We start from the raw sequence: 55,774 nt of genomic DNA, 5'->3' as shown, positions 1-55,774 counted from the left end.
CGACACCGGTCTGCATGTTGATGGTCAGGCCGTTTGTGTAGTTCTCGTAGATGACGTCATCGATTCCATCCCCTCCATTCACCTGGTCATTGCCGCCAATCGCCATGATAATGTAGTCGTCGCCGGCCAATGCGTTGATGGTGTCGTCGCCGACCAGGTCCTGAATGCCGGGATTGATGTCGTTGCCGATGGTTCCGTTGATGACAGCCATTTGGTCCTCCCGCTGTTTGGCATTGTCCCAAGGATAGTTGTATCCGAAGGTTGCATTAGAGTCATCTTATATAAAGAACCATAGCGCCATGCTGTTCAGCGCCAACGAGGTGCCTCGAAATTCGAGTTCAATAGTATTGTTGGACAGCAGCGAAGTTTTTTCGAGGAAGCGTTACAGCTTGGGAGCGCCGTGGGGTTCTATGCTCAAGGCGGCAGGAGCCGGAAGTCGTTGCCCTCGGGCAGCAGCTGCCCGCCATCGACGATGATGGTCGTGCCGGTGATGTAGCTGGCATCGTCGGAGGCGAGGAACAGGAAGGCATTGGCGACGTCGCGCGGGCTGCCGAGGCGGCCGAGCGGTATGGAGTCTTCCATGTTCTTGATATAGGCCGCGCCGCGATGCAACTCGATCGCCTCAGTGAGGATGTTGCCGGGTTCGACACCGTTGACGGTGATGCCGTAGCCGGAGAATTCAAGCGCTGCGGCACGGATGAAGCCGTTGATGCCGGCCTTGCTGGCCGAATAGTGGCCGTGGCCGGGGCTGGTGACGTGCGGGCCGGTGATGGAAGAGGTGTAGAGCATGCGCCCGTAGTGCTGCGCCTTCATCGGCACCAAGGCGGCGCGGGTGGCATTGAAGGTGCCGCGCAGATTGACCGCCATGACGCGGTCCCAGTCGTCGGCGCTGGTGTTCTCGATCAACTGCCAGGGATAGATGCCGGCATTCTGCACGACGATGTCGAGGCGGCCGTGGTGTTCGAGCGCCAGCGCCACCGCGGCCTCGGCCTCAGTCATCAGGGAAATGTCGGTGCGGATGAAGGGGACGCTCAGTCCGTCCGCAGTCGCTTGCCCGGCCGCAACCTCGGTGTCGGCGAGCACCAGCCTCGCACCCTCTTCGGCGAAGCGCAGCGCGATGCCCTTGCCGATGCCGCGGGCGCTGCCGACGATCAGCGCCACCTTGTCTTGTAGTCGTCCAGTCATGCGAGCCGTCCTGTCATGCGAGTCTTTGGCGAATGGTTTGCTTGAAAGCGTCGAGCAGCACGGCGGCCAGCACCAGCAGGCCATGGATCACCTGGGTGAAGTTGGCCGGCAGGCCCATCAGGTTGATCGCCGTGTTGATGGCCGAGAGCAGCAGCACGCCGGCATAGACGCCGGGCAGGGTGCCGACACCGCCTTTCAGGCTGACGCCGCCGATGACGACGGCGGCAAAAGCGTTGAACAGCAGGCCGACGCCGAGATTGGCGGTGGCGCCCGAGGTGCGGATCGCCAGCAGCCAGCCGGCAAGGCCGGCAATGGCGCCGGCCAGCACGAAGGCGATGATCAGGTTGCGGTTCACCCGGATGCCGGCGCGGAAGGTTGCCGTCTCGTTGCCGCCGATCATGACGAGGTGCCGGCCGAACGGCGTCTTGGCCATGATCAGCGAGAAGACGACGAAACAGGCAATCGTGATCCAGGCGGTGAGCGGCAGGCCGATGAGGCGCTGGATACCGAACCAGCGGATGGCCGGCGCAAGGTCCTGCGCCGAGCGGCCGCCGGAAATGACCAGCACCAGGCCGCGCACCCAGATGTAGGACGCCAGCGTGATGATGAAGGCGCTCATCTTCACCCGCACCACCAGATAGCCGTTGAAGGCGCCGATCAGGCCGCCGACCGCCAGCGCCAGCAGCAGCGACACCGGAACCATCAGCCATTCCGGGTGCAGTTGCACGCCAAGCCCGATGCCCGACGAGCAGAACAGGATGCCGACCGCCATGGCGCTGAGCGCCGCGACGGATTCGACCGAGAGGTCCATGTGACCGGCAATGATGACCAGCGCCAGGCCGATCGACATGACGCCGAGCACGCTGGAGGCCTCGATGATGTTGGCGAAGATGCCAAGCTGGAAATAGTTCGGGATGAAGATGGAAAACACCACCAGCACGAACAGCAGCATGAACCAGACGAGGTTGTCGAGGACGAACTCCAGGGCGTGGCGCGTGCGGGGGTTCATGGGCTGATCCGGCTGGCGCATGACCCCGAAATCAAGTCGATTTTCGGAAACGATCATGCGCGGTTGGAATTGCGGAGGATTGGCTCCGGACCGAGATGGCCCGGAGCGTTTTTCAGCAGCGTGCCTATTCGACCGATTTGACGGTGTCCGTCGGCGGCTTCTGGTTGCCCCAGAAAGCCGGGTTGTCGACGTTTTCCTTGGTGATGGCGGCACCGGGGATCTTGATGTTCGGCCCCCAGGCTTCCTTGGTCACGGTCGATTTCAGGCCGAGCACGTCATATTCGCCGGGCTTGATCTCTTCCTTCTTGACGACGTTGTCCATGAACATGGCAACGGCCGCGGCCTGCGCGTAGAGCGGCTGCTCGACTTCGACGTTGAGCCAGCCCTTGCGGATCAGGTCGAGGCCGACCGGAGCGCCGTTCGAGCTCATCAGCATGACGTCGCCCGGTTTCTTGCCGGCAGCCTCGAGCGAGGCGACGGCAGCGACCGAGAGGTGCGCGGCATGGCTGAAGATCAGGTCGATGTCGGGGTTCGCCAGTATCTGGTCGTTGACGATGGTCCCGGCTGCATCCGCCGCCCATTGCATGGCCGGAAGCGAGATGATCTTGACGTCCGGGAACGCCTTCATCTTCTCCTCAAAGCCCTTCTGGATGTCGAGCGTGTAGGGGTCGCCGGGGTCGCCGAGCACCTGCAGCACCTTGCCCTTCACCGAACCGTTCTTGGCTTTCAGCAGTTTCTCGGCCTGGTCCGCGGCGACGTAGCCGATCTCGATCGTTCCAGCGACCGAGGTGAAGTCGGAGGGCGTCGAGGTGATCTGGCGGTCGAACTCGACCACCGGGATGCCGGCCGCGCGTGCCGCTTCAATGGACGGTTTCAGTGCATTGAAATCGACGGCGGCGAGGATGATCGCCGCCGGCTTCAGCGCAATGACGTCGTTCATCTGCGACTGCTGCGCGTCGGTCTTGTTGTCGGCGTTCAGCGCCTTCATCTCGTAGCCGACCTGCTTCAGGAACAGCTCCAGCGCACTCACCGAGCCGGTCTGGAACTCGTCGAGCAATGTCGGCACCATGTAGTAGACAGTACCTTTGGACTGGGCGAATGCCGGCATAAGCGTGGCAAAGGCCAGTGCCAGGATACCGAAGACAGCAAGAAGTATTCGCTTCATGTCGTTCGCTCCTGTTAAGCCGGACCCCTCTTTGTCCCTCAGCTTCCCGGTCCGGCACCGGCAAGCGTCTCCCCGGTGATCATGTTGATCACCGCGTCGGGACTTGTTTTGTTGCGTGCGACATCACCGGCCACGACCCCTTGGCGGATCACCACGATCCGGTCGGCGACCTGGAAGGCCTGCTGCATGATATGGGTGATGATGACGACGCCGATGCCCTGGCTCGCCACCTGGCGGATCATGTCGAGGCCGCGTCGCGTCTGCTCGACGCCAAGGGCGGCGAACGGCTCATCGAGCAGCACCAGCTTGCCGCCCCAATGCACGAACCGGTTGAGCTCGATCGCTTGCCGCTGGCCGCCCGAAAGGTGCTCGACATTGGTGCGCAGCGAGGGGATACGGGTGCCGGCGCTGGCCAGCGCCTTTTCGACGACAACTTCCATCGCACGCTCATCGAGCACCGGGATGCCAAGCACCTTCCTGGTGATCTCGCGCCCCATGAAGAAATTGGCGACCACGTCGACATTGGTGCACAGCGACAGGTCCTGGTAGACGGTTTCGATGCCCGCCGCCTTGGCTTCGGCGGGCGACCTGGCAAGGAACTCCTTGCCCTCGAACAGCATGCGGCCCGAGGTCGGCTCCAGCCCGCCGGCGATGATCTTGACCAGCGTCGATTTGCCGGCACCGTTGTCGCCCAGCAGCGCCACGACCTCGCCGCGGCCGATCGAGAAGCTGATCCCCTTCAGCGCTTCGATCGCGCCGTAGTTCTTGGTGACGTTGTCGAGCACCAGCAGGGGTTCGCTCATGCCGCAATCCCTCCACTTTTCAGGAGATCGCGCCCGCGTTCGCGTTCAGCCGTGAAGATCTGGCCGAAGCGCGGTGACAGCACCCCGGATACGGCAAGGGCGGCGGCGCCGCGCAACACCGAATGCTGCCCGCCACGCGCGACCATGACACGGGGCGTCGTGCGGTCCTTTCGCGCCGAGACGGAATTGTGCAGGCATTCGGTCGAACTGGCCAGCCGTTCGAGCAGATCGGTGGAGGCCAGCCCACCGAGGATGATCGTCTCGGGGTCGAACAGGTTCTCGATGATGGCGACGGCATTGCGAAAGATCGGGGCGACTTCCGCCACCCAATCGGCCTCGCTGCCATTCCAGCGCCGGAGCGCCTCGAGCGAGAGGTATCTTTCGAGACAGCCGCTGTTGCCGCAGGGGCAAGCCTCGCCGCCTGGAACGACGGGAATGTGTCCGACCTCGCCGGCATTTCCCCAGGCGCCGCGCAACACGCTGCCGTCGTGAACCATGACGCCACCCAGGCCGACGCCGAAATAGAGGTAATAGTACTCGGAAAACTGCGCGCCGAGGCCGTAGAGGCGCTCGCCCATGGCGGCGGCCGCCATGTCGGTTTCAAAGAAGGCCGGCAATCCGGTCGACGTCGCCAGCCGCTCGCGCAGCGCCACATCCTTCCAGCCGGTCATCGTGGTCGGGCCGACAAAACTCATGGACTCGACGCCGAACGGGCCGGGCAGGGCCAGGCCGACCCCGAGAACCCGACCTCCAGCCCGCAATCTGGTCAATTCAACCACCATCGCTCCGATCAGGTCGAAGGCATGGTCGGGCGTCGCATTCGGGGCTTCGCGGTACGTGCTCTCGATCACGTCGCCGCTTAGATTGATCAAGGCGGCACTGATGCCGAAAGGGGTGATGTGGATGCCGACGGCATAGCCGCCTTCGGGATTGATGCGCAGGGTCGCCGGCGGCAGGCCGCGGCCCTTCGGCTCTTCACGCAGGGACAGGATGTAACCCTGTTCTTCCAGTTCGCGAACGATGGTCGATACGGTCTGGACGGTGAGCCCGACGCGCCTGGCGATCTCGCCACGGGCGATCGGTCCCTGCAGGCGGATGGATTCAAGCACGATGCGCCGATTGTACGGCCGCCCGAACTCCTGATTGGTCCCCCTCAGTGCCATTACGTGCGCCCCTTAGGAGAGCGCAGCTTCGCACCGCTTATTTATTCAGTCAAATGGAATTCAAAAATAAATCGAGACAAAACCAAAATCGGAAGAAGTCCGTGAATCCCGTCCGGTTTAGGACCTGCTCACATGCTGTCCTTGGCTGATTGCCGCCATGTCGAAACCGTTTCAATGGTGAGCCCGCAACCGTTGAGTCAACAAGCCTGGAGCAGAGATGATCGAATTGCCGTTTGCCCGCGACGAGTACCAGCAGCGGCTTCGAAAGATCCGCGCCGAGATGGCGAAGCGCGGTCTCGAACTCCTGGTCGTCAATGACGTTGCCAACCAGCATTACATCACTGGCTATGATGGCTGGTCATTCTACACGCCTCAGGTGGTCCTCGTTCCTGTCGAAGCGGTCGAGCCGGTCTGGATCGGGCGCGCCATGGATGCGGCCGGTGGCCTTCTGACCGCCTGGATGAAGCCCGAGAACGTGGTTGGCTTCCCGGAAGACCATGTGCAGCGTTTCGATCGCCATCCCATGGACTGGATCGCGAGTTGGATCGTCGCCAAGGGTTGGGGTATCAGGCACACCGGCATCGAGCTCGAAGCCTATTATTTCTCAGCGAAGGCGCATGCCCGGCTTGTCGCCGGGCTTCCCAATGCGAAATGGCACGACGCCGATCTGCTGGTGAACTGGATCCGCGCGGTCAAATCGGCGCCCGAGATCGCTTATTTGCGCAAGGCGTCAACCTTGGCCGAGGCGGCGGTCACGCGGGCCTTCGAGGTGATCGCTCCGGGTGTTCGCGAGTGCGATGCCATTGCCTCCATCCAGGCGGCGCAGATCGCCGGCAGCCCGGACTTCGCCGGTGACATCACCGCCCTGCCGCCGACAATCCTCGGCGGCGAGAATGCTTCCGCGCCGCACATCATGTGGAGCGACAGGCGGTTCGGAGACAACGAGACAATTGCCCTGGAACTCGCCGGCGTCTGCCGTCGCTATGCTGCCGGGCTGGCAAGAACCCTGCAGCTTGGCAAAACGCCGACAAATGTCGCGGACACGGCCAAAGCAGTGATCGAGGGCATGGACGCGGTGCTCGACGCGGTGAGGCCGGGGATATCAGCTGAAGCGGTCGAAGCTGCCTGGCGCAAGGTAATTCAACGCTATGGACTGAAGAAGGAGTCGCGTATCGGCTATTCGATCGGCGTCGCCTATCCGCCGGATTGGGGCGAACACACGATCAGCCTCAGGCCGGGCGACAAGACAGTGCTGGAGCCCGGCAACGTCGTTCATTCCATTCTTGGCATGTGGATGGACGGTTGGGGCATCGAGATCAGCGAGACCATCCTGGTTACCGCAACCGGCCACGAGACGCTGACGAAGTTCCCGCGAGAGATTCATGTCAAATCCTGAGAGTGCGAATGCCGGCACGATCAAGATCGATGCCGGAATTCTCGATCGGATGATCGAGGTCCGCCGCCATCTGCACCGCAATCCGGAGCTTTCGAACCACGAAGCCAACACCCAGCGCTACTTGCGGCAGATGCTGGCTGGTCAGGGAATTGCCGACATCCGTGACGTCGCGGGCTTTGGCCTGGCCGTCGACATTGTCGGCACCGGCAAACCGTCAAATCGCAAGTTGGCCATACGCGCCGACATCGATGCCTTGCCAATCGAGGAGGAGTCCGGCGTCGACTATGCGTCGATCAATCCAGGTGTGATGCATGCGTGCGGTCACGACGCCCACGCATCGATGGCCTTCGCGGTTGCCGCGCATCTTCACCGATCGCGGGATGAGTTCGGCGGAACTGTCCGCCTCATCTTCCAGCCGGCCGAGGAGGGCGAGCCGTCGGGCGGCAGACGCGTGGTGGAAGAGGGGCTTCTCGACGATATCGACGCTGCCATCTGCGTTCACGTCGATCCGTACACACAGTCCGGCAAGATCGCGGTCAGCCCTGGTCCGTACACTCTGGCGTGCGATACGTTCGACGCTCTCGTCACAGGCGAGGCCGCTCATGCGGCAAAGCCGTATGAGGGCATCGATGCGATTGCCGTGGCCTGCTCCATGGTGAGCGAACTGCAGAAGATCGTCTCGCGCGAGATCGACCCGTACGATCCCCTGGTCATATCCGTAACCGGGATCAGCGGCGGCAGCGCCTACAATGTGATTGCCGGCAAGGTCGCATTGAAAGGCACCATCCGTGGCGGCAGCGACGCCACGCGTGAGCGGGCCTGGCGCCGCGTCCGTGCGATACTCGAGGGAATTGCGGCGAGCCACGGCGCCAGCGTGCAACTCGACATCCACAAGGGCGAACCGGGGGTCGTCAACGATATCGAGATGACTGAGCTGATTGTCGCCAGTGCCAGGGCCTGTATCGGGCCCGACAATGTTCTCAACATAGCTGGATGGACCATTGCGGACGACTTTGGCTACTACAGCGAGAAACGCCCATCGGTCTACTTTCGGCTCGGAATCCGCAATGAAGATGTCGGATCGGTCTTTCCGCTTCACCATTCCAGGTTTCGTGTCGATGAGGCCGCCTTGAAAGTCGGCGCAGCCACCCTGGTTTCGGCAGCCACGACGTTTCTGTCGATGCCACGAGACAGTCTCGACTGACCAATGCGCGAGGCGGATCGCCTGTTCAGTACTTGACGAGCCGGCGCTCGATCAGCACCACGGCGGAAAACAGCGCGATCGATAGGCCTGATGACAAGACGATCGCTGCGTAAAGCCGGTCGGACTGGTAGTTGAAACTCGCCTGGATGATCAGCGCGCCGAGGCCCTTGTCCGAGCCGATCCATTCGCCGACGATGGCGCCGATGACCGCCGTCGCCGATGCGATCCTGAGCGAGGAGAACAGCATCGGCAAGGCGCGGGGCAGGCGCAGGCTGCGAAAAATTTCCCAGCGCGTCGCCGACAGCACCCGGAACAGCTCATGCTCGTTGTCGCTGGCCGAATCCAGGCCGCGAATCATGTTCACCAGCGTCGGGAAGAAGCAGATCACCGCAGCGATGACGATCTTCGGCGTCATGCCAAGCCCGAAGATCAGGATGATGATCGGCGACAGCGCCAGGATCGGAATGGTGTTGAAGAACAGCACGATCGGAAAATACGCCGCCTGGAGGATGCGGTTGTGCACGAACAGAACGGCCAGCAGGACAGCAGCCAGGTTGCCGATGACGAAGCCGGCCAGCGCCTCGATCAGCGTCGGCCTGAGATTGTCGACGAGCAGCGCGAAATTCCTCTGGAAGACGCCGAATATCGCCGTTGGCGTCGGCACGATATAGGCCGGCACGCCGAGAACGGGCAGCAGAAACTGCCAGGTGAGAAGGATCGACGCCGCACCGAGAACGGGCAGGGCGATGGCAGCCTGCGGAGACAGGGGTGCCGGCCTCATGACGCGCGCTCCAGCGCGGTCCGCAGCTCGGCCATGGCGGCGACGATCGCCGGATCTTCGCGCGAGCAGCGGTTGCCGTCCTGCTTGAACGGCCGCATGTCGATGTCCTTGGCAAGTCGCCCCGGATTGGCGGCGAGAACGATGACCCTTTCGCCGAGATAGGCGGCTTCGGCGATCGAATGGGTGACGAACAGGATCGTCGTGCCGGTGCGCCTCCACAAAGTGAGCAGCTCGTCGTTGAGCCGGTCGCGGGTGATCTCGTCGAGAGCCCCGAACGGCTCGTCCATCAGCAGCAGCTTCGGTTGGCCGAGCAGCGCGCGGGCAATTGCCACACGCTGGCGCTGGCCACCGGAAAGCTGGTGCGGCAGGCGCTCGCCGAAGCCGGCAAGCCCCATCAGTTCCAGCAATTCGTCGCTGCGATCCTCGATGCTGCGGGTCAGGCTGACCTGCCCGACGCCAAGCGGCAGGCGGACATTGTCGCGCACCGTGCGCCAGGGCAGCAGGGTCGAGTCCTGGAAGACGAAGCCGACATCGCGGCGCGATCGCACCGCATGCGGCGTGTCGCCGAGCACACTGATCGTGCCGCCGAGCGGATCGAGCAAATCGGCAACCACCCGGAGCAAGGTCGACTTGCCGCAGCCCGAGGGTCCGAGGATCGACAGGAAGGATCCGGCCTCGACGTTGAGGTCGAGACCGGAAAGCACTTTGACGGCGGCCTGGCGGCCGCCATAGCCGACATCCAGGCCGCGGGTCTCGATCGCGTTCGCCATCAGGCGGCGGGCGCGTCGAGCTTCGGCCGGTCGGCGGCCGAAAGTTCGAGGATCTTGGTCGTGTAGACGTCGGCCGCCGCCGGCCGGCCGTTCGGATACTGTCCGACCTTGTCGAGCAACGCCAACTGCTCCTCGATGGAGGCGGGATCGAAGGTGCCCCAACCGTCCCTGGCCGTTGCCGCATCGAAGGAGAGCTTGAGCACCAGGTTGACGGTCTTCTCTTCCCAGCCGAGGTCCATTTCCGGATAGGCGGCGACCATCTTCTTCACGGCCTCCTGCGGGTTGGCGTGCACCCAGCCCCAGCCCTTGGCGACCGCGCCGATGAACTTCGCCAGCGTGCCCGGATCCTTTTCGATCGCGGCGTCGGTGGCGAAATAGACGTCGGCGTAGGAATTCAGTCCGAGATCGCGCACCAGAAGGTCGATGCGGTCGTCGCCGACGACGCTCAAGGCCTGCGTGTTGGTGATCCACCCGCCAATGGCATCGACATCGCCGCGCACCAGCGGCGCCTTGTCGAAGCCGACATTGACGACAGTGACATCGGACGGGCTCATGCCGTTCTTGGCCAGGATCTCATCAATGACGAAACGCGCGGTTGGCTGGATGCCGATCTTCTTGCCCTTGAGGTCGGCGATGCCGCGGATCGGGTTTGCTGCCTTCGAGGTGAAGGCGTAGGGGCCGGTGCGGAAGCCGCAGGCGATGATCTTTATCGGTACGCCGCTGGCGCGCGCCGCAAAAAGCTGCGGCGTTTCGGAAAACTGGCCGAGCTGCGCGGCGCCGGAGATCACCGGCGGCACCGTCGCGGCGTTGGGGCCGCCCGGGCTGAATTCCACGTCGAGCCCGGCATCCTCGAAGTAGCCATTGGCGACAGCCGCGATGTCGCCGATCTGGCCGTTGGACATCAGCCAGTCATACTGGATGACGACCTTTCCGGCCGCCTTCGCACCCGGCGTCAGCACCAGTTGCATCCCGGCCGATGCGGCGGCAACGGCTGCTATGCCTGATATCATGAAGCTGCGGCGGTTCATGTCGTAATGTTTGTTCCCACTCATTTTTCGCTCCTGTTGCAAGACTTGTCTGTCTCTTCATTGCGCGCCGTTCCCTTGGGCGCGCTGTCGTCTACGGCCGTTCTTCGTGGTAGTCGCCGGGGCCGCCGTCGAGCCAGGCGTAGAGTTCCCAGAGCGTGTCGTCCGGGTCGGTGAAATAGGCGCAGCGCGCGTTCCAGACATAGTCCCCAGGCGGGCCCTGGAAGGGCACGCCCTTGGCCGTCAGATCGGCATAGAGGCGGTCGATTTCGCCGGGCGCGTCGAGTTTGACCGCGACGCAAACCTTGTGCGCAAGGCGCGGCGAACGCAGCTTCGACACGCCGGTGTGCTGGCTGATATGGTCGATCTCCCAGGCCGCAAGCGTCACGCCCTCGCCATGGAAATCGGCAAAACCCTCGGCGCGCCGGCGCAGGCGGAAGCCGAGCCTGTCGACATAGAACGCCACCGTGCGATCGATGTCCTCGACAAGCAGGCAGACGTCCGAAATCCGGTATGCGGTGCCGAGCGCCATGGCTATTTCCTTCCGTCGGCGCGCTGGGCGCGCGACGTCGGCAGCTTGACGCCGACACGGTCGGCGGCGCCGATGATGTGCGCGCGCATCGCCGCTTCGGCAGCCGCCGGGTCGCCGGCGACCAGTGCCTCATAGATGCGCACATGCTCGCCGACATTGACTTCCACCAGGTCGTGCAAGGGGTTGGTGAGCCGCGCGTAGTAGATCGAGCGCCGGATCTGTTCGCAGACGAAGGAGATGAAGGTGTGGATATAGCTGTTGCCCGTCGCCCGCGCGATTTCGCGATGGAACAGAAGGTCGGCATCGATGCTGCCGTCTTCCCAGCGCTCCTCGCCGCTCATGCGGTCGAGCGCTGCCTTGATGGCGTCGAGATGCTCCTGCCCGCGCCGCTCGGCGGCAAGCGCGGCTGACTCGGCCTCGAGGATGCAGCGCAGCTCGAAGAGCCGCTCCATGTTCTGCCCTTCCTTCAGCGTCTCACGATCGATGCGGATCGCCGCCCGCTGCTCCGGCGCCAGGACGAAAGAGCCGATGCCTTGTCGCGCCTCCACCATGCCGTCGGCGCGCAATTGCGCGATCGCCTCGCGCACCACGTTTCGGCTGACGCCGAATTTTTCGGAAAGCTGTTGCTCCGTTGGCAGCAGGCTGCCCGGATTGAGGTCGCCGGACTCGATCTCGCGGCTGAGGAAAGCCGCGACCCGGTGCGGCAGCGCCTCGACAGTGCCGATGGCAGCCAATCGTTGTTTCATGAAACGGTCTCCATCGAGGGAAAGAGGCAGCCGGGGTTCATCAGCCCGTTCGGATCGAGGGTATTTTTGAGTGCGCCGACGAGCCGGCGGTGGACGGGGGATAGTCCAGCCCAGTAAACGCGCTGGCGGGTGCGCCCGATGCCGTGTTCGGCGCTGATCGAGCCGCCAAGTGCGTTGACGATGTCGTAGAGCCCAGCCGTGATCTTGACGCCCCTGGCGCGCGACTCGGGCTCGGCAAGGTCGAGCGGCGGCAGCACGTTAAAATGGATGTTGCCGTCGCCCGCATGGCCGTAGGCCTGGGGAAGCCAGTCCGGATGCTCCAGCGCGACAAACTGGCGGGCCTGAGCGATGAGCGTGGGAATGTCCGAGATGCGCACGGAAAGATCGGTGCGCACGTGGTAGCCGCGCTTGGCCTGGCCCTCGACCAGCCCTTCGCGAATGGACCAGAAAGCCATGGCCTGTGCGCCGCTTTCGGCCAGAACGGCGTCAGTGACGAGATGCTTTTCGATGGCACCGGCAAGGAAGTCGACCAGCAGGGTGCGCAGGTCGATGGCAGCGCTCGACGACAGCTCGATCAGCACATGAACAGGGGCAGTGACCGGCGCGACGATGTTCGGATCGACCAACCGCGCAAGCCCCATGCATTCCGAGCCGATGATCTCGAAGGCGGATATCAGGTCCGAGCATCCGCGTCGGGCTTGCCTGAACAGCGTGATGGCCGCTTCGAACGAGGCAAGGCCCAGATACGCCGTCTCGACCCGGCCGGGTTTCGGAAACAGCTTGACCTCGACGCCGGTGATGATGCCCAGCGTTCCTTCGCTGCCGATGAAAATCTGCTTCAGGTCGTAGCCGCGATTGTCCTTGCGCAGGCCGGAAAAGCCGCTCCACAATTCGCCGTCCGGCAGCACCACTTCCAGGCCGACAATGAGATCGCGGGCCATTCCGTAGCGCAGCACGTTGACGCCGCCGGCATTGCTGGCCGCGTTGCCGCCGATCTGACAGCTGCCCTGGGCGCCGAGCGCCAGCGGAAACAGGCAATCCTGGCTTTCGGCGGCATCCTTGATGTGCTGCAGGATGCAGCCGGCATCGGCCTGCAAGATGAAATTGTCGGCGTCGACGAGGCGGATGCTGTTCAGCCGCTCCAGGCTGATGACCACCGCGCCCCGGCTCGTGCCGATGTCGATCGCACCCGCCACCAGCCCGGTGTTGCCGCCCTGCGGGATCATCGCCAGCCCCAGCGTGCCGCACAGCCGCACAGCGGCCTGCACCTCCGCGACCGAAGCCGGCTTCAGCACGGCAAGGGCACCGCCATGATGATCGCCAGACCAGTCTCCGAGATATCTGGCCATGCCCGCAGCGTCGGCTGCCACGCCGCTCTGCCCCAGAACACCCTCCAGGGCAGCGAGAACGTCAGGCGAGATGCCGTGGTGGATGGTCATTGTCGGGCCGGCTTTGATGCGGGTGTGTATGGTTATACATATCATCCTACAACTGGAATGCTGTCAACGGGCAAGCCGCATGGCCCAGGGCAATCACTTCAGACCGACGACAGTTTCCAACTTGTGGGGAGATCACCAATTGTCGAAGTCGGCGCCGCCCCTCATCGCCCTGCCGGGCACTTCTCCCCGTATAGTGACGAACCGCAGCGCCGGCACCTTTTCTGCAGCGCTGACAATTGGCGAAACCATCAATGACGGAGTCCCTCTCCCCGTCACTATACGGGGAGGTGAGAAGTGGTCCGCGCAGCGGACGAAAAGCCAATTGCTTGGCTTTTCAAACGACGAACGCCGGCAGGCAGGTGAGGGGGCGCCAACCTCCGGAAAAGGGTGACGAGACGAATTCGAAACCTGAAGCGATTGCCCTTCCGCGTGGCTGTCGGGTCACCTTTCGGGCCTTCAGGGCGCGCTGGGTCTGGAGAGGGCCGCCGATTAGCTCAGGGCCTGCGCGCCTCAGAGATACTGGGCGACCTTCTTGCCGACCGTGAGGAAGCGCAGGGGATCGATCGCTTCGCCATTGTGGCGGACTTCGTAATGCAGATGCGGGCCGGTCGAGCGGCCGCTGCTGCCGGTCTTGCCGATGACTGCGCCGGCATCCAGTTTCTCGCCCACGGTCACGTCGATTTCGCTGAGATGTCCGTAACGCGTCGCAAAACCATTGCCGTGGTCGACTTCCACCATGCGGCCATAGCCGCCGTTCCAGCCTGCCTTGGTGACGACGCCGGGCGCGGTGACCTTGGCCGGCATGCCGATCGGCGCCCTGAAATCCATCCCGGAATGCAGTGCGGCGGTGCCAAGGATGGGGTCGGTGCGCACACCGAACGGGCTGGTGACGGAATGGCCCGGAGCTGGGTTGGTCAGCGGCAGCTGACGCGCTTCCTTCTTGAGCTGGTCGAGCGTGTCCAGCGCCTCGTCCAGTTCCTTGACCTTGCTGTCGAATATCATCGAACTGTCGAGTGGAATCAGCGGTCCGCCGACGTCGCTCTCGTTCTTGCCGAAATCGCTGTCGACCGGCAGGCCTGCCGCGGCAAGCGCCTGCGTGATCGCGTCGGCGCTCTTGTAGGCATTGTCGGCGAGCGTGCTGATGCGGGTCAGTTGATCGCTCTCGATGGATTTCAGCGACTTGTTGATCGAGACGAACAGCCTGTCGGCACGATCGGCGGCTGAATCGTTGGGCAGCGGATCGGAACGGGTCGACCACAACGAGAACGGCCTGGTGTCGCCGGCACCGAGGTCGGCGCGCAGGCTGGCGACCGCGTAGGTCTGCGCAGGCGGGTTGATGCTGCCGGTCACCTCGGCGCGTTTGTCCGGCTTGCCGGCCGCTGACGGATCCTCGGCAGGCGCCGCTCCGACTTCGTTCTCGGCGCGTTCGAGCAGCGGACCGAGGCGGCCATGACGCTGGCTCAACTGGCTCTGGCGTTCAAGCAGTTCGCTGACCTTGGTTTCCATCAGCTGCTGGTCGAGCAACTGGCGGCTGGTGATGCGGTCGACCTGGGCGCGAAGCGCCGAAATGCGATCTTCGTAGGCCTGCTGCATGCGTGCCTGCCGCGCCGTGGTGGCGCCGATCAGGTCGTCGCGCAGCACGAGATAGGAGGTGGCCAGCAGGTAGCCAATGGCGATTGCCGCCAGCGCCGAGCCGACAAAGGCTGCGAGCCAGGGTCGGATCGTGAAGTGCCGGATCTCGTTGCCTCGGGCGATGATGATCGTGTGGGGCTCTTTACGCCTGCCGAAGACTGCTGACTGACCGGTTGCGTTCACGGGACCAAGCTTTCGTTTACGACACCACGACAGCTTGATTACACATTATTAGGGTTAACAAAGTTTTGCGGTGCGGGCTTTCCGGTAACGATTGCCCGTCAGGCGGGCATAAGGTTGTGGGCAGTCGGCCGTGCCGACAAGGATCTCAAAGCGCGCGGACAGCCTCCAGCACCTCTTCGGCATGGCCTTTGACCCGGACCTTGCGCCAGATCCTGGCGATCCGCCCGTCGCGGCCGATCAGGAACGTCGCCCGCTCGACACCCATGTATTTGCGGCCATACATCGATTTCTCGACCCACAGATGGTAGGCCTCGATCACCTTGCGCTCCTCGTCGGCGGCGAGGTCGATGGTGAGACTGTATTTCGACTTGAACTTGTCGTGTTTCTTGACTGTGTCTGGCGACAGGCCGATCACCACGGCGCCGGCCCTCTCAAATTCCGGCTTCAGCTGCGAAAAGCTGATCGCCTCTTGCGTGCAGCTTGTTGTGTCGTCCTGCGGATAGAAATAGAGCACAATGGGCTTGCCGGAGGATGCGGCAAGGCTGAGTGATCCGCCGCCGTCCCGCGGCAAATCGAATTGCGGCGCGAGATCGCCTACGTCGAGGTCAGCCATACCGATGCCCTTGTTTGTGGTTACGCGCCAAGCCACACCGATATAGTGTCGAGCGGGGATTCGTCCACGATCGAGTTCGTAGAACGGAAAATTGCGTGGATCAGGAGCAACCGCAGCACGAGAAGATCCGGTTCAGGCGGGATGAGATCACCGACCTGGGGACCTTTCCGTCCGCGTGCCGCGTGCCGCCGCTCGGTCAGGCGTCGATCGGACGCGGCTTTCGCATCCTGGCAAGGGTGTTCGCCGGTTTCGCCTGCCTCGTCTTCTTGGTGGCAGTCGTTGTCTATCTGGTCGGTGCGTCCGGCGTTGGCTCCGAGCGGCTTCGGGCGGAAGCGGAAACCGCCATCGAGAAACTGGCCGGCGTCGATGTCGATGTTTCGGTCGGGCCGGCGCGCATCACCCTTGATGGATCGAGCTTCATTGCGTTGCAGGTCAGCGACGTCAGCCTGAAGACCGCCGACGGCAAGCCGATGGCCGATGCGGGCCGCGTGCGCTTCGGCGTGCGCCTGATACCGCTGCTGTGGGGGGATGTGCGGCTGACCAGTGCCAGGATCTCCGACGCGCGCATCGTCGTGGCGGCGATGCCGTCCGGCGGCGACTGGACCGCGGCCCTGCGCAATCAGGATGGCCTCGTCGATCCGGAGAAACTGTCCGCTGCGGTGTTCGGCAACATCCACAGCGCGCTCGACGCGGTGCGGGAAGAGTCGATGCGCCAGATCGATCTTCGCAATGTCGAATTCGTGCTGCCCGAAACGGGAACGATCAAACTGGTCAAAGTCACCGACGCCACCGTCGTGCAGTCGGGACCGGGCGGCATGCAGTTTTCGTCTGAAGCGGATGTTGACGGCAGGGCGGTTACCATTGCCGCTTCCGCCACCCGCGATGTCGCGGCACACCGCGTGACGGCGCTGGATGCGAGGATCGATCTGGCGGATGCCAGTGTTGTCGCGGGCGCTGCTGATACCACGGCCGCTGCCGGAAAGCTGGGTGTGGTTGCGCTGAAGCTGATGGGATCGGAAGGGTCCGGCATGAATGCATCGCGGCTGACAGCCGCTCTGTCATCGACGGGTTCCATCCTCGATCTTGGCACGCGTGGGCTGCTGCCGGCAGACGTCGATGTCAATGCGACGCTGGTTGCGGGCAGCAACAAGGTCCAGGTGGACAGATTGCTGCTGAAGACCGGCCGGTCGACATTCGATTTCGCCGGTTCGATCGGGCCGAAGCCGGCAACCGGAACGGCAGGTGAGGAACCGTCCTATCGCTACGACCTGACCAGCGACGGTTCCTCGCTGGCGCCTTCGGAGTCGCCTGAGCCTGCGCTCGCCTTCCTCGCCCGGATCGCCGGTGCCTACGACACAGTGAGCCACAGGCTGGTGGCCGAGCAGATCGCTGTCCGTTCCGGCGCCGGCGGCGAGATTCTGGGAACCGCCGCCGTGGAGTTCGTCGACGGCAAGGCGCCTGGGATCAATCTGGCGTTCAACGTCCATGACATGCCGGTCTCCCACGTCAAGCAGCTTTGGCCATGGTTTTCGGCACGCAACGCCCGGCTGTGGGTGCTGGCCAATCTGTTTGGCGGCCGCGTCGTCGACGCCAACCTCCAGTTCCAGGTCGTGCCGGGCCGTCTTGGCAACGGCGTGCCGCTGTCCGCCGACGAGGTGTTCGGCCGTTTCCAGATCGAGGGATCGCGTTTTGACACGGCCGGCCGCATTCCGCCGATACGCGACGCTGTCGGCGTTGTTGGTTTCCATGGCAATGATGTCGACGTCTCCCTGTCCTCGGGCACCGTCTACATGCCCAGCGGCCGTACCGTCGCGGCCAGCAATGGCACGCTGACGGTCAAGGCGGCCAACCGCCCGCCGGTCATCGGCGCGCTCGAGATCGACGTCGAGGGCGACGCGTCCGCTGTTGCCGAACTCGCCTCCTACGAGCCGATCAACGCCATGCGCCATGTCGGCCTTTTGCCGGAAGACCTGACGGGCAGCGTCACCGGCCATGTCAGGGCTGACATTCCGTTGCAGTCCGGCGTCGACAGCTCGAAGCTCGATTGGCTGGTGTCGCTCGACTATAGCGGCATGTCATTGGCCAAGCCCTTCGAGGGCCAGACCGTGACCGATGCCGATGGTTCGATCACCGTCGACCCTGAAAAGGCGGTGATCTCCGCTAAGGCATCGCTGAACGGCATTCCGGCCGAACTCGACCTGATCGAGCCGCTCAGGGATGACGGGCCGCCGGCCAGTCGCAAGGTGGCCTTGGTGCTCGACGACAAGATCCGTGCCGCCGCAATGCCCGGCTTGACGCCGATGCTTTCCGGAACGGTAAAGGTCGCGATCGACAAGAGCGGCAGCGGCGACCAGAACGTCTCGGCCGATCTGACCAACGCCAGGCTGGACATCCCATGGGCAGGTTGGAGCAAGGGGGCAGGGGTTCCCGCCAACGTCACATTCGTCATGACCAAGGCCGACGACACCACGACGCTGTCCGACTTCAATCTCGACGGAAAGACCTTCTCCGTCGACGGCAGCATTGTGCTGGTCAATGGCGCTCTGTCTTCCGCAAAGTTCAGCAAGGTCAGTTTGAACAGGGGCGACGATGTCGCCGTGTCGGTGAAGCGATCCGGCAAGGGCTATGCGGTCAACATATCAGGCAACGCGCTGGATGCCCGCTCGCTGATCAAACAGTTCACCTCGGACGTCGACACGGCAACCAAGACCACTGGTTCCGACTCTATTTCCGTCAGCGCCGATGTCGATCAGCTGACCGGCTTCCATGACGAGCAATTGTCCAACCTGAAGCTCGACTACAGCGCTGCCGGCTCGCGGGTAAACGGGCTGAAGGTCAGCGCCACGGCGAGTTCGGGTGCCGCCATAACCATCAGCAACACCACCGGCGCCGGCCAGCGCACGCTCAACATGCAGTCCGCCGACGCTGGCGCCATACTCAGGTTCCTCAACATCTACGAGCATATGGAAGGCGGAGCGATCACCCTGGCGCTGGCGGGGCCGAGCGACGGATCGCTGAAGGGCAAGGTCGATACCAGCAACTTTTTCGTGGTCAACGAACCGAAACTGGCCTCCATGGTCTCGACCACGCCGGCCGGCGACAACCGCAGCCTCAATCAGGCGGTCAAGGGCAAGCTGGACACCTCGCGGGTCAAGTTCGAGCGCGGTTACGCCGAGATCGACAAGGGCAGCGGCTATCTGAAACTGGCCAATGGCGTGCTGCGCGGTCCGCGCATCGGCACGACGTTCCAAGGCACGCTCTACGACCAGGACAACAACATGGACATGACCGGCACGTTCATGCCGGTCTATGGCCTCAATCGCATCTTCGGCGAATTGCCGTTGGTCGGCGCGCTTCTCGGCAATGGCCGCGACCGCGGCCTGATCGGCGTCACCTACCGGCTCAAGGGCAACGCCAACAAGCCAGTGCTGGACATCAATCCGCTGTCGGTGATCGCGCCCGGGATATTCAGGTCGATCTTCGAATATCGCTGACCGACCTCAAATCGGCCGCACCAGAATGTGTTTTTTCCTGCCGAGTGAAAGCTTTACGACGTTTTCCGGACTCAAATCCTGAGGTGTCACCAGCCGGCGCTCGTCGCTGACGGGCTGATCGTTCAGCCGCACCGCACCGCCCTGCACATGCCGCCGCGCCTCGCCGTTCGACCCCGCCAGTCCGGCGGTCACCAGCAGCGACAGGACGCCGACACCGGCTTCGAGCGCTGCCTTGTCCACCTCGACGGTCGGCAGCGATTCGGCGAGCGCGCCTTCCTCGAACGTCTTGCGCGCCGTCTCGCTGGCTTGTTCCGCCGCCCCGCGACCGTGCAGCAAGGCGGTGATCTCGGTGGCGAGGATCTTCTTGGCCTCATTGATCTCGGATCCGCCGAGCTGCTCAAGCCGCGCGACCTGGTCCAGCGGCAGCGCCGTGTAGAGTTTCAGGAAGCGGCCGACGTCGGCATCCTCGGTGTTGCGCCAGTACTGCCAGAACTCGTAGGGGCTCAGCATGTCCGCATCGAGCCAGACCGCGCCCGACGCCGACTTGCCCATCTTGGCGCCCGATGAGGTGGTGAGCAGCGGCGTGGTCAGCGCATAGAGTTGCGCGTCCTCCATGCGGCGGCCGAGATCGATGCCGTTGATGATGTTGCCCCACTGGTCGGAGCCGCCCATCTGCAGGCGGCAGCCGAGGCGCTTGTGGAGCTCGACGAAATCATAGGCCTGCAGGATCATGTAGTTGAATTCGAGGAACGACAGCGACTGTTCGCGATCGAGCCGGAGCTTGACGGAATCGAACGCGAGCATGCGGTTGACCGAAAAGTGACGGCCGACATCGCGCAGGAAATTGACGTAGTTGATCTCCATCAGCCAGTCGGCGTTGTTGATCATGACCGCGTCATTCGGCCCGCTGCCGAATTTGAGGTAAGGCATGAAGTTGCGGCGGATGCCGGCGAGGTTGTCGTCGATGTCCTGTGGGGTCAGCAGCTTGCGCGCCTCGTCCTTGAAGGACGGATCGCCGATCATCGAGGTGCCGCCGCCCATCAGCGCGATCGGCCGGTGACCCGTCTGCTGCAGCCAGTGCAGCATCATGATCTGGATCAGCGAACCGGCGTGCAGGCTCCTGGCGGTCGCGTCGAAGCCGATATAGGCAGTCACCGTCTCCGTGGCGAAGAGATTGTCGAGGCCGGCATCATCCGAAGTCTGGTGGATGAAACCGCGCTCGCTCATCGTGCGCAGGAAATCGGATTTGAAGGCAGGCATTTTTTGTTTCCCGAAAGCGTCCGGCCAATCTGGCGCGGGCGTGGCGTGCATGAAGGCGCGCGTTTAGCACCCAAGCGCGATCAGCAAAAGTGGATTCCGGTTTTGCGGCCCACGCGGATGGCATCAGCGACGATCCGGCTCCAATGCTTGCTTCATCGTTTCGGCTGGCGTAATGAGGCGCCGCGCCAAAGGTTCTTGCAGTCCACGACCTCAAGCGGCACCGCACGGCATCCATAAAATGCCATATCCGACGACAGAGCCCCGACGCGACATGCCGGACGCATTGATATCCATCGTCATTCCTTGCAGGAACGAGGCGGCAAATCTGCCGCTGTTGATCGACGAGATCGGGGCCGCCATGGCCGGGCGCAACTTCGAACTGATCGTCGTCAACGATGGTTCGACCGACGACACCGCTTCGGTGCTCGCAGCGCAAGCAGCTCTTCGCCCGTTTCCGGTCCGGGAATTGCGGCACCAGAAATCCGCCGGCCAGAGCCTTTCGGTGCGTTCGGGCGCCTGGGCGGCGCGTGGCAGCATCGTCGCCACGATCGACGGTGATGGCCAGAACGATCCTCAATACATTCCGCTGCTTATCGATGCCTTGCGGCAGGCCGGCCCCGATTTCGGCGCGGCACAGGGGCAGCGCCTCAAGCGCCGCGACAGCAAGATCAAGCAACTGGCGTCGCGTTTCGCCAACTGGCTGAGAAATGCCATCCTACATGACGAGACGCGCGACACCGGCTGCGGCCTGAAGGCCGTCCACACCGATATCCTGCGCAAATTGCCGTTCTTCGACGGCACCCACCGCTTTGTTCCGGCCCTGGTCATCCAGGAGGGCTATCGCGTCGTCCATTGCGATGTCGTCGATCGCTCGCGCCGGCACGGCAAGTCGAATTACGGCATTTTCGATCGCGGCCTGCAGGGGGTTCTCGATCTCGCTGGTGTCTGGTGGCTGCGCCGCCGGCGCCGCAGAATGCCCAAAGTAGAGGAAATCAGCCGTGGTTAACGTGCTTCAGGAATTGGTGACCTGGCTTCACCAGGTTTTCATCAAGCAGTTCGATGCATGGATCCTGCTCGGCTTCGTTGCGCAGTTCTTCTTCACCATGCGCTTTGTCGTGCAGTGGCTCGCCTCGGAAAAGGCCAAGCGCAGCGTGGTGCCGGTCGCCTTCTGGTTCTTTTCCCTGTTCGGCGGCGGCCTGCTTTTGATCTATGCCATCCAGCGTCAGGATCCGGTGTTCATCGCCGGCCAGTCCATGGGCCTGTTCATCTATATCCGCAATCTCTGGCTGATCGCCAATGAGCGCAAGACCGCCATGAGCAAGGTCGATTGAGCGGCGGTCGATTGAGCAGCCTGGCACATCAAGAGAAAATAGTCACAAAGGCTGAGACATGGCGGTGAACAGGAATTACATCCTTCTCTTCCTGTTCAGCCTGGTGATGACGGTTTCGGGGCTGGCGTCGATGCCGCCGATCGACCGCGACGAGTCGCGCTTCGTCCAGGCCACCAAGCAGATGGCAGAGAGCGGCGACTATGTCGACATCCGTTTTCAGGAGGCCTCGCGCTACCAGAAGCCGATCGGCATCTACTGGCTGCAATCGGCGGCCGTGGCGCTGAGCGGCGAGGGCGCTGCCGCTCCGATCTGGATCTATCGCCTGGTCTCGGCGCTTGGCATTGCGATTGCCGTTGTCGGCATCGCCTGGACAGGCACCAATCTGTTTGGGGCCAATGCCGGCATCGCCGCCGGCCTGGTCATGGCGGCGATCTTTGCGACGGCCTTCGAAGGTCGCGACGCCAAGACCGACGCCATGCTGCTGGCCTGTTGCGTGGCCGCGCAAGGCGCGCTGGCGCAGATCTATCTGGCGTCGCGCCGCAACCAACCTGTTGCCGGCCATCTCTGGTGGATTTTCTGGATCGCGCAGGGTGCGGCGATCCTCATCAAGGGACCGATCGCGCCGCTGCTGTCGGCACTAACCATCGCGGTGCTGTTCGCATTTGAGCGTGACGGGCGCTGGCTGTCGAGGCTCAAAGTGGGGCGCGGCCTGGCGCTGGTCGTGCTGATCGTGCTGCCTTGGATCGCGCTGATTACCTGGAAGAGCGGCGGCGCCTTCCTGCAGCAGGCCGTCGGCAAAGACATGATCGGCAAGGTCGCGTCGGGCGAGGAATCGCACGGCCTGCCGCCCGGCTTCTACATGCTGACCTATTCGCTGTTCATGTGGCCCTTCGGCCTGATCGCGGTCGGCGCCGGGCTCCAGGCGCTCAACCGGCTGCGCGACGATCCCCGGCTGCGCTTCTGCCTCGCCTGGTACATTCCGTTCTGGCTGGTGTTCGAGCTGATCCCGACCAAGCTGCCGCACTATGTCTTGCCGGCCTATCCCGGCATGGCACTGCTGATCGGCTGGTTGCTGACATTGTCGCCGCAGGATGCGAACGCGCCGCTCAGGCGGTGGCAGGATTGGTTGTGGTGGTCGACCGCGTTTGGTCTCGCCGTGGTCAGCTTCGGTCTGGCGGCGGTCTGCGTCGGAGCGCCGATCTACCTCACCGGCAGCTTCTCCTGGTGGAGCATTCCGGCTGCGGCGGCAGCGCTGGGCGCCGGCTACTTCGCCTTTTCGCGGCAGCTGCAAGTGCCGCTCCGCCGCATCGGCGCTGTCGCGGTCTGTGCCGGCATCACCTATGCCTTGTTGTTCGGCGTCATCGCGCCGTCGCTGAAGCCGATCTGGCTGAGCCCGGCGATCGAGGCGGCGGTCCGCGCCAACCGACCTTGCGACACCACGGTGCTGGCCTCATCGCGATTTCAGGAACCGAGCCTGGTTTTCCTGGTCGGCACGAAAACGGTGCTGACCGATATCGGTGGCGTCGCCAACCATCTGCTTGTCGATCCGGCCTGCGCGCTGGCGCTGGCACCGATCGGGGACGAGCAGAAACTGAATGGGTTGCTTGCGGCACAAGGCAAGTCTGCCAACCGCGTTGCCCGGATCGACGGCCTCAACTATTCGTCGGGAGACAAACTGTCGCTCGGGCTTTATCGTGTGGCGCAATGACGGCTCGTCGATGACAGGGTCGAATTTCCTATGCTCGTGAAATCACGCCCTTCCGTTTCCGGTATGCTCCTTGGAGTGGGGCGCCGATCGGTCGACAATTTTCGCGACACGATGCAGATCGCAAAAAAGCGCTTTGCCGCTCGTCCCGCCAAATACCCGAACATAGCGTGGCCGGTTTGGGGCCTGGTCTGGGTTTTGCTGACGGCGTCAGCGTTTGTTCGCCTCGACACCCCGGCAGGAATGCTTCATGGCCAGTGGTCGCCGGGGTTCGTCCATCTGGCCGACTTCTTCACGCAGTTCGGCCTGGGTGGCTGGTACCTCATTCCATCAGCGCTTTTGCTCGTCGCCGCCAACCTGACGGACTGGCGAAGCCTTTCAAGGCGGTCGCTGATGCTGGTCTACAACTGGACCTGCCTGGCTTTTCTGGTGCTGAGTGCCGCCGGTCTGTCGGGCCTCGCAGTCAATGTGCTGAAATATGCAATCGGCCGGGCTCGTCCGCTGTATTTCGACGATTTTGGCGTGCTGGCCTTGCATCCTTTTGCCTTCGATGCGCGCTTCGCCGGCTTCCCGTCCGGCCATGCCACGACCATGGGCGCCGTGTTCGGGGTCGCTCTGCTGTTGTTTCCGCGGCGCTGGTACATCGCCTTGGCGATCACCGCCTGCATCGCCTCGACGCGCGTCTTTGTCGGCGCGCACTATCCCAGCGACACCGTCGCCGGCTTCGGCCTCGGCTGCGCCTTCGCGCTGGAGTGCGGGCTGGTCTTTGCCCGGCTCGGCTTCATCTTTCGTCCGATGCCGTCGGGGTTGCCGGTCCGCAAGAAGACGTTTCGGCTGATTGGAGCGGCTACCGTTCGGACCTAGTTGCCGTCCAGGCCGCCGTAGGATCTCACCAGGCGGGCCATGTCGGGCGATTGGTGGTCTTCGTTTTCGAGCCCCTCAGCAACGCCGGCGCGATCGGCGACCGGCCGGTTCTGGCTGACCTTCCACTTGCCGTGGATTTCGCTGATCTCGATTTCCAGTCCGATAATGCCTTTGATCTGCGCCTGGATGAAGGGCGCCGGTGCATCGGTCACCGCCCAGGGCGCCGCGCGGGCGCCCTCCTGGGACGCGGTCAGATCGGCGATCTGCCGCGCCAGCCAGTCCTGATCTTCGATCACCTTGACGGTGCCACGCACCTGCACGATGGCATAATTCCAGGTCGGCACCACCTTGCCGGTCTCACGCTTGGTCTCGTACCAGGACGGCGTCACATAGGCATCGGTGCCCTGGAAGACGATCAGCACGGGTGAAGCCGGATTGTCGGCCAACAGCTGCCATTGCGGATTGGCCTTCGCCAGATGAGCGCGCAGCCTGCCGTTCGGCGGCACGTCTTCATTAAGCCCAGAGGGGGCGTCGAGCAGGAACGGGATGGCGTTGGCGACCGGCCCCTCGGCTCCGTTGGAAATCAACAGGCCGAGCGGATGCGCCCGGATCAGCCCGTGCAGGATTTCCGGCCGCGTTTCCCTGAAATGAGGAGGCTCGTACATCGCTGCCCGCTTCCCTGCCTATCTCAACCGCTTCGGCCGCGGATCCGACAACTCGCCGGCCAATCGACGGTCGAGATAGTCGGCACATTCCTCGAGCAGCAGGTCGGCATCATTGGAGAAGAAATGGTTGGCGCCGGGCAAGGTCTTCTGCGTGATGGTGATGCCCTTTTGCGTGTGCAGCTTGTCGACCAAGCCTTGCACATCCTTCGGTGGCGCCACCTTGTCGGCATCGCCATGGATGATCAGGCCCGAGGACGGGCAGGGCGCCAGGAACGAGAAATCATAGGTGTTAGGCTGCGGCGCGATCGAGATGAAGCCTTCGATCTCCGGCCGGCGCATCAGGAGCTGCATGCCGATCCAGGAACCGAAGGAGTAACCGGCGACCCAGCAGCTCTTGGAATCCGGATGCAGCGACTGCACCCAGTCCAACGCGGCAGCGGCGTCCGATAACTCTCCGGTGCCGTGGTCGAACTCGCCTTGGCTGCGGCCGATGCCGCGGAAATTGAAGCGAAGCGTGGTGAAATCCCGCTTCTGGAACATGTAGAAGAGGTCGTAGACGATCTTGTTGTTCATCGTGCCGCCGAATTGCGGGTGCGGGTGCAGGACGATGGCAATCGGCGCGCTCTTTTCCTTGGAAGGCTGGTAGCGTCCCTCCAGACGGCCGGCAGGACCGGTGAAAATGACCTCAGGCATGAAATACTCCACTTGGTATACGAATGCGCGGCGTCCGGAACGAACCTTCCTCTGGCCTTGACGCAGGGCGAGCGTCTTCTTAGAAGCTAGTTTAGAATTGTTCAAAACTGAGTGGCCAGACGTCGAGCCCGGCCACCCGCGCCGCAAGCCGCGTAAATAGGACGGCTCGCCTTGGAATTTCAAGGAAATAACGCGATACGACAGCGGAATGGCTTCTGACGGGACCAACTGGACGAAAATGGCCGGAATACGCGCCTATCTCGACTACAATGCCAGTGCGCCGCTGCTTGCCGCGGCGCGCGAGGCTATGGTCACCGCACTTGATGTCGCCGCCAACCCGTCATCGGTCCACGCCGAGGGGCGCGCCGCACGCCGCCTGATCGAGACCGCGAGGCGTGACGTGGCAGCGCTGGTCAACGCCAAGGCCGAGCATGTCGTGTTCACCTCCGGCGCGACGGAAGCTGCCTCGACGCTGCTGACGCCCGACTGGCAGATGGGGCGCGGCAGCGTGCGCATGAGCCGCCTTTACGTGTCCGAAGCCGATCATCCCTGCCTGTTGAATGGCGGGCGCTTCCCGGCAGCGCAGGTGACGCGGATCGGCGTCGACACCAACGGCATCGCCGATCTCGACGCATTGGCGGTCGCACTCGCCCATCATGACAAGGCCGAGGGCCTGCCGCTGGTCGCCATCCATGCCGCAAACAACGAGACCGGCGTCATCCAGCCGATCAATCGTATCGCCGAGATCGTCAAGGCAGCGGGCGGCGTCCTCGTCGTCGACGCGGTCCAGGCGGCGGGACGCGTTTCGATCGATCTGTCAGCGCGTTACGCCGATTATCTGATTCTATCCTCGCACAAGATTGGCGGCCCCAAGGGCGTTGGCGTCATCGTCGCCGCCTCCGATCTGATGATGCCGAAGCCGCTGATCAATGGCGGCGGTCAGGAAAAGGGCCATCGCGGCGGCACGGAAAACCTCGCCGCCATCGCCGGGTTTGGCGCTGCGGCACGCGAGGCTCTCGACGGACTGCAGGCCATTGACGCGGTGCGGCATCGCCGCGACGAGATCGAGGCCATCGTGAAAATGCTGGTGCCGGACGCGGAAATCTTTGGAACCGGCGCGCCAAGGCTTGCCAACACGACATTCTTCGCTATTGCGGGCATCAAAGCCGAAACCGCGCAGATCGCCTTCGATCTGGCCGGTGTGGCGCTGTCGGCCGGCTCTGCCTGTTCGTCGGGCAAGGTCGGGCCGAGCCATGTGCTGAAAGCCATGGGCTACGGCGACAGTCTTGGCGCCTTGCGCGTGTCGATCGGTGCCGCGACCGACGCGCAGGACATCGAGCTGTTCCGCACCGCGCTGGCTGGAATCGCCGCGCGTCGTGCGAACAGGGAAAAGGCCGCATGAGCAGCGGCCGGTTAACGACAGGCCTTCGGCCTGGTAGAGCCGTGCGTTTTATGCTGGCCGGGTGAATTTCCGGTCGAAGCGCACTATATGGAACTTACGCTGCCGCGAATGCCCTTCGGCGTTCGTTTTGGCGGTGCCATAGTTTGAAAACTGTCGGGCCTTGACCCCGGCGTGGATGGAGAACGCATATGCCTGCTGTGCAGGACACGATCGATCGGGTCCGAAAGATCGACGTCGACCAATACAAATACGGATTCCAAACTGAAATCGCGATGGACAAGGCCCCCAAGGGCCTCAGCGAAGACATCATCCGTTTCATTTCGGCCAAGAAGGACGAACCGTCCTGGATGCTGGAATGGCGCCTGGAAGCGTATCGTCGCTGGCTGACGCTCGACGAGCCGACCTGGGCGCGCGTTCACTACCCGAAGATCGATTTTCAGGACATCTACTTCTACGCGGCGCCGAAGAGCACGCCCGGCCCGACGTCGCTCAGCGACGTCGATCCCGAACTGCTGAAGGTCTACGAAAAGCTGGGTATCCCGCTGAGGGAGCAGGAAATCCTCGCCGGCGTGCAGAAGACCGATGCCTCGGAACTCGAGGAAGTCAGCGACAATGTCTACAAATCGGGTCGCGTCGCCGTCGACGCGGTGTTCGATTCCGTCTCCGTCGTCACCACCTTCAAGAAGGAACTGGCGCAGGCCGGCGTCATTTTCTGCTCGATCTCGGAAGCCATCCGCGAGCATCCGGAACTGGTGAAGAAATATCTCGGTTCGGTCGTGCCGACCTCCGACAATTACTACGCCACGCTGAATTCCGCCGTGTTCACCGACGGTTCGTTCGTCTTCGTGCCCAAGGGCGTGCGCTGCCCGATGGAGCTGTCGACCTATTTCCGCATGAACGAGAAGAACACCGGTCAGTTCGAGCGCACGCTGATTATCGCCGAGGAGGGGGCTTACGTCTCCTATCTCGAAGGCTGCACGGCGCCGCAGCGCGACGAGAATCAGCTGCATGCCGCGGTCGTCGAACTGGTGGCGCTCGACGATGCCGAGATCAAATATTCGACGGTGCAGAACTGGTACCCCGGCGACGCCGAGGGCAAGGGCGGCATCTACAATTTCGTCACCAAGCGCGGCGACTGTCGTGGCGACCGTTCGAAGATTTCGTGGACGCAGGTCGAGACCGGCTCGGCCATCACCTGGAAATACCCGAGCTGCATCTTGCGCGGCGACGATTCCAGCGGCGAGTTCTATTCGATCGCGGTGTCGAACGGTTACCAGCAGGTCGATAGCGGCACCAAGATGATCCATCTCGGCAAGAACACGTCGAGCCGCATCATCTCCAAGGGCATCGCCGCCGGCTTCTCGCAAAACACCTATCGCGGCCAGGTCTCGGCGCACCGCAAGGCGACCAACGCCCGCAACTTCACCAATTGCGACAGTTTGCTGATCGGCGATCAATGCGGCGCGCACACCGTGCCCTACATGGAAGCCAAGAATTCGACGGCGCAGTTCGAACACGAGGCGACCACCTCGAAGATTTCCGAGGACCAGAAATTCTACGTCATGCAGCGCGGCATTCCCGAAGAGGAAGCGATCGCACTGATCGTCAACGGCTTCGTCAAGGATGTCATCCAGCAATTGCCGATGGAGTTCGCGGTCGAGGCGCAGAAGCTGATCGGCATCTCGCTTGAAGGGAGCGTGGGTTGATTAGATGGAACGGCGCTCTTGGAAATTCTCCGAGCGAATCGAGAGCTTGATAGTCATCGTTCTGATGCTCTTGTTGACGCTGGCTATTGGAGGTGCCGTGGTGGCTCTGATAGGCGCAATGCTTGGCTTGAGTTCGGTAAAGAATATTGGTGGTTCGATTGCGGGCCTAGGCGCGGTTGGCTTTTTTGGCTGGATGTTCGTTGCTGGCGATCTTGCGGGCGCGCTTTTAGGGAGATCCCGTCAAGGACCGAGCGTCGAGAACAACAAGAACACGAAAGTAGAAAATGATGCTTGAAATCAGAAACCTGCACGCCCGCATCGTTGATGACGGCACCGAAATCATCCGCGGCTTGAGCCTGACGGTGAAAGCCGGCGAGGTCGCCGCGATCATGGGGCCGAACGGCTCGGGCAAATCGACGCTGTCCTACATCCTCGCCGGCCGCGAGGACTATGAGGTGACCGAGGGCGACATCCTCTACAACGGCCAGTCGATCCTCGGAATGGATCCGGCCGAGCGCGCCACTTCCGGAATCTTCCTTGCGTTCCAATACCCGATGGAAATACCGGGCGTGGCGACCATGGAATTCCTGAAAGTGGCGATGAACGAGCAGCGCAAGGCGCGCGGCGAGGAGCCGCTGAAGATCCCGGAATTCCTGAGGCGGGTGAAGGAAGCCGCCGCCTCGCTCAGCATGGACATTGCGATGCTGAAGCGGCCGCTCAATGTCGGCTTCTCCGGCGGCGAGAAGAAGCGCGCCGAGATCCTGCAGATGAAGCTGCTGGAGCCGAAACTCTGCGTGCTCGACGAGACCGATTCCGGCCTCGACATCGATGCGCTGAAGATCGTTTCCGAGGGCGTCAACGCGCTGCGCGCGCCCGACCGTGCGTTCCTGGTCATCACCCACTACCAGCGCCTGCTCGAACACATCGTGCCCGATACCGTGCACGTGCTCTACAAGGGCCAGGTCATCAAGTCCGGCGACAAGTCGCTGGCGCTCGATCTGGAAGCCAATGGCTATGCCGGCGTGATCGGCGAAGCCGCGTGAGATGCCAGAAGGCAAGGCGAAACTGATGAATATGCACACACAACCGCAGCGGACACCGGCCGAGACAGCGTTGATCGACGCGTTCGGCGACCGGCTGTCGCTGCTGCCGGGCGACGGCGCGGTGATGCTGAAGCGCGACGACGCCATCGAGGCGATCAAGCACGGCCTGCCGACGCGGCGCATCGAATCCTGGCACTACACCGACCTGCGCCGGCTGTTGAACGCGGTGCCGGATTTCGATCCGGCCGCAGCGGTCAAAGCCGTTGCACCGATCGTGGAAGGCTCCGCCGTGTTGGCGGTCCTGAACGGCGTGTCGAGCGCGAAACTGCCTGATATCGAGGGCGTCACCGTGCAGCGCCTGTCCGAGAAGCTGACTGACGGCAGCATCGCGCCGGGGCTCGATTCCTATGGCAGCGATGATGCCATCGGCGCGCTGAACACCGCCTTCGTTGCCGACGGTTACTTTGTCGACATCGCCGATGGCGCCGAGCTGGCAAAGCCGATCGAACTGCAGAACCGGCAGGCCGGCGGCCAGACGCATGTGCGCCTGCCGGTGCGTGTCGGCGCTGGCGCCAGGGCAACCATTGTCGAGCGCCAGGCCGGCGAGGGGGCTGCTCTGGTCAGCTCGGTCAGCCAGCTCGTGCTCGGCGAAGGCGCAGAGGTGACGTGGCTGATCGTCCAGGAGCAGCCGGAGACGGCAACGCATCTGGCGCAGTTCAAGGCCCATATCGGCAAGAACGCGAAACTGACGCTGTTCGTCATGAATGCCGGCGGCAAGCTTGTGCGCCAGGAGATCATGGTCAGGACGACAGGCGAAGGCGCCGACTTCACGCTGCGCGGCATCAATCTTCTGGCCGGCGACACCCACACCGACGTGACCATGGTGCTCGACCACACCGTGCCGCATACGGCCTCGACGGAAGTGATCCGCAACGTGGTGACGGGCAAGGCGCGCGGAGTTTTCCAGGGCCGCATCAACGTTCATCAATATGCGCAGAAGACCAACGCCAAGATGGCCTGCAACACGCTGCTGTTGTCGGACGATGGCGAGTTCTCGACCAAACCGGAGCTTGAAATCTTCGCCGACGACGTCGTCTGCGGTCATGGCGCGACGGTCACCGAAATCGACCACGACCATCTGTTCTACCTGATGGCGCGCGGCGTCGACGAGAAGACCGCTCGCGGCCTTCTGGTCAAAGCCTTCGTCGCCGAGGTGATCGAGGAACTGGACGACGAGACGATCGTCGAGGCGCTGGAAGCGAAGCTCGACGACTGGTTTGTGACACACGGGTAAGCTCCCTCTCTTCTCCCCTTGTGGGAGAAGGTGGATTGGCGCGAAGCGCCAAGACGGATGAGGGGTGCTGGAAGGAACGCGGCCTAGAGCGGCAAGGACTTCGAAATGGACCAGAAAGTCGAAAACATCCCCTACGACGTCGAGGCGATCCGCCGCGACTTCCCGATTCTGTCGCGCGAGGTCTACGGCAAACCGCTGGTCTATCTCGACAATGGCGCCTCGGCGCAGAAGCCGCAGGTGGTGCTCGACACCATCCAGCACGCCTATTCCCAGGAATATGCCAACGTCCATCGCGGCCTGCATTTCCTCTCCAATGCGGCGACCGACGCCTATGAGAAGGCGCGAGAGACGGTGCGCCGTTTCCTCAATGCTCCGAGCACCGACAACATCGTCTTCACCTCGAACACGACCTCGGCCATCAACACCGTCGCCTATGGCTATGGCATGCCCAACATCGGCGAGGGCGACGAGATCGTGCTGTCGATCATGGAGCATCACTCCAACATTGTGCCGTGGCATTTCATCCGCGAGCGGCAGGGTGCGAAACTGGTCTGGGTGCCGGTCGACGATCTCGGCCTCTTCCACATCGAGGAATTCGAGAAGCGGCTGACCGACCGCACCAAGCTGGTCGCCATCACCCAGATGTCGAATGCGCTGGGCACGGTGACGCCGATCAAGGAGATCGTGCGCATCGCGCACGCACGCGGCATTCCGGTGCTGGTCGACGGCAGCCAGAGCGCCGTGCATATGCCGATCGACGTGCAGGATCTCGACTGCGATTTCTTCGTCTTCACCGGCCACAAGGTCTACGGTCCGTCGGGCATCGGCGTGCTCTACGGCAAGAAGGACATTCTCCTGGGCATGCGCCCGTTCATGGGCGGCGGCGAGATGATCGAGGAGGTGACGGAGGACATCGTCACCTACAACGAGCCGCCGCATCGCTTCGAGGCCGGCACGCCGCCGATCGTGCAGGCGATCGGGCTCGGCGCCGCACTCGACTATATGGAAAAGGTCGGCCGCGAACGCATCGCCGCGCATGAGGAAGACCTCAAGATATATGCGCATGAGCGCCTGCGGGCCATCAATTCGCTGCGCATCTTCGGCGACGCCCCAGGCAAGGGCGCCATCATCTCCTTCGAACTGCAGGGCATTCACGCGCATGACGTGTCGATGGTGATAGACCGGCAAGGCGTTGCCGTACGCGCCGGCACGCATTGCGCCCAGCCGCTGTTGAAACGCTTTGGCGTAACCTCCACATGCAGGGCATCGTTCGGCATGTATAATACCAGGACCGAAGTTGATGCTTTGGCCGAGGCGCTTGAAAAAGCGCGCAAGTTTTTTGGGTGACGACCATGGATGATGTGAGCATCGCTGCCGAAACCACTCCGGAAACCGCCGCCAACAGCGTGGTTTCCGCCTCGACCATCCCCGCCGACGAACTGGCGCGGCTGACCGATGACATCGTCTCGGCGCTGAAGACGGTCTACGACCCGGAAATTCCGGCCGACATCTATGAGCTTGGCCTCGTCTACAAGATCGACATCGAGGACGACCGCTCAGTCAAGATCGACATGACGCTGACCGCGCCGGGCTGCCCAGTCGCCGGCGAAATGCCCGGCTGGGTCGAAAACGCCGTCGGCGCCGTCGAAGGCGTTTCCGGCGTCGAGGTCAACATGACCTTCGATCCGCCCTGGTCGCCCGACCGCATGTCGGAAGAGGCGCAAGTGGCGGTGGGTTGGTATTGAGAGGCCTGCAGGTGGAGGAGTGGGAGATAGACGTTCCCGAGTTCGTGCCACCGGCAACCATGAAACTTATGCAGCGTTGGGGCGGTGACAGCTTTCTGTATGCCTGCGACACGTCCGCCAAGTTTCATGCATTCCTGAGCGATCTGCCCGCCGACGTTGCCGATGTCCTTTGTGCGGATTCGTTGCTTCGCGATGTCATGAATGGAGGTTTTGACCAATACTTCCACAATTCATTCGGAATAACGATCACCCGCGCTATCTCTGCCATGCAGTCGTTTGGCCTGGCGGATCATGCGGAAGCTGCCACACGCGCGTTGATGGTCTTTGGCGCTGACTTCCCAGAGGATCGCCTAGCTAGAATGGACAGGATGGAGGAATTGCCGGAGACGGCATTCGATGAGGCGACTGATCGATTTCACGTCGCTGAGGAGAATCATGCAACAGGGATGCATGCCGTTCTGCAGCATACGGCTAGCCAACTGCTGGATAGCGAACACTGAACGGGCTTGCAGCACTTGGAAATGTTCACCATCTTAGGTGAGAATGATCCGCAGGCCTTGAACCCGCGTGAAAGTGGAGAACGATATGGGACGCTTTGCCGTCATCACGATGACCGAAAAGGCCGCCGACCGGGTGCGCGAGATCGTCGCCACGCGCGACGGCGCGCATGGCATTCGCCTCGGCATCAAGAAGGGCGGCTGCGCCGGCATGGAATACACGGTCGACCTGGTGACCGAGCCCAACACCAAGGACGACCACATCGAGCGCGACGGCGCCCATGTCTATGTGGCGCCGGAGGCTGCCCTTTTCCTGTTCGGCACCGAGATGGATTTCGAGCAGACGACACTGCGCACCGGCTTCACCTTCCGAAACCCGAACCAGAGTTCGGCCTGCGGCTGCGGCGAATCCGTCGAACTGAAGCCGGCCGATCTGAAGGCGCTGGCAGAGGCGCGCGCTTCCGCCTGAGCTCTTATTCGCCCCGTTTACGGGGTGAAGGACGCTACTCCACCCACATCCCCGTCCGCTTGTGCCAGTCGGCGATTGATTCCTCCGGGTAGACATCGAACGTCTTGTCGCCCTTGCCAACCACTGGCTCGACCCAGTTCGCCTTGTATTTCAGCATCAGATGCACCCGGCTTGGCGGGATGGGCAGGTCGTTGTCGATCGCCGAGGCGAAGGGATGCACGAGCTCCGGCCAGGTCGGATCGTAGAGCCACAGTGCCGACCCGCATTTGCGACAGAAATTGCGCTCGCCCGATGACACCTCGCACTGCGGATGTTCATCGTCCTCGATCTCGGCCCGGTAGACGCCAAGGTTCCTTTTACCCCTGATGTTCAGGGTCTCGTTGTCGGCACCGAGATTGATGGCGAAGCCGCCGCCGCCTTGCTGCTTGCGGCAGATCGAGCAGTAGCACAGCATGAACGGCGCCGGCGTGTGGCTCTCCACCTCGAAACGGACGGCATTGCAGCGGCAGGAACCCTTGAGCAGAAGCGGCATGATGGGAAAACTCCGATAGACGTCTTTCAACCTGTCAGCAGCATTTTGGTTGCGGCATGACAAGTCCCAGGCGCGATGACATGATCGCGGCATGGACAATGAACGCATCGCAGAACTCTTCGAGGGCCTCGGCCCGGTCAGCATCCGCAAACTGTTCGGCGGCAAGGGCATCTATTTCGATGGCGTCATCGTCGCCATCGTGCTGCGCGGCGAGTTGATGCTGAAGGCCGACGCGCAAAGCGCGCCCGACTTCGAGGCCGCAGGCTGTCGGCAGTGGACCTATACCGGCTCTCGCCACGGCAAGCTGGTCTCAATGCCCTACTGGAGCATTCCCGACAGCGCTTTTGATGATCCCGACGAGATGACGGCCTGGGCACGCCGCGCTTATGAGGCGGGGCGGCGGGCGGGGAAATAGCGCCCGTAAGCGCGAGGCCGCCCCCTCATCCGGCCGCTTCGCGGCCACCTTCTCCCCGCTGGGGAGAAGAGGTTGGCGTCGGCGCTGGCAAGCTCCTCTCCCCTCGGGGAGAGGCCGGATTGCCCCGAATTGCCCTTCGCAATTCGGTTTTGGCAATCCGGGTGAGGGGGCATTCGCCGCTAAAGGCTGAAGTACTGGTGTCCTACAGCGCCTTGGCGATCTTCGCCGCCAGCCGCGCATTGTTCTCAACCAGCGCGATGTTGGTCTTCAGGCTCCTGCCGCCGGTCAGTTCCAAGAGTTTCCCCAGCAGGAACGGCGTCACCGCCTTGCCGGTCACGTTGAGCGCTTCCGCGGCCTTTTGCGCGGCTTCGATATAGCCGGCCATCTCTTCGGCGGGGATTTCGTGGTTCTCGGGCACCGGATTGGCGATCAGCATGCCGCCGGCGAGCCCCAGCGCCTGCCGCGTCTGGTAGAAATGCGCGATCTCTTCCGGTGTCTGCAAGGTCAGCGGCGCACGGAAGGGCGAATGCCGTGACCAGAAGGCCGGCATCATCTCGCAGCCATGACCAACCACGGGTACGCCGCGTGTTTCCAGCACTTCCAGCGTCTTTTCGATGTCGAGGATGGCCTTGGCACCGGCTGACACGACGATCACCGGCGCGCGGGCCAGTTCGTCGAGATCGGCTGAGATGTCGAAACTCTTTTCCGCACCCTTGTGCACGCCGCCGATGCCGCCGGTGGCGAACACCTTGATGCCGACCATATGCGCCGCGATCATCGTGGCGGCGACCGTGGTGCCACCGGTGCGCCCTTGCGCGACCGCAAAGCCGAGGTCGGCGCGCGACAGCTTCATGGCGTCGCCGGTCATGGCCAGGGACTCGCGCTCGCCGTCCGACAGGCCGATCTTGATGCGGCCGCCAACCACGGCGATCGTCGCCGGCACTGCGCCACCATCGGTGATGATCTTTTCGACATCGGCCGCCATGGCGCCATTGTCGGGGTAGGGCATGCCATGGGTGATGATGGTGCTTTCCAGCGCCACCACCGGCCGGCCAGCAGCCAGAGCCTGTGCAACCGGCACGTGGATATCGATAAAGGGGCGGGCGGTTTCTGGTGTCATCCTGATCTCCAATCCGGAGCGATGCGCATCCATCTGGACGCGCGAAAACACTCCGGCACTATGAACTGGCCGGTCTCATGCCACTTCCTGCGCATCCGGCACAAGAGCCAGCGCCTCGGTGAAAGCCGCCGTAGTGAAATCGGGAACGGCGTCGGCGCTTTCGATGGCCAGCGTCGCTGCGGCAATGCCTTCGCGCAGGGCTGCGCGGAAGGGCATGCCACGCAGCAAGGCAGCGACCGTTGCACCCGCCAGCGCATCGCCGGCGCCGGTGACGTCAGCGACCTTTCTTGGCGTCGGCGGCAGGATCGAGAAGCTGCCGGCTTCATCGAAGCCCAGCATGGGAGCGCCGCCCGCGGTCACCACGCCGCTTTTGAGCCCCGCGCGTTTCAGCCCGTCTACGATGTCCTGCCCTGAGGCCGCACTGTCCAGGCCGGCCAGTGCGACTGCCTCGCGCCGGTTCATGAAAACGACGGCCAGATTACCGAGCACCGGCCTCAGGCGCACGATCTTGGCCGGCGAAATGGCAATGGCGAAGACGGGTTTGCCGGCGGCGAGTGCCACAAGCCGCTCCAGTGCCGCCGTCGGCAAATTGGCGTCGCAGAAGACGGCATCGGCGGCAGCGATAACCTCTCGCACCTTCGAGCGCCTGACCTGCTTGGGAAACGCCAGTTCATAGAGCGCCATGTCGGCAAAGCCGACGATCAATTCGCCCTCGCGGTCGATCAGCGCCGTATAGCTCGGCGTCGTGCGATCGAGGAACACGGCGGACAGGTCGGCAATCCCGGCCTCGGCGATGGCTCGTGAAACCGTATCGGCGGCGGCATCGCCGCCGCGAACCGACAGCAGCGAGGCCGAAACGCCGCGCCGGACCGCATTGCGCAAAGCATTGAAGACGCCGCCGCCGACATCCTCGCGCATCGTGCCGGGATTGGACGCGGCCGGCACGTAAGCGCCGGACACCTGGCCACGCCGGTCGATATGGGCGCCGCCCACTGCCAGAATTCTTGGAGATTTCAGCATGCCGGCGATATGACCTTTGTTATTCCAGCCGCACAAGCGCTAGGCTGTGTGATGAAGCTTCGCATGCAGGCCCGCGATTCGGCAGATCGAAACGACTGCACCGTCTGGCCCAATGCGAGGCGCATTCCTGATCGAATCCCTAGGACAAAAAAAGAACAAATCCGGATATTGATTGTTTTTCAGATATTTGAACCCCCTTGCCAAACGAGAACAAAAAAGGTACAAATAGGCAGGGATTACGGATTGTCCGGCCTTCATTGACGACCAAGGGGTGATGTATCATGGCTCAGAATTCTTTGCGGCTGGTAGAGGACAAAGCGGTGGACAAATCAAAGGCTCTGGATGCGGCGCTGTCGCAAATCGAGCGGGCTTTCGGCAAGGGCTCGATCATGCGGCTCGGCGCGAACGAGCAGGTCGTCGAGATCGAAACCGTGCCGACCGGCTCGCTCGGCCTCGACATCGCGCTTGGCGTCGGTGGCCTGCCGCGCGGCCGCATCGTCGAGATCTACGGGCCGGAAAGCTCGGGCAAGACGACGCTGGCGCTGCACACCGTGGCCGAAGCCCAGAAGAAGGGCGGCATCTGCGCCTTCGTCGATGCCGAGCATGCGCTCGATCCGGTCTATGCCCGCAAGCTTGGCGTCGATCTGGAAAACCTTCTGATCTCGCAGCCCGACACCGGTGAGCAGGCGCTGGAAATCTGCGACACGCTGGTGCGCTCCGGCGCCATCGACGTGCTGGTGGTCGATTCGGTCGCGGCGCTGACGCCGCGCGCCGAAATCGAAGGCGAGATGGGCGATTCGCTGCCCGGCCTGCAAGCCCGCCTGATGAGCCAGGCGCTGCGCAAGCTGACCGCATCGATCTCGCGCTCCAACACCATGGTCATCTTCATCAACCAGATCCGCATGAAGATCGGCGTCATGTTCGGTTCGCCCGAGACCACGACGGGCGGCAATGCGCTGAAATTCTACGCTTCGGTCCGCCTCGACATCCGCCGCATCGGCTCGGTCAAGGACCGCGACGAGGTCGTCGGCAACCAGACCCGCGTCAAGGTGGTCAAGAACAAGCTGGCGCCGCCCTTCAAGGTGGTCGAGTTCGACATCATGTATGGTGAGGGTGTGTCCAAGACCGGCGAACTGGTCGACCTCGGCGTCAAGGCCGGCGTGGTCGAGAAGTCGGGCGCCTGGTTCTCCTACAATTCGCAGCGTCTCGGCCAGGGCCGCGAGAATGCCAAACTGTTCCTGCGCGACAATCCCGACACGGCGCGCGAGATCGAACTGGCGCTCAGGCAGAATGCCGGGTTGATCGCTGAGAAATTCCTCGAGAATGGCGGCGCCGAGAGCGGCGACGACGGTTTCGAGGAGGAATCCGGCGCGATGTAACAACTTCGTGCGCAAGATGCCGGCCGAAGATCGGCCATAATCTTGTTCCATTATCTCAAGCTTATGTAATTGAGTTCTGTGTTTTCGCGTTCCAAACCGCCGGCTTTCGAGCCGGCGGTTTTTCGTTTTGGGTTCGTGGGCAGCCCGGTTCGAACGGCTGGTAAAAGTCGCGATTTGGACCAATTCCGTGTTTCTGGACAGGGTGCGGTGCGACCGCTAAAAGGCCAAGTCTATTTTCTGATGGATGTCGCCCAAAAGTGCGCAGCGGTTTTGGGACAACGACATGCATAGAAGCAAAAACTTAAAGCGCGTCGACTGAATCCGTTTTCAGCGCGACGCGCTTTGATACCCAGAGCCCATTTTCCGCCGGTTCGCCGGCGGTTCTCTCGAAAAGGCAGCATTCATGAGTGGCGTGAACGAGATCCGGTCGACATTTCTCGACTACTTTCGCAAGGAGGGTCACGAGATCGTCGCGTCTAGCCCGCTGGTGCCGCGCAACGATCCGACGCTGATGTTCACCAACGCCGGCATGGTGCAGTTCAAGAACGTCTTCACTGGATTGGAGAAGCGGCCCTATTCGCGCGCCTCGACCGCCCAGAAGAGCGTTCGCGCCGGCGGCAAGCACAACGACCTCGACAATGTCGGCTACACCGCGCGCCATCTGACCTTCTTCGAGATGCTGGGCAATTTCTCCTTTGGCGACTACTTCAAGGAGCGCGCCATCGAGCTCGCCTGGAACCTGATCACCAAGGAATTCGGGCTGAACAAGGACAAGCTGCTGGTCACCGTCTATCACACGGACGATGAGGCGGCCGGCTTCTGGAAGAAGATCGCCGGGTTTTCCGACGACCGCATCATTCGCATCGCGACCTCGGACAATTTCTGGGCGATGGGCGACACCGGACCTTGTGGGCCGTGCTCGGAGATCTTCATCGACCGCGGCGAACACATCTGGGGCGGCCCTCCAGGCAGCCCGGAGGAGGATGGCGACCGTTTCCTCGAATTCTGGAACCTGGTGTTCATGCAGTATGAACAGGTGACGAAGGAGGAGCGTATCGACCTGCCGCGCCCGTCGATCGACACCGGCTTGGGCCTGGAGCGCATGGCGTCCATCCTGCAAGGGGTGGAGAGCGTCTTTGAGACCGATCTGTTCCGTCACCTGATCGACGCGGCGTCGTCCGCCATCGGGCACGGTCCCGACAAGGAGACGGTCGCATCCTTCCGCGTCATTGCCGATCATTTGCGCTCGTCCTCCTTCCTGGTCGCCGATGGCGTGCTGCCCTCGAACGAAGGCCGTGGCTATGTCCTGCGTCGCATCATGCGCCGCGCCATGCGCCATGCGCAGTTGCTCGGTGCCCGCGATCCGCTGATGTGGCGCCTGGTGCCGGCCCTGGTGCGCGAGATGGGCCAGGCCTATCCGGAGCTGGTGCGCGGCGAACAGTTGATAACCGAGACCCTGAAACTCGAGGAAACGCGGTTCCGCAAGACGCTGGTGCGCGGCCTCGGCCTGCTTGCGGAGGCGACGGAAACGCTGCACGCAGGCGACATGCTGGATGGCGAGACGGCCTTCAAGCTCTACGACACTTACGGATTCCCGCTCGACCTGACGCAGGACGCGCTGCGCCAGCGCAGCATCTCGGTCGATCTTGCCGGTTTCACCAATGCCATGGAGCGGCAGAAGACCGAAGCACGCGCCCACTGGGCAGGCTCCGGTGACGCGGCCACCGAGAGTGTCTGGTTCCCGGTGCGCGAGAAGGCCGGCGCCACCGAATTCCTCGGCTACGAGACCGAGCAGGCGGAAGGCCTCATCCAGGCGCTTGTCCGGGACGGCAAGACCGTCGACAGCGCAAGCAAGGGTGACGCGGTTGCCGTGGTCGTCAACCAGACGCCGTTCTATGCCGAGTCCGGCGGCCAGATGGGCGACACCGGCGTCATTTCTGGCGAGGGCTTCTCGATCGAGATTTCCGATACGCAGAAGAAGGCCGATGGGCTGTTCGTCCATCTCGGCAAGGTGGTCAGCGGCACAGTCAAGACGGGCGCTGCCGTCGAGCTGAAGGTCGACCATATCAGGCGCTCCAGGCTACGCGCGAACCATTCCGCGACGCATCTGATCCATGAGGCGCTGCGCGAGGTGTTGGGCAGCCATGTCGCGCAGAAGGGTTCGCTGGTCGCGCCCGAGCGCCTGCGCTTCGACATCTCGCACAACAAGCCGATTTCAGCAGAGGATCTCGAAGAGGTCGAGCGCATGGCGAACGAGATCGTCGTCCAGAACGGCCCGGTGAGCACGCGCCTGATGTCGGTCGACGACGCCATTGCCGAAGGCGCCATGGCGCTGTTTGGCGAGAAGTACGGCGATGAAGTGCGCGTCGTGTCGATGGGCACCGGCCTGCATGGCGCCAAGGCCAACCGGCCCTATTCGGTCGAGCTCTGCGGCGGCACGCATGTCAGGGCGACCGGTGATATCGGTCTGGTGCGTGTCGTGTCGGACAGCGCGGTCGCCGCCGGCGTGCGCCGCATCGAGGCTTTGACCGGCGAAGCCGCACGCAAGCATCTCGACGAGCAGGACCGGCGTTTGAAATCGGTCGCCGCGACGCTGAAGATCTCGCCGGCCGACGTGCCGGCGCGTGTCGAGGCGCTGCTCGACGAGCGCAAGAAGCTCGAGAAGGAACTGTCCGAAGCGCGCAAGAAACTGGCGCTGGGCGGCGGAGCCGCGGCGGGTGCGCCGGCCGAGAACGAGACGGTGGCGGGCGTCGGCTTCCTCGGCAAGGCGGTCTCGGGTGTTTCGCCGAAGGATCTGAAGCCGCTGGCCGATGCCGGCAAGAGCTCGCTCGGTTCCGGCGTCGTCGTCTTCGTCGGCGCCGGCGAGGACAACAAGGCGAGCGTCGTGGTCGCTGTCACCGATGATCTGTTAAGCCGTTTCAGCGCCGTCGATCTGGTGCGCGTGGCCTCCGCCGCATTGGGCGGTCAGGGCGGCGGCGGGCGGCCCGACATGGCGCAGGCCGGTGGCCCCGACGCTTCGAAAGCCAGTGATGCGATCGCCGCGGTCAAGGCGGCGCTGGAGGCAGCCTGAAAGTCCCTGCATGAAGGTGCTCGTCCTTGGCGGCTACGGTCTGATCGGCGAAGCCGTCGTCGGCCGTCTGCTTCGCGACGGTCATCATGTGGCCGGCCTTGGTCGCGATGTTGTGGATGCCGAGCGGCGCTGGCCGGCGGTGCGCTGGATCGCCGCCGACATGTCGCGACTGCTTGCCGCTGAGGACTGGCTACCAGTGGTCACCGGTATGGACGCAATCGTCAATGCGGCAGGCGCCTTGCAGGACGGCCCGCGCGATCGCCTCGACGCCATCCACCGGCAGTCGGTGGTGGCGCTGGTCGCGGCATGCGAACAGGCCGGCGTGCACCGTTTTGCGCAGATTTCCGCGATCGGTGCCGACCACTCCTCTGCCGACGCTTTCTTCGACACCAAGGCGCAAGGCGACAAGGCTGTCGCAAGCTCTTCGCTGGAGTGGACGATCCTGCGTCCGGGTTTGGTGGTCGCGCCCGCCGCCTATGGCGGGACGGCACTTTTGCGCGCTCTTGCGGCCTTCCCCGGTTTTATCCCTGCCGTCATGTCGCGCCAGCCGATCCAGACCGTGGCGGTCACCGACGTTGCCGAAGCGGTCTCGCGCGCGGTCGCCGGATCGCTGCCGCCCCGTTCTGCCGTCGATCTCGTCGAAGCCGAGGCCAGACCGCTCGCCGATGTTCTCTCAGCCTTTCGGGCATGGCTTGGCCTGCCGCGGGCGAAGATCGAGCCGATACCGGCCATTGTCGGCCGGCTTGCGGCCGCCATTGCCGATGGCCTTGGCCTCCTTGGCTGGCGATCGCCTTTGCGCACCGCAGCTCTTGGCGCGCTGGCGCGTGGCGTGACGGGCCATGCCGGGCCCTGGAACGAACTTTCCGATCATCCGCTGCAGCCGCTGGAAGCAACGCTGGCCGCCATGCCGGCCCATGTTCAGGAGCGATGGTTCGCGCGCCTCTGGCTGGCAAAACCGGTCATCTTCGGCTGCCTGGCCCTGTTCTGGCTTGCTTCGGGCATCATCGGCCTGATCCGGCAAGACGAGGCCGCTTCTATTCTTGTTTCACGCGGCGTGTCGGCAAATTTCGCCCATATGTCGGTTCTTGCCGGCGGTGCTGCCGATATCCTTGTCGGCGCGGCGGTTCTGGTCCGGCCTTTGGCGCGGCGAGCGCTGCTGGCGATGATTGCCATCACGCTGTTTTACCTGGCGGCGGCGACGCTTCTCGTTCCTGAGCTTTGGCTCGCGCCGCTGGGGCCGCTGGTCAAGACGATCCCCATGCTGTGCCTGGTGCTTGTGGCGCTGGCGGTCCTCGACGAGCGATGAACCTCTGGGCCGACATACTGCGCTGGACGCATGTCATTGGCGCCACGGTTCTCTTTGGCACCGGCGCCGGGATCGCCTTCTTCATGCTGATGGCACAGCGCACCGGTCGCGCCGACCTCGTCGCCCATGTCACGGGCACGGTTGTCGTCGCCGACACCATATTCACGGCAACGGCTGTCGTGGTGCAGCCGATATCAGGCGTGCTGTTGGCACGGGCAACGGGATGGCCGCTGTCCGAGGGCTGGATTGTGCTGTCCTTGCTGCTTTATGTCGTGACGGGTCTGTTCTGGCTGCCGGTGGTCTGGATTCAGATTCGGATGCGAAATCTGGCGCGACAGGCGGCCATCGAAAATCGACCGCTGCCCGCCGAGGAAAAGCGCCTTTTTCGCATCTGGTTTGCTTGCGGCTTCCCGGCTTTCGCTGCCGTGCTTGCCATCCTTTGGCTGATGGTCGCCCGGCCGGCGATCAGTTTTTTTGGGGGATGATGTGCCCACGCTGACCATGTACCAGGTCGACGCTTTTGCCGAGAGCGCCTTTCAGGGCAACCCCGCTGCCGTCCTCATCTTGCAGGACTGGCTGGCGGACGATGTGATGCAGGCCATTGCAAACGAGAACAATCTTGCCGAAACCGCCTTTGCGCGGCCGAACGGCAAGGGCTGGGACTTACGCTGGTTCACGCCGGTTCACGAAGTCGACTTCTGTGGACACGCCACCCTGGCGACCGCCCATGTGCTGGCCTCGCAACACAACGTGGCTGATGACATGGCCTTTGCCACGCGTGTGGGCGAGTTGCGGGTCTCTCAGCGGCAAGGCGCCTACCAGCTCGATCTGCCCTGTTTTCCGCCGCAGCCTGTCGATGGCGAAACCATGCTGGCGCTGCGGGAGATTTTGGCCCCGCATCCGGTTGTGGGCTTTCGTAATTTCGAGAACCTGTTCGTCGAGCTTGCCGACGAGCCATCCGTCCGGTCCTTCGTACCCGATCTGCTCAGGATCGGAGCCTTCCACCCGCTTGGCCTGGTCATCACCGCACGCGGCCAAACGCATGATTTTGTATCCCGCTATTTCGTTCCTGGAGCTGGCATCCCCGAGGATCCGGTGACCGGCTCCATTCATGCGACGCTGGTGCCGTACTGGGCTGAAAAACTCGGCAAGACCCATCTGTCGGCGTTCCAGTGCTCACAGCGCGGCGGGCATCTGCTGTGTGATCTGGCTGGAGATCGCGTGTTGATCCTGGGCCGCGCTAAGACCTTCATGAAGGCGGAAATCTACCTTCCATAATAGACGGCGGGCAGGAATGAACGGCGGGCGGAGGCCGTTCAGGCCGCCGGACCACTCGCGGCAAAGCCTGGACGGGCCGCGATCCGGTCCCACCAGGTCTGGATCTCGGGGAACTCGGCGAGCAGCTTTTGCCCCGCACTGACCTTGATGAAATAACCGATGATCGGGGCGGCATGCAGATCGGCCAGCGTCAGTTGGTCGCCCAACAACCATGGCCCCGGCGCTTTCAGCGACGAGAGCGTCTGAAGCGCCTTGCTCGCCTGCGAAAGCCCGTTGGCGATCAGCGCCTCGTCGGGTGCCTCCTTCTCCAGCCGCTCGACGGCGACATCCCAGACCATCGACCGATAGGCATAGGCGTCGAGCATGCCGATGATCTGGTTCATCCGCGCATGGCCGCGCGGATCCTTCGGTTGCAGCGCCGGCCCGTCAAAGGCTTCGTCGACATAACGCGCAATCGCGCTCGTCTCGAAAAGGCGAAACCCGTCATGCTCGAAGGCCGGGATGCGGCCGAACGGGTGATGCTCGAAATACCAGGCGGGAATGCCCTCGGCGGCAAAGACATCGACCGGCACAAGCTCGTAGCCCTTTTCCGCGAGCACGAGGCGGACGATGCGCACATAGACGCTGTAGTCCGCGCCGTAGACGACGGGCTTCCCCATGGTCCAGGTCTCGGCCGGTTACGCCATCGCCTTCTGCAGGTTCTCGTCGATCTTGTCGAGGAAACCGGTGGTCGAGAGCCAGGGCTGGTCGGGGCCGATCAGCAGCGACAGGTCCTTGGTCATGAAACCACTCTCGACCGTTTGCACGCAGACCTTTTCCAGCGTCTCGGAAAAGCGCTTGAGCTCGGCATTGTCGTCGAGCTTGGCGCGGTGCGCGAGGCCGCGCGTCCAGGCAAAGATCGAGGCGATCGAATTGGTCGAGGTCTCCTCGCCCTTCTGGTGCTGCCGGTAGTGGCGGGTGACCGTGCCGTGCGCGGCTTCGGCTTCCACCGTCTTGCCGTCCGGTGTCATCAGCACCGAGGTCATCAGGCCGAGCGAACCAAAACCTTGCGCAACGGTGTCGGACTGCACGTCGCCGTCATAGTTCTTGCAGGCCCAGACATAGCCGCCCGACCATTTCAGGCTGGACGCCACCATGTCGTCGATCAGCCGGTGCTCGTACCACAGCTTCTTCGACTTGAACTCGGCCTCGAATTCAGCCTCGTAGACTTCCTGGAAAATATCCTTGAAGCGCCCGTCATAGGCCTTGAGGATGGTGTTCTTGGTCGACAGATAGACCGGATAGTTGCGCAGCAGGCCGTAGTTCAGCGAAGCGCGGGCAAACTCGCGGATGGAATCGTCGAGATTGTACATGGCCATGGCGACGCCGGCGCCCGGCGCATCGTAGACATCGTGCTCGATGACCTTGCCGTCGTCGCCGACGAACTTGATCGTCAGCTTGCCCTTGCCGGGAAAGCGGAAATCGGTGGCGCGGTACTGGTCGCCGAAGGCATGGCGGCCGACGATGATCGGCTTGGTCCAGCCCGGCACCAGGCGCGGCACGTTCTTCATGATGATCGGCTCGCGGAAGATCGTGCCGCCGAGGATGTTGCGGATGGTGCCGTTCGGCGACTTCCACATCTTCTTCAGTTTGAATTCCTCGACGCGCTGCTCGTCGGGCGTGATCGTCGCGCATTTCACGCCGACGCCGTATTTCTTGATGGCGTTGGCCGAATCGATGGTCACCTGGTCATTGGTAGCGTCACGGTGCTCGACGCTGAGATCGTAATATTCAAGCTTGAGGTCGAGATAAGGGTGGATCAGCTTGTCCTTGATGAACTGCCAGATGATGCGGGTCATCTCGTCGCCGTCGAGTTCGACGACCGGGTTCGCCACCTTGATCTTCGCCATGGAAAGAATGCCTCGTTCAACAGTTGGGTGATGGCGGGGCCGACCCCGCCAGGGTAGGGACTTCGCCTATAGCAAAGCGATTCGAGCGGTGCAAACCGATGGCAGCGGAAGACGCAGGCTTCTGCTGTAGCGATCGGTAACAAAAAAGCGATGCCGCACTTACCCCTTGAGGGCAGGCGGCATCGCCTTTGTTTCATGCTGCCGCGGAGGCGGCAGGCGCTTATTGCAGCGGCGTACCACCAGGGCCCGGGAAGGCGGTGAGCGGTGTACCGTCGGCTACGTTGCCGGAGATCATGTTGTTCTTGAACGACTGGACGGCGCCGCTACCGGTATTGCTGACCCCGGTGACATTGCCGAACACCGTCGATCCGCCGAGAAAGGCGATGGCGCTTCCGTTGCCGCTGGCAGCGGCACCGTTCGCGTTGACGCCGGTGCCCGCATTGGCGCTGATCGTGTTGCCGACAATCGTCGCGCGCACCGGCGATGCCGCGGCGATGGATTTGATCGCCACGCCGTTGCCGGTGTTGCCGCTGATAAGGCTGCCGGTCAGCGTCATGTTCATGGCAACGGTGTTGCCGGTGCCGTCGACAAGAATGCCGCTGCCGCTGTTGGTAATTTCCACCTTCGAAAGGATGGCATTGATTCCAACGGCCCCAGTCGTCTTGATGAGAACGCCTTCAGCGCCTGCCTCGGCTATGCGTGTGTTGGTTATGTAGAGTTCGCTGTTTGCGGTGGGAAGAAATTCGACGCCGTTGCTGGCAAACCGCTCGATGTTGCAGTCCTCGATATGCAGTTGACCTTGACCGACCATACGCACGCCGTCGAGGCCGGTGCCCACACCGAATATGTCGAGGCCGCGAAGATGAACCGCGGCGCCGGCAGGCGCGTTGACGATGATGGCGTTCGTACCACTGACGAGCACACCCGCTTCAGTGTTCCTGCAGTCGATGGTGATGGATTTGGTGATGGTGACCCCGCCAAAACCGCCAGGGTCGATACAGTTGATTTCACCACTTACCGCCGTCTTCGAGATAGCACCGGCAAATGTCTTGCAAGGTGCCGTTCGGCTGCACGGATTGGCGTCGTCACCAACGCCGGAAACCCACGTCCGTGTCGCTTGCGCGGAAGCTGGCGCAATCAGGAAGGCTGACGCCAGTGCCAACACAGCGAGTGAAAGGAAAAACCGTACAATTTTCAATTGCCCCTCCTAGATTTTGGCCAACGCCCTCGTCGGCCATGGAAACCCGTGTCGAGATGCTTGGGGCATAAATAAATGACGGGAGCGTGCAAGACACACTCCATCTTCCAAATACCAACCGTCGATACAGATTGAAAACCCAAGCGGCTGGGAGCCTACCTTTTTCTAATTTGATTCTCCAGTGACGCGATGCGTCATCGTAAATAAATATGCATTCGGATCGTAGATGATTTTTACAAATGGAAAATATCGTCAATACCGACAGCGGGCACGGGCGGGTCCATTTGTCGACGGTTTGGGCCGCCATGGTCGAGCGGTGCAACCGGGCAGCGGAAGACGCAGGCTTCTGCTGTGGCGGTCGGGAACAAAGAGGCGATGCCGCACTACCCCGTGAGGGCAGCCGGCATCGCCTTTGTTCATGCTGCCGCGGAGGCGGCGGTCGCTTATTGCAGCGGCGTACCGCCAGGGCCCGCGAAGGCGGTGAGCGGTGTGCCGTCGGTTAAGTTGCCGGAGATCATGTTGTTCTTGAACGACTGGACGGCGCCGCTCCCGGTATTGCTGACCCCGGTGACATTGCCGAACACCGTCGATCCGCCGAGAAAGGCGATGGCGCTTCCGTTGCCGCTGGCAGCGGCACCGTTCGCGTTGACACCGGTGCCGGCATTGGCGCTGATCGTGTTGCCGGTAATCGTCGCGCGCACCGGCGATGCCGCGGCGACGGATTTGACCACCACGCCGCTGCCGGTATTGCCGCTGATAAGGCTGTTGGTCAGTGTCATGTTCATGGCCACGGTGTTGCCGGTGCCGTCGACAAGAATGCCACTGGCGCTGTTGGTAATTTCCACCCTCGAAAGGATGGCATTGATCCCAACGGCCCCAGTCGTTTTGATGAGAACGCCTTCAGCGCCTGTCTCGGCTATGCGCGTGTTGGTTATGTAGAGTTCGCTGTTCCCGTTGGCGAGAAATTCGACGCCGTTGCCGGCCATCCGCTCTATGTTGGAATCCTCGATATGCAATTGACCCTGGCCGATCATACGCACGCCGTCGAGGCCGTTGCCCACACCGTTTATGCTGATGCCGCGAAGATGCACTGAGGAGCCGACGGGCGTATTGACGACGATGCCGTTCACGAGGGACGCGAGCACACCACCTTCCGTGGTTTTGCAGTCGATGGTGATGGATTTGGTGATGGTAACCGCGCCAAAGCCGCCCGGGTCGAGACAGTCGATTTCGCCGGCCGTCGCCGTCTTCGAGATGGCGCCGGCAAACGTCTTGCAAGGTGCGGTTCGGCTGCACGGATTGGCGTCGTTGCCAACGCCGGAAACCCACGTCCGTGTCGCTTGCGCGGAAGCTGGCGCAATCAGGAAGATCGACGCCAGAACCAATACAGCGAGTGAAAGGAAAACCCGTACGACGTTCATTTACCCCTCCTAGGTTTTGGCTGACGCTTCGTCGGCCATTGAATCCCGTGTTGGATGCTTGGGGCATAGCTAAATGACAGGAGCGTGCAAAACACACTCCATCGTTCAAAATACTATTCGTCGATAAAAATTGAACCCAAGCGGTTTCGATATTACCGCTTTCTAAATTGGTTTCCCAGTCACGCGATGCGTCATCGTAAATAAATGTTCATTCGGATCGTAGATGATTTCTACAAATGGAAAATATCGTCAATAGCAACAGCGAGCACGGGCCGATCCATTTGTCAGCGGTTTGGGGGCGTCATGGTTGAGCCATTTGCCGCAATGAGACCAGATGTCTTGTCGCTAACAGCACGAGTGCGGTGCCGCATCCCACCAATCTCTTGAGGGACGGAGTGCGCAGCTCATCTGCTTGTACAAGCCTGGCATCTGCGCGAACCCCCGGTGACGCGCATCTGGATTTTTCGCGCAAACCAGGGGGAGCGACATAAGGGTATTTGTCAGTCAGACGGCCGATAACTCTTCAAAAAGCCGCATCGATATGGCAGGACGCGCAGACTTCGTGGCGCAATCACCTGGAACACATGGCAGGAACGGACTTTCAGCGCGGCCTCGCCGGCCCGGCGATCATCCTCGTCGAGCCGCAGCTCGGTGAGAACATCGGCATGGTGGCTCGTGCCATGGCCAATTTCGGCCTGTCGGAGCTGCGCTTGGTCAACCCTCGCGACGGTTGGCCGAGCGAGAAGGCGCGCGCGGCCGCCAGCCGCGCCGACCATGTTATCGACGCCGTGAAAGTGTTCGACGATCTGGCCTCGGCGCTCGCCGATCTGAACTTTGTTTTCGCAACCACGGCCAGGCAGCGCGATGGCTTCAAATCCGTGCGCGGCCCTGTGGAAGCGGGCAGGGTGCTCCGGACCCGTCACGCAATGGGGCAGCGCACCGGCATCCTGTTCGGCCGCGAGCGCTTCGGCCTCTACAATGACGAGGTCGGCCTTGCCGACGAGATCGTCACCTTCCCGGTCGATCCCGATTTCTCCTCGCTCAACATCGCCCAGGCGGCCTTGCTGATGTCCTATGAATGGATGAAGTCCGGCCTGGAAGACGAGACCAGAACCAATTTTTCCGGTCCGGACATGAAGCCGGCAAGCAAGGAAGAACTGCACGGCCTGTTCGCCTATCTCGAAGGCGCGTTGGAAGCGCGCGGTTATTTCCGTCCCGCAGCGAAAAAGCCGAAGATGGTCGACAATCTGCGCGCCGTGCTGACGCGCGCCGGCTTTGCCGAGCCGGAGCTGAAGGTGCTGCGTGGCATCATTTCGTCCTTGGACAGGTTTTCACCGGCGATGCCGCGTGGCGAGGGATCGCCGGGCGACGATCCAAGACGATTGCCGGCGGCCGTGGCGCGCGCCCGCAAGGCGGAAGGCGATCGCCTGGCAGACAAGGCCACCGGCACCGGTAAAGACGACGACATGCCGCCGCTCGGTGGAAAGGGAACCGACAATGACTGAGCGGCCGATCCTGATGTTCGATTCCGGCATCGGCGGGCTCACCGTGCTGCGCGAGGCGCGCGTGCTGATGCCTGACCGCCGCTTTGTCTATGTCGCCGATGATGCCGCCTTTCCCTATGGCGCCTGGGAGGAACCGGCCCTCAACGCCCATATCCTTGACCTGTTCGGCGCGCTGCTGGAAAAATTCCAGCCCGAGATTTCGGTCATCCCGTGTAACACCGCCTCGACGCTGGTGATCGACGCGTTGCGCGAGAAATTCCCCGGCCACCCCTTTGTCGGCACGGTGCCGGCGATCAAGCCGGCGGCGGAACGTACGCGCTCAGGGCTCGTCTCGGTGCTGGCGACACCGGGCACGGTCAAGCGTCAATACACGCGCGACCTGATCAGCAAATGGGCGCAGAAATGCCATGTGCGGCTCGTCGGCTCGGACCGGCTGGCACCGCTGGCGGAAATCTACATGCGCGAGGGGTTCGTCGACGAGGAGATCGTCCGCAAGGAGATCGCGCCATGCTTCGTCGAGAAGGACGGCGCCCGCACCGACATCGTCGTGCTCGGCTGCACGCATTATCCGTTCCTGGCCAATCGCATGCGCAAGACCGCGCCCTGGCCGGTCGACTGGATCGATCCGGCCGAAGCGATCGCCCGCCGCGCCATGTCGCTGCTGGCACCGGTCGACGGGCCATTGCCGGTGGGTGAGCCTGATATTGCGGTCTTCACTTCCGGCAAGGTGGATTTCGCCACCAGCCGGCTGATGCAGGGGTTCGGGCTGGTCGTGAGCTAGATGGCGGCGGAAACGTCTGCCACTTAAACAGGTTCGAAGACGATGCTGCGTTGATCTGGATCGGCCAAGACCAGCCTTAGCGTCAGATCGTCGCCCTGTCTAAGCCCGGAGGCCTTTACGTTGGCAACGACAGGCATGTCGGCAAGCTGAACGCGCACGCCATGGTCGACGACGTCGGTGACAGCAGCTTTGAACGTCTCGCCCTCGCGTCCCTTCAGCATTACCGCCTCGGCAAGGTCGATGGCCGCGTGGTTGATCTGCGAAGCGTGGCTATCCGCACGCCCCATCACCTGCGGCAATCTGGCGAACGCGTCGGTGACAGCCTGGGACACCGGCTGGCCATTGGCGATGGCCAGCGCGCAGCGCACGACGTAGCGATCGGCCAGTCGTCTGAGTGGCGCCGTTGCATGGGCATATGTCGCTGCCATCGCCTCATGCCAAGGGACAACACCTTCTTTGTAGGGTTGGTAGGATGCGCCGGCGCTTGCATGGCGGATTTCCAACATCAGCGCCGCCTGTTGCGGATCGGTCGGGTCAAGGGTTCGCTGATAGTCGCGCAAGCTGGTGGAGGCCGGCCAAGACAGCCCGAGAGCCTGTGCCGCGCTGCGCAGTCTTTGGACCCTGAAAGCATCTGGCTCCGACATCACCCGAAACAACCCGGTATGATGCGCAAACATGGCGTCGGCAATCGCCATGTTTGCAGCCAGCGAAAGCGCGGCGTTGTCTTGCTCGGATTGCAGCAGCGGTCTGAACGAAAGCCGGAATGTACCATCGGCGAGCCTTTCAACCTCCTGCTCGGGTGGGTCGACGCGCGAAGCACCACGACGCTTTTCGTTCATTGCCATGCGTCGCGCCATTTCGGCGAAGCCGGCCGGAACGTCGGAGGCCTTCACACTGTCATAGGCGAGCTTCGCGCGGCTTTGAATGATTGCCCGCTCCGCGCCGTCCAACTTCGCCGCACCGTCCTGCGCAACCCGAACCGTGAAGACAACCGCTGGCCGCGATCCATCCGGCAACAGGCTCGCTGCAGCCTCGGCAATTACCGGCGGGTAGAGCCCGGCCTTGCCGTCCGGCAAGTAAAGCGTCTCGCCCCGCGTCCAGGCTTCGAGATCGACCGCGTCACCGTCCTCGACGAACCAGGCTACGTCGGCAATGGCGTAATGCAGCAGAAGATCGCCGCCACTCGCCTCGATTGAGAACGCCTGATCAAGATCGGTGGAGCTCGCCGGATCGAGCGTGACGAAGGGCATCGCTGTTCGATCGGCATGCTGGTTGGGCACACGTTTGGCCGCCGCCTCCGCGGCGGCCACTACGACTACCGGAAATCCATCTGGCACGTGGAATTCGGTGCGGATTTTCGCCAGGCCAGTGGAGAGAGCTTGTGAGGGATCGGTCAGAGATTTCATTCAGCCGTCCTACACTGGGGTTCCAGACACGGGAAGGCTGCCAACGAAAATCGCCAGGCCTGACCACGTGGCGAACTGGCACCAAGCGGGCCGGGAACCGAGCCACCGGGGCTGGAACCGTCACCGAAGCGGGGCGTTTCTTCTGAGAGCAACGGAGAAACAGCCATGCCAGCCACCTCGAAAGCCCAGCAGAAAGCCGCCGGCGCCGCTTTGTCGGCCAAGCGCGGCGAGACCAAAAAGAGCGAGCTCAAAGGCGCTTCAAAGGGAATGTATGAATCGATGAGCGAAAAGCAGCTCGAGGAATTCGCCGAGACGAAGCGCAAGGGTCTGCCGGAAAGGAAATCGGACAGCTGACCCCGGTCGCGTGTCGTGTGGGAGAGAAGCACCAAAGTGAAAGCCCGCGGATAAAACCGCGGGCTTCGATCATTGCGATGGATGGGTTATTTCCCGGTCAACCGGGCCCGGACTGATATCACCAGCCGTGGCAGCGCCGTACCCTGTGGACGATCACTCTGCGGTGACCATGCCGCCACACCACTCTCTTCGTCACGATGATGCGGCAAACCTGATGGTGTCCGTGCCAATGACGCGCCATCGCCGGTTCCGGCGCCACCGCCATCGAGCCCGCAAGCACCGCAGCGCCTGCCAGGGTAAGGAAGAATTTCTTCACAAGAATCATGCTGCTCTAGCTCCAGTCCCTTCCTGGTGCCGTTGGCGCAAACCTGCCGCCATATCCGGCATCGCATCTACGCTCAGATCGGTATAGGGTTGCATTCCGTTGCGCTATTCAAAAGCTTGACACCGGTTAAATCTCGGTTTAACCAGCCGCCACCACCGGGCAGCGATGTCCGGTGTTTGTTTTGTATGCGCAAGATCAGAGTGCCTAGTCGTTTCTGATCTTGTTTGAAATGACGTGTCCCGTGGGTTTTCCGCCGCGTTGCGTGGGAAAACCCTGTCAGGTCTCGAAAACGGAGGCCAGAGGAGGGCGCGTTTCCTTCACCCGGACCATGAGGTTCCGGGTGTGTTGTTTTGAAAAGGGAATGCGATGAGCAAGCGCGAATCCGCGAAGTACAAGATCGACCGCCGTCTTGGCGAAAATATCTGGGGCCGCCCGAAATCCCCGGTCAACAAGCGTGAATACGGTCCCGGCCAGCATGGTCAGCGCCGCAAGGGCAAGCTTTCCGATTTCGGCCTGCAGCTGCGCGCCAAGCAGAAGCTGAAGGGTCACTATGGCGACGTTTCGGAAAAGCAGTTCCGCAAGGTCTATGAAGAGGCCGATCGCCGCAAGGGCGATACCTCCGAGAACCTGATCGGTCTGCTCGAGTCGCGTCTTGACGCGGTCGTCTACCGCTCCAAGTTCGTGCCGACGATTTTCGCCGCCCGTCAGTTCGTCAACCACGGCCACGTCAACGTCAACGGCAAGCGCGTCAACATCGGCTCGTACCGCTGCAAGCCGGGCGACGTCATCGAAGTCCGCGAAAAGTCGAAGCAGTTGGTCATCGTTCTGGAATCGGTGGGTTTGGCCGAACGCGACGTGCCGGACTACATCGAAGCCGATCATAACAAGATGGTCGCGACCTTCTCGCGCATTCCCGGCCTGGCTGACGTTCCGTTCGCCGTGCAGATGGAACCGAACCTGGTCGTCGAATTCTATTCGCGCTAAGCGACGAATTCAATTCGCGCTGAGCGAACGCATTTGCGACACCATCCAAAGGCCGCCCGTCGAGGCGGCCTTTTCTTTGTCTGCCATGTCCGCTAATCCGGGCGCTCCGAGCAATTCCAGGAAAGTGGGAACCGGTTTTCCGTCCGGAATTGCTCCGAACAAAGTGTCCACGAAAGCGACATGCCATGAACATGCTGCCAGACATCGAAACGCTTGACCCGATTGCCGACAGCGAAGGCGGCTTCCATCCGCTGTTTGCCGATGTGCCGTCCTCGGTCGAGTTCAACAAATTGCGCAAGCGGCTGCTGCGTCTCACCCGCCAGGCCATCGAGGATTTCTCGATGGTCAAGCCCGGCCAGCGCTGGCTCGTAGCCCTCTCAGGCGGCAAGGATTCCTACGGGCTGCTCGCCGTGCTGCTCGACCTCAAATGGCGCGGGCTGTTGCCTGTCGATTTGCTGGCCTGCAACCTGGACCAGGGCCAGCCGAATTTCCCCAAACACATCCTGCCCGACTATCTCGACAGCCACGCCATACCGCACCGGATCGAGTATCAGGACACCTATTCCGTCGTCACCGACAAGCTGCCCGAGGGCAGCACCTATTGCTCGCTCTGCTCGCGGCTCAGGCGTGGCCATCTCTATCGCATCGCGCGGGAAGAGGGATGCTCGGCGCTGGTGCTTGGCCACCATCGCGAGGACATTCTGGAGACCTTCTTCATGAACCTGTTCCATGGCGGCCGTCTCGCCGCCATGCCGCCAAAACTGCTCAACGACGAGGGCGACGTCATGGTGCTGCGGCCGCTGAGCTACTGCGCCGAAACCGACCTTGAGAAATTTGCCGCGGCGATGCGGTTCCCGATCATTCCCTGCGATCTCTGCGGCAGTCAGGAAGGCCTGCAGCGCAACGCCATGAAGGCGATGCTCGAGGATATCGAAAGGCGCATGCCCGGCCGCAAGGACACCATGCTGCGTGCGCTGTCCAACGGCAGGCCATCGCACCTGCTCGACAGAAAACTGTTCGACTTCGCCGCGCTCAACGACACCCTCACCACCAGGCAAGATATTTCCAATGACATTTGACGACACCGCGATCGACTGGCTGGCCGGCATTCTGGCCGAGGCAGCCCAGGCCGAGATCATGCCGCGCTTTCGCCGGCTGGGCGACGGCGACGTCCGGCAGAAGACCTCGGCCGCCGATCTGGTGACCCAGGCCGACGTGAATGCCGAGCGCCTGATCACCACCAGGCTGCGCGAGCGTTATCCTTCGGCGATGGTGGTCGGCGAGGAAGCCTGTTCCGACGATCCGGCGCTGCTCGATGGCCTGGGCGATGCCGATCTGGCTTTCGTCATCGACCCGGTGGACGGCACTTTCAACTTCGCATCCGGCGTGCCGCTGTTCGGCGTCATGTTGGCGGTCGTGGTCAAGGGCGAAACCGTTGTCGGCATCATCCACGATCCGGTCGGCAAGGACTGGCTGATTGGCGCCAAGGGCGCCGGCAGCCATATCAGGCATGCGCATGGCAGTCTGGAAAAGGTGCACGTAGCGGCGCCTGCGCCGATCTCGGAAATGACCGGCTCTGTCTCCTGGCAATACATGCCTGAGCCGGAGCGGTCGCGGCTGGCGCGCAACCAGACGAAGATCCTGTCGCAATTCGCCTATCGCTGCGCGGCGCACGAATACCGCCTCTTGGCCAGCGGCCATGCCCATTTCGTCGTCTACAACAAGCTGATGCCGTGGGATCATCAGGCCGGTGTGCTGATCCATGCCGAGGCCGGCGGCCACGCCGCGCGTTTCGACGGCAGCGCCTATCTGCCCTCGCATCTCGGCGGTGGTCTGCTTGTCGCACCGGATAGGGAAAGCTGGCAGGTTCTACGCCGCGAACTCTGGGCAGAATAGATTCCTGCGGTCAGCGTTGAACCGGCAGGTTGTTCGGCTGAAAGATCGAAACAATAATTTAATGCAAGTCGGTGATGTGCC

The 55,774-nt window shown here is 62.7% G+C and carries 55 protein-coding genes (2 of these 55 only partly in view); 28 read left to right on the top strand and 27 right to left on the bottom strand.

The features are described from left to right. The 6 genes from B5V02_RS01980 to B5V02_RS01955 form a co-directional block, all read right to left on the bottom strand. Positions 1–211, bottom strand: partial view of a beta strand repeat-containing protein gene (locus B5V02_RS01980; protein ID WP_111542563.1) — the start only. It extends 2,063 nt beyond the left edge of the window; only the first 211 of its 2,274 coding nucleotides appear in the window; it begins with the start codon at positions 209–211; its stop codon lies beyond the left edge, outside the window. A 203-nt stretch (positions 212–414) separates the two neighbouring features. After that, positions 415–1,185: an SDR family oxidoreductase gene (locus B5V02_RS01975; RefSeq protein WP_111542562.1), complete on the bottom strand. Its 771-nt coding sequence runs from the start codon at positions 1,183–1,185 to the stop codon at positions 415–417. 13 nt (positions 1,186–1,198) lie between these two features. After that, positions 1,199–2,194: an ABC transporter permease gene (locus B5V02_RS01970; RefSeq protein WP_111542597.1), complete on the bottom strand. Its 996-nt coding sequence runs from the start codon at positions 2,192–2,194 to the stop codon at positions 1,199–1,201. A 124-nt stretch (positions 2,195–2,318) separates the two neighbouring features. Beyond that, on the bottom strand, positions 2,319–3,359 hold the full coding sequence (locus B5V02_RS01965) for a sugar ABC transporter substrate-binding protein (RefSeq protein WP_111542561.1): 1,041 nt from the start codon (positions 3,357–3,359) through the stop codon (positions 2,319–2,321). 38 nt (positions 3,360–3,397) lie between these two features. Continuing rightward, on the bottom strand, positions 3,398–4,162 hold the full coding sequence (locus B5V02_RS01960; RefSeq protein WP_111542560.1) for an ATP-binding cassette domain-containing protein: 765 nt from the start codon (positions 4,160–4,162) through the stop codon (positions 3,398–3,400). Next, positions 4,159–5,325: an ROK family transcriptional regulator gene (locus B5V02_RS01955; RefSeq protein WP_111542559.1), complete on the bottom strand. Its 1,167-nt coding sequence runs from the start codon at positions 5,323–5,325 to the stop codon at positions 4,159–4,161. Before B5V02_RS01955 ends, B5V02_RS01960 begins: the two co-directional genes overlap by 4 nt. 217 nt (positions 5,326–5,542) lie before the next feature. Here B5V02_RS01955 and B5V02_RS01950 point away from each other — a divergent pair, with 217 nt between their 5' ends. Both B5V02_RS01950 and B5V02_RS01945 read left to right on the top strand, forming a co-directional pair. After that, positions 5,543–6,721, top strand: coding sequence for a M24 family metallopeptidase (locus B5V02_RS01950; RefSeq protein ID WP_111542558.1), 1,179 nt, complete (start codon positions 5,543–5,545; stop codon positions 6,719–6,721). Next, on the top strand, positions 6,708–7,925 hold the full coding sequence (locus B5V02_RS01945) for a M20 metallopeptidase family protein (protein WP_111542557.1): 1,218 nt from the start codon (positions 6,708–6,710) through the stop codon (positions 7,923–7,925). The genes B5V02_RS01950 and B5V02_RS01945 overlap by 14 nt, the downstream gene beginning before the upstream one ends. Before the next feature lie 25 nt (positions 7,926–7,950). Here B5V02_RS01945 and B5V02_RS01940 read toward each other — a convergent pair whose 3' ends face one another. The 8 genes from B5V02_RS01940 to B5V02_RS01900 form a co-directional block, all read right to left on the bottom strand. After that, positions 7,951–8,706 carry an ABC transporter permease gene (locus tag B5V02_RS01940; RefSeq protein ID WP_111542556.1) on the bottom strand — a complete coding sequence of 252 codons (756 nt, stop codon included), beginning with the start codon at positions 8,704–8,706 and terminating at the stop codon, positions 7,951–7,953. Further along, complete coding sequence (locus B5V02_RS01935) at positions 8,703–9,476, bottom strand: ABC transporter ATP-binding protein (RefSeq protein ID WP_111542555.1); 774 nt, start codon at positions 9,474–9,476, stop codon at positions 8,703–8,705. The genes B5V02_RS01940 and B5V02_RS01935 overlap by 4 nt, the downstream gene beginning before the upstream one ends. Continuing rightward, on the bottom strand, positions 9,476–10,504 hold the full coding sequence (locus B5V02_RS01930) for an ABC transporter substrate-binding protein (protein ID WP_111542554.1): 1,029 nt from the start codon (positions 10,502–10,504) through the stop codon (positions 9,476–9,478). Before B5V02_RS01930 ends, B5V02_RS01935 begins: the two co-directional genes overlap by 1 nt. Before the next feature lie 91 nt (positions 10,505–10,595). Then, the gene (locus B5V02_RS01925) at positions 10,596–11,033 is read right to left on the bottom strand and encodes a VOC family protein (RefSeq protein WP_208647025.1); all 438 of its coding nucleotides are present in this window, start codon (positions 11,031–11,033) and stop codon (positions 10,596–10,598) included. A 2-nt stretch (positions 11,034–11,035) separates the two neighbouring features. Then, complete coding sequence (locus B5V02_RS01920) at positions 11,036–11,779, bottom strand: FadR/GntR family transcriptional regulator (protein ID WP_111542552.1); 744 nt, start codon at positions 11,777–11,779, stop codon at positions 11,036–11,038. Further along, a complete protein-coding gene (locus B5V02_RS01915; protein WP_245445595.1) occupies positions 11,776–13,218 on the bottom strand; it encodes an FAD-binding oxidoreductase in 1,443 nt (480 codons plus the stop codon). Before B5V02_RS01915 ends, B5V02_RS01920 begins: the two co-directional genes overlap by 4 nt. 510 nt (positions 13,219–13,728) lie before the next feature. Then, entirely contained in the window at positions 13,729–15,033 is a 1,305-nt protein-coding gene (locus B5V02_RS01905; RefSeq protein WP_111542550.1) for a M23 family metallopeptidase, read from the bottom strand. Between the two features lie 145 nt (positions 15,034–15,178). Beyond that, positions 15,179–15,646: a peroxiredoxin gene (locus B5V02_RS01900; RefSeq protein WP_111542549.1), complete on the bottom strand. Its 468-nt coding sequence runs from the start codon at positions 15,644–15,646 to the stop codon at positions 15,179–15,181. 95 nt (positions 15,647–15,741) lie between these two features. Between B5V02_RS01900 and B5V02_RS01895 the strand changes: the two genes are divergently transcribed. Further along, positions 15,742–19,140 carry a DUF3971 domain-containing protein gene (locus B5V02_RS01895; RefSeq protein ID WP_111542548.1) on the top strand — a complete coding sequence of 1,133 codons (3,399 nt, stop codon included), beginning with the start codon at positions 15,742–15,744 and terminating at the stop codon, positions 19,138–19,140. 6 nt (positions 19,141–19,146) lie between these two features. Here the strand turns inward: B5V02_RS01895 and tyrS are convergent, their stop codons facing one another. Further along, a complete protein-coding gene (tyrS, locus tag B5V02_RS01890) occupies positions 19,147–20,400 on the bottom strand; it encodes a tyrosine--tRNA ligase (protein ID WP_111542547.1) in 1,254 nt (417 codons plus the stop codon). A gap of 271 nt (positions 20,401–20,671) precedes the next feature. Here tyrS and B5V02_RS01885 point away from each other — a divergent pair, with 271 nt between their 5' ends. The 4 genes from B5V02_RS01885 (at position 20,672) to B5V02_RS01870 (ending at position 24,300) form a co-directional block, all read left to right on the top strand. After that, a complete protein-coding gene (locus B5V02_RS01885; protein WP_111542546.1) occupies positions 20,672–21,406 on the top strand; it encodes a glycosyltransferase family 2 protein in 735 nt (244 codons plus the stop codon). Next, positions 21,399–21,731 (top strand): lipid-A-disaccharide synthase N-terminal domain-containing protein, encoded by a 333-nt coding sequence (locus B5V02_RS01880; protein ID WP_095085369.1) that lies wholly within the window; start codon positions 21,399–21,401, stop codon positions 21,729–21,731. Before B5V02_RS01885 ends, B5V02_RS01880 begins: the two co-directional genes overlap by 8 nt. 58 nt (positions 21,732–21,789) lie before the next feature. Beyond that, positions 21,790–23,439, top strand: a complete 1,650-nt coding sequence (locus B5V02_RS01875) for an ArnT family glycosyltransferase (protein ID WP_167458325.1) — start codon at positions 21,790–21,792, stop codon at positions 23,437–23,439. A 111-nt stretch (positions 23,440–23,550) separates the two neighbouring features. Then, positions 23,551–24,300 (top strand): phosphatase PAP2 family protein, encoded by a 750-nt coding sequence (locus B5V02_RS01870; RefSeq protein WP_245445593.1) that lies wholly within the window; start codon positions 23,551–23,553, stop codon positions 24,298–24,300. Here B5V02_RS01870 and B5V02_RS01865 read toward each other — a convergent pair. Next, positions 24,297–24,965, bottom strand: coding sequence for an FMN-binding negative transcriptional regulator (locus tag B5V02_RS01865; RefSeq protein WP_111542544.1), 669 nt, complete (start codon positions 24,963–24,965; stop codon positions 24,297–24,299). The genes B5V02_RS01870 and B5V02_RS01865 overlap by 4 nt on opposite strands. An 18-nt stretch (positions 24,966–24,983) precedes the next feature. Further along, positions 24,984–25,658, bottom strand: a complete 675-nt coding sequence (locus tag B5V02_RS01860; RefSeq protein ID WP_013532163.1) for an alpha/beta hydrolase — start codon at positions 25,656–25,658, stop codon at positions 24,984–24,986. Between the two features lie 238 nt (positions 25,659–25,896). On the opposite strand from B5V02_RS01860, the gene B5V02_RS01855 reads away from it, so the two are divergent. The 9 genes from B5V02_RS01855 (at position 25,897) to sufA (ending at position 33,814) form a co-directional block, all read left to right on the top strand. Continuing rightward, positions 25,897–27,060 (top strand): cysteine desulfurase family protein, encoded by a 1,164-nt coding sequence (locus tag B5V02_RS01855; protein ID WP_111542595.1) that lies wholly within the window; start codon positions 25,897–25,899, stop codon positions 27,058–27,060. A 188-nt stretch (positions 27,061–27,248) separates the two neighbouring features. Then, positions 27,249–28,766: a Fe-S cluster assembly protein SufB gene (gene sufB / locus B5V02_RS01850; protein WP_013532161.1), complete on the top strand. Its 1,518-nt coding sequence runs from the start codon at positions 27,249–27,251 to the stop codon at positions 28,764–28,766. Positions 28,767–28,770: 4 nt separating this feature from the next. Next, positions 28,771–29,061, top strand: a complete 291-nt coding sequence (locus tag B5V02_RS01845) for a hypothetical protein (protein WP_111542543.1) — start codon at positions 28,771–28,773, stop codon at positions 29,059–29,061. After that, positions 29,054–29,809: a Fe-S cluster assembly ATPase SufC gene (sufC, locus tag B5V02_RS01840; RefSeq protein WP_111542594.1), complete on the top strand. Its 756-nt coding sequence runs from the start codon at positions 29,054–29,056 to the stop codon at positions 29,807–29,809. Before B5V02_RS01845 ends, sufC begins: the two co-directional genes overlap by 8 nt. 25 nt (positions 29,810–29,834) lie before the next feature. Next, positions 29,835–31,103 (top strand): Fe-S cluster assembly protein SufD, encoded by a 1,269-nt coding sequence (gene sufD / locus B5V02_RS01835; RefSeq protein ID WP_111542593.1) that lies wholly within the window; start codon positions 29,835–29,837, stop codon positions 31,101–31,103. A 105-nt stretch (positions 31,104–31,208) separates the two neighbouring features. Beyond that, the gene (locus tag B5V02_RS01830; RefSeq protein WP_111542542.1) at positions 31,209–32,450 is read left to right on the top strand and encodes a cysteine desulfurase; all 1,242 of its coding nucleotides are present in this window, start codon (positions 31,209–31,211) and stop codon (positions 32,448–32,450) included. A 5-nt stretch (positions 32,451–32,455) separates the two neighbouring features. Then, positions 32,456–32,848, top strand: coding sequence for an SUF system Fe-S cluster assembly protein (locus B5V02_RS01825; RefSeq protein ID WP_111542541.1), 393 nt, complete (start codon positions 32,456–32,458; stop codon positions 32,846–32,848). Between the two features lie 59 nt (positions 32,849–32,907). Further along, entirely contained in the window at positions 32,908–33,348 is a 441-nt protein-coding gene (locus tag B5V02_RS01820) for a DMP19 family protein (protein ID WP_146605999.1), read from the top strand. A gap of 85 nt (positions 33,349–33,433) precedes the next feature. Beyond that, positions 33,434–33,814 (top strand): Fe-S cluster assembly scaffold SufA, encoded by a 381-nt coding sequence (gene sufA, locus B5V02_RS01815; protein ID WP_111542539.1) that lies wholly within the window; start codon positions 33,434–33,436, stop codon positions 33,812–33,814. A 34-nt stretch (positions 33,815–33,848) separates the two neighbouring features. On the opposite strand, the gene B5V02_RS01810 is transcribed toward sufA, so the two are convergent. After that, positions 33,849–34,346 carry a GFA family protein gene (locus tag B5V02_RS01810; protein ID WP_111542538.1) on the bottom strand — a complete coding sequence of 166 codons (498 nt, stop codon included), beginning with the start codon at positions 34,344–34,346 and terminating at the stop codon, positions 33,849–33,851. 91 nt (positions 34,347–34,437) lie between these two features. On the opposite strand from B5V02_RS01810, the gene B5V02_RS01805 reads away from it, so the two are divergent. Then, complete coding sequence (locus B5V02_RS01805) at positions 34,438–34,761, top strand: TfoX/Sxy family protein (RefSeq protein ID WP_111542537.1); 324 nt, start codon at positions 34,438–34,440, stop codon at positions 34,759–34,761. A gap of 202 nt (positions 34,762–34,963) precedes the next feature. Here B5V02_RS01805 and B5V02_RS01795 read toward each other — a convergent pair whose 3' ends face one another. Together B5V02_RS01795 and B5V02_RS01790 are read right to left on the bottom strand one after the other, a co-directional pair. Next, positions 34,964–35,881, bottom strand: a complete 918-nt coding sequence (locus B5V02_RS01795) for a pseudouridine-5'-phosphate glycosidase (protein ID WP_111542592.1) — start codon at positions 35,879–35,881, stop codon at positions 34,964–34,966. Between the two features lie 75 nt (positions 35,882–35,956). Beyond that, positions 35,957–36,901: a carbohydrate kinase family protein gene (locus B5V02_RS01790; protein WP_111542535.1), complete on the bottom strand. Its 945-nt coding sequence runs from the start codon at positions 36,899–36,901 to the stop codon at positions 35,957–35,959. Between the two features lie 281 nt (positions 36,902–37,182). Between B5V02_RS01790 and recA the strand changes: the two genes are divergently transcribed. The 5 genes from recA (at position 37,183) to B5V02_RS01765 (ending at position 43,934) form a co-directional block, all read left to right on the top strand. After that, positions 37,183–38,280 carry a recombinase RecA gene (gene recA, locus B5V02_RS01785; protein WP_111542534.1) on the top strand — a complete coding sequence of 366 codons (1,098 nt, stop codon included), beginning with the start codon at positions 37,183–37,185 and terminating at the stop codon, positions 38,278–38,280. Positions 38,281–38,683: 403 nt separating this feature from the next. Further along, complete coding sequence (alaS, locus tag B5V02_RS01780) at positions 38,684–41,350, top strand: alanine--tRNA ligase (protein WP_111542533.1); 2,667 nt, start codon at positions 38,684–38,686, stop codon at positions 41,348–41,350. Positions 41,351–41,360: 10 nt separating this feature from the next. Further along, positions 41,361–42,656, top strand: a complete 1,296-nt coding sequence (locus B5V02_RS01775) for an SDR family oxidoreductase (protein ID WP_111542532.1) — start codon at positions 41,361–41,363, stop codon at positions 42,654–42,656. Beyond that, the gene (locus B5V02_RS01770) at positions 42,653–43,141 is read left to right on the top strand and encodes a DUF2269 family protein (RefSeq protein WP_111542531.1); all 489 of its coding nucleotides are present in this window, start codon (positions 42,653–42,655) and stop codon (positions 43,139–43,141) included. The genes B5V02_RS01775 and B5V02_RS01770 overlap by 4 nt, the downstream gene beginning before the upstream one ends. Position 43,142: 1 nt before the next feature. Further along, entirely contained in the window at positions 43,143–43,934 is a 792-nt protein-coding gene (locus B5V02_RS01765; RefSeq protein WP_245445591.1) for a PhzF family phenazine biosynthesis protein, read from the top strand. Positions 43,935–43,972: 38 nt separating this feature from the next. Here the strand turns inward: B5V02_RS01765 and B5V02_RS01760 are convergent, their stop codons facing one another. The 4 genes from B5V02_RS01760 to B5V02_RS01745 all read right to left on the bottom strand — a co-directional run bounded on the left by B5V02_RS01760 (position 43,973) and on the right by B5V02_RS01745 (position 48,442). Beyond that, positions 43,973–44,593, bottom strand: a complete 621-nt coding sequence (locus B5V02_RS01760) for a glutathione S-transferase family protein (RefSeq protein WP_111542529.1) — start codon at positions 44,591–44,593, stop codon at positions 43,973–43,975. 18 nt (positions 44,594–44,611) lie between these two features. Beyond that, a complete protein-coding gene (locus B5V02_RS01755) occupies positions 44,612–45,823 on the bottom strand; it encodes an NADP-dependent isocitrate dehydrogenase (protein ID WP_111542528.1) in 1,212 nt (403 codons plus the stop codon). A gap of 220 nt (positions 45,824–46,043) precedes the next feature. Beyond that, positions 46,044–46,988, bottom strand: a complete 945-nt coding sequence (locus B5V02_RS01750) for a right-handed parallel beta-helix repeat-containing protein (protein ID WP_167458332.1) — start codon at positions 46,986–46,988, stop codon at positions 46,044–46,046. A 476-nt stretch (positions 46,989–47,464) separates the two neighbouring features. After that, positions 47,465–48,442 (bottom strand): right-handed parallel beta-helix repeat-containing protein, encoded by a 978-nt coding sequence (locus B5V02_RS01745; RefSeq protein WP_111542526.1) that lies wholly within the window; start codon positions 48,440–48,442, stop codon positions 47,465–47,467. 584 nt (positions 48,443–49,026) lie between these two features. On the opposite strand from B5V02_RS01745, the gene B5V02_RS01740 reads away from it, so the two are divergent. Continuing rightward, positions 49,027–49,947, top strand: a complete 921-nt coding sequence (locus B5V02_RS01740) for an RNA methyltransferase (protein WP_111542525.1) — start codon at positions 49,027–49,029, stop codon at positions 49,945–49,947. Continuing rightward, positions 49,940–50,728, top strand: coding sequence for a glutamate racemase (murI, locus tag B5V02_RS01735; RefSeq protein ID WP_111542524.1), 789 nt, complete (start codon positions 49,940–49,942; stop codon positions 50,726–50,728). The genes B5V02_RS01740 and murI overlap by 8 nt, the downstream gene beginning before the upstream one ends. Before the next feature lie 23 nt (positions 50,729–50,751). On the opposite strand, the gene B5V02_RS01730 is transcribed toward murI, so the two are convergent. Then, the gene (locus tag B5V02_RS01730) at positions 50,752–52,134 is read right to left on the bottom strand and encodes an RNB domain-containing ribonuclease (protein WP_111542523.1); all 1,383 of its coding nucleotides are present in this window, start codon (positions 52,132–52,134) and stop codon (positions 50,752–50,754) included. Between the two features lie 165 nt (positions 52,135–52,299). On the opposite strand from B5V02_RS01730, the gene B5V02_RS01725 reads away from it, so the two are divergent. Beyond that, positions 52,300–52,488, top strand: coding sequence for a DUF3008 family protein (locus tag B5V02_RS01725; RefSeq protein WP_111542522.1), 189 nt, complete (start codon positions 52,300–52,302; stop codon positions 52,486–52,488). A 118-nt stretch (positions 52,489–52,606) separates the two neighbouring features. Here the strand turns inward: B5V02_RS01725 and B5V02_RS01720 are convergent, their stop codons facing one another. Further along, positions 52,607–52,813, bottom strand: coding sequence for a hypothetical protein (locus tag B5V02_RS01720; RefSeq protein WP_245445589.1), 207 nt, complete (start codon positions 52,811–52,813; stop codon positions 52,607–52,609). Positions 52,814–53,179: 366 nt separating this feature from the next. On the opposite strand from B5V02_RS01720, the gene rpsD reads away from it, so the two are divergent. From rpsD to B5V02_RS01705, 3 genes are all read left to right on the top strand, one after another. Further along, the gene (gene rpsD / locus B5V02_RS01715; protein WP_027028657.1) at positions 53,180–53,797 is read left to right on the top strand and encodes a 30S ribosomal protein S4; all 618 of its coding nucleotides are present in this window, start codon (positions 53,180–53,182) and stop codon (positions 53,795–53,797) included. Between the two features lie 185 nt (positions 53,798–53,982). After that, the gene (gene ttcA / locus B5V02_RS01710) at positions 53,983–54,876 is read left to right on the top strand and encodes a tRNA 2-thiocytidine(32) synthetase TtcA (RefSeq protein ID WP_111542521.1); all 894 of its coding nucleotides are present in this window, start codon (positions 53,983–53,985) and stop codon (positions 54,874–54,876) included. After that, entirely contained in the window at positions 54,866–55,693 is an 828-nt protein-coding gene (locus B5V02_RS01705) for an inositol monophosphatase family protein (protein WP_111542520.1), read from the top strand. Before ttcA ends, B5V02_RS01705 begins: the two co-directional genes overlap by 11 nt. Before the next feature lie 58 nt (positions 55,694–55,751). Here B5V02_RS01705 and B5V02_RS01700 read toward each other — a convergent pair whose 3' ends face one another. After that, on the bottom strand, positions 55,752–55,774 hold the end of the coding sequence (locus B5V02_RS01700) for a multidrug effflux MFS transporter (protein WP_111542519.1). Its footprint extends 1,246 nt past the window's final position; only the last 23 of its 1,269 coding nucleotides appear in the window; its start codon lies beyond the right edge, outside the window — the gene reads right to left on this strand; it ends in the stop codon at positions 55,752–55,754.

This window comes from Mesorhizobium kowhaii, from assembly GCF_003253745.1.
Classification (GTDB): Bacteria; Pseudomonadota; Alphaproteobacteria; order Rhizobiales; family Rhizobiaceae; genus Mesorhizobium; species Mesorhizobium kowhaii.
This window is presented reverse-complemented; position numbering and strand designations above follow the sequence as displayed.

Excerpts from the sequence above, each read along its gene's own strand:
- B5V02_RS01950 (WP_111542558.1), top strand. The coding sequence starts at position 5,543 with ATGATCGAATTGCCGTTTGCCCGCGACGAGTACCAGCAGCGGCTTCGA.
- B5V02_RS01720 (WP_245445589.1), bottom strand. The coding sequence starts at position 52,813 with ATGATTCTTGTGAAGAAATTCTTCCTTACCCTGGCAGGCGCTGCGGTG.
- rpsD (WP_027028657.1), top strand. The coding sequence starts at position 53,180 with ATGAGCAAGCGCGAATCCGCGAAGTACAAGATCGACCGCCGTCTTGGC.
- B5V02_RS01730 (WP_111542523.1), bottom strand. The coding sequence starts at position 52,134 with ATGAAATCTCTGACCGATCCCTCACAAGCTCTCTCCACTGGCCTGGCG.
- B5V02_RS01775 (WP_111542532.1), top strand. The coding sequence starts at position 41,361 with ATGAAGGTGCTCGTCCTTGGCGGCTACGGTCTGATCGGCGAAGCCGTC.
- B5V02_RS01805 (WP_111542537.1), top strand. The coding sequence starts at position 34,438 with ATGGACAATGAACGCATCGCAGAACTCTTCGAGGGCCTCGGCCCGGTC.
- B5V02_RS01935 (WP_111542555.1), bottom strand. The coding sequence starts at position 9,476 with ATGGCGAACGCGATCGAGACCCGCGGCCTGGATGTCGGCTATGGCGGC.
- B5V02_RS01825 (WP_111542541.1), top strand. The coding sequence starts at position 32,456 with ATGGATGATGTGAGCATCGCTGCCGAAACCACTCCGGAAACCGCCGCC.
- B5V02_RS01955 (WP_111542559.1), bottom strand. The coding sequence starts at position 5,325 with ATGGCACTGAGGGGGACCAATCAGGAGTTCGGGCGGCCGTACAATCGG.
- B5V02_RS01860 (WP_013532163.1), bottom strand. The coding sequence starts at position 25,658 with ATGCCTGAGGTCATTTTCACCGGTCCTGCCGGCCGTCTGGAGGGACGC.
- B5V02_RS01725 (WP_111542522.1), top strand. The coding sequence starts at position 52,300 with ATGCCAGCCACCTCGAAAGCCCAGCAGAAAGCCGCCGGCGCCGCTTTG.
- ttcA (WP_111542521.1), top strand. The coding sequence starts at position 53,983 with ATGAACATGCTGCCAGACATCGAAACGCTTGACCCGATTGCCGACAGC.
- B5V02_RS01795 (WP_111542592.1), bottom strand. The coding sequence starts at position 35,881 with ATGACACCAGAAACCGCCCGCCCCTTTATCGATATCCACGTGCCGGTT.
- B5V02_RS01920 (WP_111542552.1), bottom strand. The coding sequence starts at position 11,779 with ATGAAACAACGATTGGCTGCCATCGGCACTGTCGAGGCGCTGCCGCAC.
- B5V02_RS01770 (WP_111542531.1), top strand. The coding sequence starts at position 42,653 with ATGAACCTCTGGGCCGACATACTGCGCTGGACGCATGTCATTGGCGCC.
- B5V02_RS01965 (WP_111542561.1), bottom strand. The coding sequence starts at position 3,359 with ATGAAGCGAATACTTCTTGCTGTCTTCGGTATCCTGGCACTGGCCTTT.
- B5V02_RS01740 (WP_111542525.1), top strand. The coding sequence starts at position 49,027 with ATGGCAGGAACGGACTTTCAGCGCGGCCTCGCCGGCCCGGCGATCATC.
- B5V02_RS01865 (WP_111542544.1), bottom strand. The coding sequence starts at position 24,965 with ATGTACGAGCCTCCTCATTTCAGGGAAACGCGGCCGGAAATCCTGCAC.
- B5V02_RS01960 (WP_111542560.1), bottom strand. The coding sequence starts at position 4,162 with ATGAGCGAACCCCTGCTGGTGCTCGACAACGTCACCAAGAACTACGGC.
- B5V02_RS01810 (WP_111542538.1), bottom strand. The coding sequence starts at position 34,346 with ATGCCGCTTCTGCTCAAGGGTTCCTGCCGCTGCAATGCCGTCCGTTTC.
- B5V02_RS01930 (WP_111542554.1), bottom strand. The coding sequence starts at position 10,504 with ATGAACCGCCGCAGCTTCATGATATCAGGCATAGCAGCCGTTGCCGCC.
- B5V02_RS01830 (WP_111542542.1), top strand. The coding sequence starts at position 31,209 with ATGGACCAGAAAGTCGAAAACATCCCCTACGACGTCGAGGCGATCCGC.
- sufC (WP_111542594.1), top strand. The coding sequence starts at position 29,054 with ATGCTTGAAATCAGAAACCTGCACGCCCGCATCGTTGATGACGGCACC.
- B5V02_RS01760 (WP_111542529.1), bottom strand. The coding sequence starts at position 44,593 with ATGGGGAAGCCCGTCGTCTACGGCGCGGACTACAGCGTCTATGTGCGC.
- B5V02_RS01900 (WP_111542549.1), bottom strand. The coding sequence starts at position 15,646 with ATGGCTGACCTCGACGTAGGCGATCTCGCGCCGCAATTCGATTTGCCG.
- B5V02_RS01745 (WP_111542526.1), bottom strand. The coding sequence starts at position 48,442 with ATGAACGTCGTACGGGTTTTCCTTTCACTCGCTGTATTGGTTCTGGCG.
- sufB (WP_013532161.1), top strand. The coding sequence starts at position 27,249 with ATGCCTGCTGTGCAGGACACGATCGATCGGGTCCGAAAGATCGACGTC.
- recA (WP_111542534.1), top strand. The coding sequence starts at position 37,183 with ATGGCTCAGAATTCTTTGCGGCTGGTAGAGGACAAAGCGGTGGACAAA.
- alaS (WP_111542533.1), top strand. The coding sequence starts at position 38,684 with ATGAGTGGCGTGAACGAGATCCGGTCGACATTTCTCGACTACTTTCGC.
- B5V02_RS01870 (WP_245445593.1), top strand. The coding sequence starts at position 23,551 with ATGCAGATCGCAAAAAAGCGCTTTGCCGCTCGTCCCGCCAAATACCCG.
- B5V02_RS01970 (WP_111542597.1), bottom strand. The coding sequence starts at position 2,194 with ATGAACCCCCGCACGCGCCACGCCCTGGAGTTCGTCCTCGACAACCTC.
- sufD (WP_111542593.1), top strand. The coding sequence starts at position 29,835 with ATGAATATGCACACACAACCGCAGCGGACACCGGCCGAGACAGCGTTG.
- B5V02_RS01945 (WP_111542557.1), top strand. The coding sequence starts at position 6,708 with ATGTCAAATCCTGAGAGTGCGAATGCCGGCACGATCAAGATCGATGCC.
- sufA (WP_111542539.1), top strand. The coding sequence starts at position 33,434 with ATGGGACGCTTTGCCGTCATCACGATGACCGAAAAGGCCGCCGACCGG.
- B5V02_RS01845 (WP_111542543.1), top strand. The coding sequence starts at position 28,771 with ATGGAACGGCGCTCTTGGAAATTCTCCGAGCGAATCGAGAGCTTGATA.
- B5V02_RS01790 (WP_111542535.1), bottom strand. The coding sequence starts at position 36,901 with ATGCTGAAATCTCCAAGAATTCTGGCAGTGGGCGGCGCCCATATCGAC.
- B5V02_RS01755 (WP_111542528.1), bottom strand. The coding sequence starts at position 45,823 with ATGGCGAAGATCAAGGTGGCGAACCCGGTCGTCGAACTCGACGGCGAC.
- B5V02_RS01705 (WP_111542520.1), top strand. The coding sequence starts at position 54,866 with ATGACATTTGACGACACCGCGATCGACTGGCTGGCCGGCATTCTGGCC.
- B5V02_RS01975 (WP_111542562.1), bottom strand. The coding sequence starts at position 1,185 with ATGACTGGACGACTACAAGACAAGGTGGCGCTGATCGTCGGCAGCGCC.
- B5V02_RS01940 (WP_111542556.1), bottom strand. The coding sequence starts at position 8,706 with ATGAGGCCGGCACCCCTGTCTCCGCAGGCTGCCATCGCCCTGCCCGTT.
- B5V02_RS01855 (WP_111542595.1), top strand. The coding sequence starts at position 25,897 with ATGGCCGGAATACGCGCCTATCTCGACTACAATGCCAGTGCGCCGCTG.
- B5V02_RS01915 (WP_245445595.1), bottom strand. The coding sequence starts at position 13,218 with ATGACCATCCACCACGGCATCTCGCCTGACGTTCTCGCTGCCCTGGAG.
- B5V02_RS01925 (WP_208647025.1), bottom strand. The coding sequence starts at position 11,033 with ATGGCGCTCGGCACCGCATACCGGATTTCGGACGTCTGCCTGCTTGTC.
- murI (WP_111542524.1), top strand. The coding sequence starts at position 49,940 with ATGACTGAGCGGCCGATCCTGATGTTCGATTCCGGCATCGGCGGGCTC.
- B5V02_RS01820 (WP_146605999.1), top strand. The coding sequence starts at position 32,908 with ATGAAACTTATGCAGCGTTGGGGCGGTGACAGCTTTCTGTATGCCTGC.
- B5V02_RS01885 (WP_111542546.1), top strand. The coding sequence starts at position 20,672 with ATGCCGGACGCATTGATATCCATCGTCATTCCTTGCAGGAACGAGGCG.
- tyrS (WP_111542547.1), bottom strand. The coding sequence starts at position 20,400 with ATGCCTGCCTTCAAATCCGATTTCCTGCGCACGATGAGCGAGCGCGGT.
- B5V02_RS01875 (WP_167458325.1), top strand. The coding sequence starts at position 21,790 with ATGGCGGTGAACAGGAATTACATCCTTCTCTTCCTGTTCAGCCTGGTG.